The 57,129-nt window shown below is 68.5% G+C and carries 53 protein-coding genes and 2 riboswitches (2 of these 55 only partly in view); of the genes, 29 read left to right on the forward strand and 24 right to left on the reverse strand.

Annotation, left to right across the window (positions count from 1 at the left end; all coding sequences use genetic code 11):
• Window positions 1-179, reverse strand: partial view of a serine hydrolase domain-containing protein gene (locus ABD116_RS17735; protein ID WP_343970770.1) — the 5' portion only. 967 nt of this gene lie to the left of the window's left edge; 179 of the gene's 1,146 nt are visible here — the first part of the coding sequence; the start codon lies at window positions 177-179; its stop codon lies beyond the left edge, outside the window.
• Between the two features lie 157 nt (window positions 180-336).
• On the opposite strand from ABD116_RS17735, the gene ABD116_RS17740 reads away from it, so the two are divergent.
• Complete coding sequence (locus ABD116_RS17740; protein WP_343970772.1) at window positions 337-948, forward strand: NUDIX domain-containing protein; 612 nt, start codon at window positions 337-339, stop codon at window positions 946-948.
• A gap of 485 nt (window positions 949-1,433) precedes the next feature.
• Here the strand turns inward: ABD116_RS17740 and ABD116_RS17745 are convergent, their stop codons facing one another.
• Window positions 1,434-2,870 (reverse strand): hypothetical protein, encoded by a 1,437-nt coding sequence (locus ABD116_RS17745; protein WP_343970774.1) that lies wholly within the window; start codon window positions 2,868-2,870, stop codon window positions 1,434-1,436.
• 126 nt (window positions 2,871-2,996) lie between these two features.
• The gene (locus ABD116_RS17750) at window positions 2,997-3,803 is read right to left on the reverse strand and encodes a hypothetical protein (protein WP_343970776.1); all 807 of its coding nucleotides are present in this window, start codon (window positions 3,801-3,803) and stop codon (window positions 2,997-2,999) included.
• A 394-nt stretch (window positions 3,804-4,197) separates the two neighbouring features.
• On the opposite strand from ABD116_RS17750, the gene ABD116_RS17755 reads away from it, so the two are divergent.
• Window positions 4,198-5,283: a helix-turn-helix domain-containing protein gene (locus ABD116_RS17755; RefSeq protein WP_343970778.1), complete on the forward strand. Its 1,086-nt coding sequence runs from the start codon at window positions 4,198-4,200 to the stop codon at window positions 5,281-5,283.
• Window positions 5,280-6,512: a hypothetical protein gene (locus tag ABD116_RS17760; RefSeq protein WP_343970780.1), complete on the forward strand. Its 1,233-nt coding sequence runs from the start codon at window positions 5,280-5,282 to the stop codon at window positions 6,510-6,512. Before ABD116_RS17755 ends, ABD116_RS17760 begins: the two co-directional genes overlap by 4 nt.
• Here ABD116_RS17760 and ABD116_RS17765 read toward each other — a convergent pair.
• Window positions 6,443-6,928, reverse strand: coding sequence for a GNAT family N-acetyltransferase (locus tag ABD116_RS17765; protein ID WP_343970782.1), 486 nt, complete (start codon window positions 6,926-6,928; stop codon window positions 6,443-6,445). The two genes, ABD116_RS17760 and ABD116_RS17765, sit on opposite strands and share 70 nt — an antisense overlap.
• Before the next feature lie 146 nt (window positions 6,929-7,074).
• Between ABD116_RS17765 and ABD116_RS17770 the strand changes: the two genes are divergently transcribed.
• The gene (locus ABD116_RS17770; RefSeq protein ID WP_343970784.1) at window positions 7,075-7,920 is read left to right on the forward strand and encodes a TolB family protein; all 846 of its coding nucleotides are present in this window, start codon (window positions 7,075-7,077) and stop codon (window positions 7,918-7,920) included.
• Here ABD116_RS17770 and ABD116_RS17775 read toward each other — a convergent pair.
• Entirely contained in the window at window positions 7,913-8,755 is an 843-nt protein-coding gene (locus ABD116_RS17775) for an AraC family transcriptional regulator (RefSeq protein ID WP_343970786.1), read from the reverse strand. The genes ABD116_RS17770 and ABD116_RS17775 overlap by 8 nt on opposite strands.
• A 70-nt stretch (window positions 8,756-8,825) precedes the next feature.
• Between ABD116_RS17775 and ABD116_RS17780 the strand changes: the two genes are divergently transcribed.
• On the forward strand, window positions 8,826-9,569 hold the full coding sequence (locus ABD116_RS17780; protein WP_343970788.1) for a phytanoyl-CoA dioxygenase family protein: 744 nt from the start codon (window positions 8,826-8,828) through the stop codon (window positions 9,567-9,569).
• 44 nt (window positions 9,570-9,613) lie between these two features.
• Here ABD116_RS17780 and ABD116_RS17785 read toward each other — a convergent pair whose 3' ends face one another.
• Window positions 9,614-11,041 (reverse strand): MFS transporter, encoded by a 1,428-nt coding sequence (locus ABD116_RS17785; protein WP_343970792.1) that lies wholly within the window; start codon window positions 11,039-11,041, stop codon window positions 9,614-9,616.
• A 90-nt stretch (window positions 11,042-11,131) separates the two neighbouring features.
• Between ABD116_RS17785 and ABD116_RS17790 the strand changes: the two genes are divergently transcribed.
• Both ABD116_RS17790 and ABD116_RS17795 read left to right on the forward strand, forming a co-directional pair.
• Complete coding sequence (locus tag ABD116_RS17790; RefSeq protein ID WP_343970795.1) at window positions 11,132-11,812, forward strand: TetR/AcrR family transcriptional regulator; 681 nt, start codon at window positions 11,132-11,134, stop codon at window positions 11,810-11,812.
• Between the two features lie 91 nt (window positions 11,813-11,903).
• Window positions 11,904-12,086 (forward strand): YegP family protein, encoded by a 183-nt coding sequence (locus ABD116_RS17795; RefSeq protein ID WP_425552092.1) that lies wholly within the window; start codon window positions 11,904-11,906, stop codon window positions 12,084-12,086.
• 65 nt (window positions 12,087-12,151) lie between these two features.
• On the opposite strand, the gene ABD116_RS17800 is transcribed toward ABD116_RS17795, so the two are convergent.
• A complete protein-coding gene (locus tag ABD116_RS17800; RefSeq protein ID WP_343970798.1) occupies window positions 12,152-12,514 on the reverse strand; it encodes a YciI family protein in 363 nt (120 codons plus the stop codon).
• 87 nt (window positions 12,515-12,601) lie between these two features.
• On the opposite strand from ABD116_RS17800, the gene ABD116_RS17805 reads away from it, so the two are divergent.
• Window positions 12,602-13,564, forward strand: coding sequence for a threo-3-hydroxy-L-aspartate ammonia-lyase (locus tag ABD116_RS17805; protein WP_343970801.1), 963 nt, complete (start codon window positions 12,602-12,604; stop codon window positions 13,562-13,564).
• A gap of 260 nt (window positions 13,565-13,824) precedes the next feature.
• Window positions 13,825-14,018, forward strand: a riboswitch (cyclic di-AMP (ydaO/yuaA leader).
• Window positions 14,018-14,881, forward strand: coding sequence for a C40 family peptidase (locus tag ABD116_RS17810; RefSeq protein WP_343970804.1), 864 nt, complete (start codon window positions 14,018-14,020; stop codon window positions 14,879-14,881). (Overlaps the previous riboswitch by 1 nt.)
• A 112-nt stretch (window positions 14,882-14,993) precedes the next feature.
• On the opposite strand, the gene ABD116_RS17815 is transcribed toward ABD116_RS17810, so the two are convergent.
• Both ABD116_RS17815 and ABD116_RS17820 read right to left on the reverse strand, forming a co-directional pair.
• Window positions 14,994-15,650 (reverse strand): response regulator, encoded by a 657-nt coding sequence (locus tag ABD116_RS17815; RefSeq protein WP_343970807.1) that lies wholly within the window; start codon window positions 15,648-15,650, stop codon window positions 14,994-14,996.
• 57 nt (window positions 15,651-15,707) lie between these two features.
• Window positions 15,708-16,847 carry a sensor histidine kinase gene (locus ABD116_RS17820; RefSeq protein ID WP_343970810.1) on the reverse strand — a complete coding sequence of 380 codons (1,140 nt, stop codon included), beginning with the start codon at window positions 16,845-16,847 and terminating at the stop codon, window positions 15,708-15,710.
• Between the two features lie 166 nt (window positions 16,848-17,013).
• Between ABD116_RS17820 and ABD116_RS17825 the strand changes: the two genes are divergently transcribed.
• From ABD116_RS17825 to ABD116_RS17835, 3 genes are all read left to right on the forward strand, one after another.
• Window positions 17,014-17,901, forward strand: coding sequence for an ABC transporter ATP-binding protein (locus ABD116_RS17825; RefSeq protein WP_343970813.1), 888 nt, complete (start codon window positions 17,014-17,016; stop codon window positions 17,899-17,901).
• Window positions 17,902-17,940: 39 nt separating this feature from the next.
• Entirely contained in the window at window positions 17,941-18,756 is an 816-nt protein-coding gene (locus ABD116_RS17830) for an ABC transporter permease (protein WP_343970816.1), read from the forward strand.
• Between the two features lie 214 nt (window positions 18,757-18,970).
• A complete protein-coding gene (locus ABD116_RS17835; RefSeq protein ID WP_020389018.1) occupies window positions 18,971-19,159 on the forward strand; it encodes a DUF3073 domain-containing protein in 189 nt (62 codons plus the stop codon).
• 257 nt (window positions 19,160-19,416) lie between these two features.
• Here the strand turns inward: ABD116_RS17835 and purM are convergent, their stop codons facing one another.
• Window positions 19,417-20,496, reverse strand: coding sequence for a phosphoribosylformylglycinamidine cyclo-ligase (gene purM, locus ABD116_RS17840; RefSeq protein WP_343970819.1), 1,080 nt, complete (start codon window positions 20,494-20,496; stop codon window positions 19,417-19,419).
• 49 nt (window positions 20,497-20,545) lie between these two features.
• A complete protein-coding gene (gene purF, locus ABD116_RS17845; protein WP_343970822.1) occupies window positions 20,546-22,108 on the reverse strand; it encodes an amidophosphoribosyltransferase in 1,563 nt (520 codons plus the stop codon).
• Window positions 22,109-22,357: 249 nt separating this feature from the next.
• On the opposite strand from purF, the gene ABD116_RS17850 reads away from it, so the two are divergent.
• Together ABD116_RS17850 and ABD116_RS17855 are read left to right on the forward strand one after the other, a co-directional pair.
• The gene (locus ABD116_RS17850) at window positions 22,358-23,341 is read left to right on the forward strand and encodes a helix-turn-helix transcriptional regulator (RefSeq protein ID WP_343970825.1); all 984 of its coding nucleotides are present in this window, start codon (window positions 22,358-22,360) and stop codon (window positions 23,339-23,341) included.
• 2 nt (window positions 23,342-23,343) lie between these two features.
• Window positions 23,344-24,336, forward strand: a complete 993-nt coding sequence (locus tag ABD116_RS17855; RefSeq protein WP_343970828.1) for a hypothetical protein — start codon at window positions 23,344-23,346, stop codon at window positions 24,334-24,336.
• A 463-nt stretch (window positions 24,337-24,799) separates the two neighbouring features.
• On the opposite strand, the gene ABD116_RS17860 is transcribed toward ABD116_RS17855, so the two are convergent.
• From ABD116_RS17860 to ABD116_RS17875, 4 genes are read right to left on the reverse strand one after another with little or no spacing between them, the layout of a single operon-like run.
• Window positions 24,800-26,170: an NAD(P)(+) transhydrogenase (Re/Si-specific) subunit beta gene (locus ABD116_RS17860; RefSeq protein ID WP_343970831.1), complete on the reverse strand. Its 1,371-nt coding sequence runs from the start codon at window positions 26,168-26,170 to the stop codon at window positions 24,800-24,802.
• Window positions 26,167-26,472, reverse strand: a complete 306-nt coding sequence (locus ABD116_RS17865; RefSeq protein ID WP_343970834.1) for an NAD(P) transhydrogenase subunit alpha part 2 — start codon at window positions 26,470-26,472, stop codon at window positions 26,167-26,169. The genes ABD116_RS17860 and ABD116_RS17865 overlap by 4 nt, the downstream gene beginning before the upstream one ends.
• The gene (locus tag ABD116_RS17870; RefSeq protein WP_343970837.1) at window positions 26,469-27,593 is read right to left on the reverse strand and encodes an NAD(P) transhydrogenase subunit alpha; all 1,125 of its coding nucleotides are present in this window, start codon (window positions 27,591-27,593) and stop codon (window positions 26,469-26,471) included. The genes ABD116_RS17865 and ABD116_RS17870 overlap by 4 nt, the downstream gene beginning before the upstream one ends.
• 52 nt (window positions 27,594-27,645) lie before the next feature.
• Window positions 27,646-28,971 (reverse strand): dipeptidase, encoded by a 1,326-nt coding sequence (locus ABD116_RS17875; protein WP_343970840.1) that lies wholly within the window; start codon window positions 28,969-28,971, stop codon window positions 27,646-27,648.
• 81 nt (window positions 28,972-29,052) lie between these two features.
• On the opposite strand from ABD116_RS17875, the gene ABD116_RS17880 reads away from it, so the two are divergent.
• Window positions 29,053-29,994 (forward strand): hypothetical protein, encoded by a 942-nt coding sequence (locus tag ABD116_RS17880; protein ID WP_343970842.1) that lies wholly within the window; start codon window positions 29,053-29,055, stop codon window positions 29,992-29,994.
• Window positions 29,995-29,997: 3 nt separating this feature from the next.
• Here ABD116_RS17880 and ABD116_RS17885 read toward each other — a convergent pair whose 3' ends face one another.
• A complete protein-coding gene (locus ABD116_RS17885) occupies window positions 29,998-31,503 on the reverse strand; it encodes a serine/threonine-protein kinase (RefSeq protein WP_343970845.1) in 1,506 nt (501 codons plus the stop codon).
• 93 nt (window positions 31,504-31,596) lie between these two features.
• On the opposite strand from ABD116_RS17885, the gene ABD116_RS17890 reads away from it, so the two are divergent.
• The 13 genes from ABD116_RS17890 (at window position 31,597) to ABD116_RS17950 (ending at window position 45,813) form a co-directional block, all read left to right on the forward strand.
• A complete protein-coding gene (locus tag ABD116_RS17890) occupies window positions 31,597-32,688 on the forward strand; it encodes a hypothetical protein (protein WP_343970848.1) in 1,092 nt (363 codons plus the stop codon).
• Between the two features lie 64 nt (window positions 32,689-32,752).
• Complete coding sequence (locus ABD116_RS17895) at window positions 32,753-33,943, forward strand: hypothetical protein (protein WP_343970851.1); 1,191 nt, start codon at window positions 32,753-32,755, stop codon at window positions 33,941-33,943.
• Entirely contained in the window at window positions 33,940-35,133 is a 1,194-nt protein-coding gene (locus ABD116_RS17900; RefSeq protein ID WP_343970854.1) for a hypothetical protein, read from the forward strand. The genes ABD116_RS17895 and ABD116_RS17900 overlap by 4 nt, the downstream gene beginning before the upstream one ends.
• On the forward strand, window positions 35,133-36,356 hold the full coding sequence (locus ABD116_RS17905; RefSeq protein WP_343970857.1) for a hypothetical protein: 1,224 nt from the start codon (window positions 35,133-35,135) through the stop codon (window positions 36,354-36,356). Before ABD116_RS17900 ends, ABD116_RS17905 begins: the two co-directional genes overlap by 1 nt.
• Window positions 36,357-36,369: 13 nt before the next feature.
• Window positions 36,370-37,608: a hypothetical protein gene (locus tag ABD116_RS17910; RefSeq protein ID WP_343970860.1), complete on the forward strand. Its 1,239-nt coding sequence runs from the start codon at window positions 36,370-36,372 to the stop codon at window positions 37,606-37,608.
• 30 nt (window positions 37,609-37,638) lie between these two features.
• A complete protein-coding gene (locus ABD116_RS17915) occupies window positions 37,639-38,796 on the forward strand; it encodes a hypothetical protein (protein WP_343970863.1) in 1,158 nt (385 codons plus the stop codon).
• A gap of 58 nt (window positions 38,797-38,854) precedes the next feature.
• The gene (locus ABD116_RS17920) at window positions 38,855-39,589 is read left to right on the forward strand and encodes a metallophosphoesterase family protein (RefSeq protein WP_343970866.1); all 735 of its coding nucleotides are present in this window, start codon (window positions 38,855-38,857) and stop codon (window positions 39,587-39,589) included.
• 17 nt (window positions 39,590-39,606) lie between these two features.
• A complete protein-coding gene (locus ABD116_RS17925) occupies window positions 39,607-40,737 on the forward strand; it encodes a histidine kinase (protein ID WP_343970868.1) in 1,131 nt (376 codons plus the stop codon).
• Window positions 40,738-40,863: 126 nt separating this feature from the next.
• Window positions 40,864-41,613 carry a LytR/AlgR family response regulator transcription factor gene (locus tag ABD116_RS17930; RefSeq protein WP_343970870.1) on the forward strand — a complete coding sequence of 250 codons (750 nt, stop codon included), beginning with the start codon at window positions 40,864-40,866 and terminating at the stop codon, window positions 41,611-41,613.
• Between the two features lie 100 nt (window positions 41,614-41,713).
• Window positions 41,714-42,097, forward strand: a complete 384-nt coding sequence (locus ABD116_RS17935) for a hypothetical protein (protein WP_343970873.1) — start codon at window positions 41,714-41,716, stop codon at window positions 42,095-42,097.
• 12 nt (window positions 42,098-42,109) lie between these two features.
• Entirely contained in the window at window positions 42,110-43,645 is a 1,536-nt protein-coding gene (locus ABD116_RS17940; RefSeq protein ID WP_343970875.1) for a sodium/solute symporter, read from the forward strand.
• Between the two features lie 183 nt (window positions 43,646-43,828).
• Window positions 43,829-44,173, forward strand: coding sequence for a DUF485 domain-containing protein (locus ABD116_RS17945; RefSeq protein ID WP_343970878.1), 345 nt, complete (start codon window positions 43,829-43,831; stop codon window positions 44,171-44,173).
• The gene (locus ABD116_RS17950; RefSeq protein WP_343970881.1) at window positions 44,170-45,813 is read left to right on the forward strand and encodes a solute symporter family protein; all 1,644 of its coding nucleotides are present in this window, start codon (window positions 44,170-44,172) and stop codon (window positions 45,811-45,813) included. Before ABD116_RS17945 ends, ABD116_RS17950 begins: the two co-directional genes overlap by 4 nt.
• A 103-nt stretch (window positions 45,814-45,916) precedes the next feature.
• Here the strand turns inward: ABD116_RS17950 and ABD116_RS17955 are convergent, their stop codons facing one another.
• Both ABD116_RS17955 and ABD116_RS17960 read right to left on the reverse strand, forming a co-directional pair.
• Window positions 45,917-47,401, reverse strand: a complete 1,485-nt coding sequence (locus ABD116_RS17955; RefSeq protein ID WP_343970885.1) for a CYTH and CHAD domain-containing protein — start codon at window positions 47,399-47,401, stop codon at window positions 45,917-45,919.
• Between the two features lie 47 nt (window positions 47,402-47,448).
• A complete protein-coding gene (locus tag ABD116_RS17960) occupies window positions 47,449-47,616 on the reverse strand; it encodes a hypothetical protein (protein WP_343970888.1) in 168 nt (55 codons plus the stop codon).
• Window positions 47,617-47,673: 57 nt separating this feature from the next.
• Here ABD116_RS17960 and pdxR point away from each other — a divergent pair, with 57 nt between their 5' ends.
• Entirely contained in the window at window positions 47,674-49,203 is a 1,530-nt protein-coding gene (gene pdxR, locus ABD116_RS17965; RefSeq protein ID WP_343970891.1) for a MocR-like pyridoxine biosynthesis transcription factor PdxR, read from the forward strand.
• 827 nt (window positions 49,204-50,030) lie between these two features.
• On the opposite strand, the gene ABD116_RS17970 is transcribed toward pdxR, so the two are convergent.
• The 6 genes from ABD116_RS17970 to ABD116_RS17995 form a co-directional block, all read right to left on the reverse strand.
• Window positions 50,031-50,819: an ABC transporter ATP-binding protein gene (locus ABD116_RS17970; protein ID WP_343970894.1), complete on the reverse strand. Its 789-nt coding sequence runs from the start codon at window positions 50,817-50,819 to the stop codon at window positions 50,031-50,033.
• 4 nt (window positions 50,820-50,823) lie between these two features.
• A complete protein-coding gene (locus ABD116_RS17975) occupies window positions 50,824-51,852 on the reverse strand; it encodes a FecCD family ABC transporter permease (RefSeq protein ID WP_343970897.1) in 1,029 nt (342 codons plus the stop codon).
• Window positions 51,853-51,907: 55 nt separating this feature from the next.
• A complete protein-coding gene (locus ABD116_RS17980; RefSeq protein ID WP_343970900.1) occupies window positions 51,908-52,981 on the reverse strand; it encodes a FecCD family ABC transporter permease in 1,074 nt (357 codons plus the stop codon).
• A complete protein-coding gene (locus ABD116_RS17985) occupies window positions 52,978-53,994 on the reverse strand; it encodes an ABC transporter substrate-binding protein (protein WP_343970903.1) in 1,017 nt (338 codons plus the stop codon). The genes ABD116_RS17980 and ABD116_RS17985 overlap by 4 nt, the downstream gene beginning before the upstream one ends.
• A 22-nt stretch (window positions 53,995-54,016) precedes the next feature.
• Window positions 54,017-54,200: riboswitch (cobalamin riboswitch) on the reverse strand.
• Window positions 54,201-54,487: 287 nt separating this feature from the next.
• The gene (locus ABD116_RS17990) at window positions 54,488-55,468 is read right to left on the reverse strand and encodes a hypothetical protein (RefSeq protein WP_343970906.1); all 981 of its coding nucleotides are present in this window, start codon (window positions 55,466-55,468) and stop codon (window positions 54,488-54,490) included.
• A 24-nt stretch (window positions 55,469-55,492) separates the two neighbouring features.
• Window positions 55,493-57,129: the 3' portion of a thiamine pyrophosphate-dependent enzyme gene (locus tag ABD116_RS17995; RefSeq protein ID WP_343970908.1), read on the reverse strand. Its footprint extends 88 nt past the window's final position; the window shows 1,637 of its 1,725 coding nt (coding positions 89-1,725); its start codon lies off the right edge, out of view; the stop codon is at window positions 55,493-55,495.

Below are 57,129 nucleotides of genomic sequence, written 5' to 3' on the forward strand. Positions count from 1 at the left end.
ACCGCCGTACCAGCCGCCACCTCATCCAGCTCCCGCTGCAATCCCTCCCGTTCAACCCCACCAGCACGAGCACCGGTCGCACCAACCGGAGCAGCCACTGCACCAGCCGGCGCCGCACTCACCGCCAGAGCCGCCAGAACCGCCACCCCAGCCACCGACATCCGAAGCGTTCGCTTCATCCCGATCTCCCATCCGTCAAGCAACCACCCTGCTCGGCGGAACTGTCGGGCACATCCGGGGAACACCCACTCCGCCCCCCGGAGACCGATGAGGGACTCGCTAGGGTCGTGGCGGACGGCCGAGCTCGGATAGTTCCCGGGAACTAGGCTGACCGGCGTGACCACACCACCGGCGATCAAGTCCGTACTTCGCTCCAGCCTGATGCAGTGGGGGCATCGCGGGCTGCGGCTCTGGTGGCGACTGCGCAAGCCCACCACTTTCGGGGTCAAGGCCTTGCTGATCCATCCCGACGATGCCGGGAGATGCTTGGTGGTGAGGCACTCGTACGTGGATCAGGACCGGTGGGGGCTGCCCGGAGGTGGCTACAACCCGAAGCGGGAGACCGCCCAGGAAGCAGCGGTCCGCGAGGTTGCCGAGGAGCTCGCGCTGACGATCCACCAGCCACCGACCGTGCTCCATGCCCTGACCACCGAGCTCGAGGGAAAGGTCGACAACCTCACGATCGTCACCGCGAGACCGACCGCCGCGGAGTTCACGCTGAATGCGGAGCTGATCGAAGCCAGATGGGTCGGCATCGATCTCAGCGACCTCCCGCCCGGCGCCCCGATCTCACGCTGGCTGAAGCTGGCCAGGTCAGCTGTGGTCGGCGAAGAAGGCACAGCAGACGGTCACCGCGAGGATCGCGGTGATCAGGATCAGCGCCGTCGCGACGAAGACAGCGAGCAGACCGGCCACGGAAGCGAGCGTCAACCCGGCGGGAACCGTTAGCCAGAAGGCGTTTCCACTCGCGCGGGTGAAGCCACGGGTGAAGGCCGCCGCCACGAGCAGTCCGCTGGTACCGACCGCGGCGAGCACCAGCGTGACCAGTGGATGTCCGCCGAACGTAGCCACCGAGCAAGCTGCTCCGCCGCATCCCGAAGCACTGTCCATGATGGCGAGCAGTTCGACGCAACAGAAGATTCCGACAGCCAGCAGCAGCCACAAAGCCACCGTCGTACGCCGGGCCAGTGCGACCAGGCGCCGCTCGCGTGGCGGCCTGGCGTAGATGAAGTCCGACAAAGCCTCGTGCGGCGCGTGGTCGACGGAGACGGTCGGTCGAGGTGGCAGAACAGCAAGTTGGGCCATGGCGCGCTCCTCGGTCGAGGGTGCAGCCTTTCCCGGTAGAGACGCTGCCCCTGACCCCTATTGCACGTCAATCTCTACTCATTCACTGCACAACGATGCCCGGACGGCATCGCCTGGTCAGCAGACGGTCAGCGATTCGCGTGCGCGGCGGCGAGTTCCGCGACCAGAAGGTCCGCGGGGCCTTGTGTGGTTGACCATTCGGGACCAGTAGCAGACGGCTCGGTCAACGCGACCAGCTCCGACAAGGTCGGCCCGCCCAGGAACAACGGCTGTCCTGAGCCGGCCGGAGCCAGGTCGTCGACCAGCTGCGTCAGCCGCCGTTTGCGCGCCAGCTGATCCCCGGTGAGCCGCGTCTCGGCCGCCATCGATCGCCACTCGGACAGTACGGACACCGACCGCAGCGAACGCAACAAGTCGTCATCGGTGTCGGCGATGACCGGCGCCCGATCGCTGTCCGCCACGAAGACGTCGGCCCGCACGTTCTCCGGAGCAGCCCCACGCAGCGGTACTACGCGAGCGAACACCGGAGCATCAGCCCCCAACTGGTCGGCCTCGTCACCGGTCACCAGGTTCAACAGCGCAGGCTGATGCACCTTGCCCGAGCTGCGATCCACCAGTCGCACCAAGAGCCGATCCGTCACGACAGCCGACGGCAAAGGCGAACAGAACGCGGGAACCGTGACGAGGACCGCCGGCTCCCGATCCTCGTAGACCGTCTCCATCCGGATCTCGGTGACCGATGCGCCGTCACCGACGACCCGGGCCGGCAGCTGGCGCGGATCCACCGTGCTGGTGAAGACCGTCCCGCTCGTCGCCGCCTCGTCCCGCAGACCGTACTGCGCCGCGCTGCAGGCATGGTCGCTCGCACATCGCCTGGCGATCGGCGCTCGATCCTTGAGTCCGGCCCAGGCTCTCGCCACCAACGCGAGCTCCTTCTCCGGCCCGTCGACGCCTTCACGCCGGAGCGCCGCGTAGCCGGTGGTGAGCCGCCGCAGGCCGGAGTACAGCTCCATCGGCAACGGCGCTGCCGAGTCGGCGAGCGACGACAACTTGCTGGTCAGTCCACTCGCGGCGAACCGCGCGGCCGTCAAAGCCTCACCGAGGAAGCGATCCCGCAGCGGACCCGGCCTGAAGGTCTTCGCCGCACGACCCCGGGCGATCGCGCGCTCCGCGTTCACCAAGGTCTGGTCGAGGTCGAGATGCAGCCATCGGTCGAGCGCGTCGATGACGGCGACCCGGAGCCAGGGACTGGTCGGCGCGAGGGTGACGGTCACCTCGTCCTCGCGCGAAAGCCGGTCCGACGAGAGCAGCTCGGCGCGCATCCGGGCCAAGCGCCAGCTGGCGTCCCGCCCGATCAAGGCGGCCAGCAAGGCGGGATCGGCTCGCTCCCACTCGGCGATGGAGATCGAATGCCATCGTTGCGGGCGGGCCAGGTCTACCTCGACGGTGATGCCGGTCCCGAGCTCGGTCGGCCAGCACAGATCGCCGGGATCCGGCGCGCTCACGTGGATCTCAGGGGAGGCGTCCTGCACCGTGCAGTCCGGCGCGGTCACGAAGGCGAACATGGGTCGACCTCACTTTCACGCGCCAACCGAGGCGGTACCCACCGTCGCCGGCCGGATGCTCCTCAAAGAATGAAGGGCCCGAAGTCTGCCACCGCGAGAAACGTGGCTGTTTCCAAAGGTTAAGACTCAACCAGTTGTCCCGTAAAGGCCGTCGAACTGCGGCCTTCGCGCCATCTGCCAGGCGTTCTGCGCCCAGGTCCGGACCGGCAGCCTGCCCAGCAGGGCCGGCTCGGACCACGGCGGCTGCGGCCGGCCGGCCAGTTCGCTGAGTGCCAGGTAGCGCAGACCGCAGTACTGATCGGCGCGGTCCCAGACCGACTTGGTCATGTCGCCGGCCGTCGGCCGGGCCAGCCGTCGCAGGTTGGAAGCACTACGGAGGAAGGCGTCGCGCCGACGGTCCGCGAGTTCGGCGATCCGGGTCTCCTGTACCGCGATCTCGTCGTCCGGCGGGTTCTTCGGGGCCCAGGTGTCGAGGTCGAGCTCCACCCAGCAGACAGCCTCGATGAACGCGAGGACCAGAATCCGCCGGTCCTCGGTCAGGCCACCGCCGCTCTCACCGGCCTGCCGGCGCAGCAACCGCAGCTCCCCCTGCTCGCGGCAGATCAGCCGGATCGTCTCGTACAACGGCCGGCCGGCGCTGCCCGGCTCCGGTTCGGGTGGCAGCGCGAGCTGGATGGCATCGATTCCGTTAGGCCGCAGAACGGGGAGTTTGGGGAACCGGCGCCGGAGGTTCGCCGCCGTGACGACCAGCGTGGACCAGGCCGCTCCGTGCTCGCCGGCCGCCCGGTAGGCCATCGCCCGGGCGATCGTCCGCAACTCGGCGCCGAGCATCGCGTCGTACCGGCGGTCGGCGCGCAGCAGGCGCTGAGCAGTCCGCCACTCGCCGATCTCGAGCGCGAGAATCGGATCGGTCACGCCGGTTGCGGAACTCATGGCGCACCTGCTCTCGTCAAACGACCCGCCGGATGGGCTGCCCGACCCTCTCGCCTCAGACGATCGGTGGCCCTGGCCACTCCGCTCTACCTACCGTGCGGAGTAGCTTCGGTTGGCTACACGCTGAACTTCAGTACTTACGGTAGAACTACACCTGAGCCCTGTCCATATCAGGCGCGTTGCTTACATAATGTTTACGTTGCACTACCCGCGGTGGAGGTTGCGCTTCAAACGACCGCTTTCCGGGCCGGCCAGACCGCAACCGGTTGGCCAAGGCAACACATGACTTCAGGTAGTAGGAAGTGCTACGAGTATTTTCAGGTGTAGATGGGTGTAGCATCCCGTTTCAAGTGGTCCGCGCAGCATCCGCGGGCATGGACATACAGGAGTGAGAGTGGCCCCTTCTCCGGAGGCCGTACGACTCGCCAAGCGGTTGCGGGGCCTGCGCGACTCCCAGGACGTCACGCTGACCCAGTCGCAGCTGGCGAAGGCGCTCAGCCATGACGTCCGGGTGGCGGTGGCGACGATCAGCTCCTGGGAGTCGCTGACCAACCCGAAGCTGCCGCCGGCCGAGCGGTTGCGCTCCTACGCATTGCTCTTCTGCACTGATCGCCACAACGCCGACGGCACTCCCAAGATGACGGCCGAGCGCGACCTGACCGCCGACGAACGAGGACGGTTCGAGGAACTTCACGAAGAGTTGCTCGGGCTGCGTGACGCCGCCTCCCGGCTCCAGGGGACCGCCACCGGTTCCTCCGGGAGCGGCTCCTACACCTGGGACTTCGAGAACGGGCCGATCACCATCATCTGCCCGGAGGCGCCGACCGACGAGCGCCCGGACCTGGCCAACGAGAAGGATCCGAACTACACCCGGATGTATCGCTACGCCGATCTCGACGCGCTGATGGAGTTGTGGGGGCACGTGCGCGCGTCGAATCCCGAGCTGCCGATCACCCACCGGCTGCCGTCGGAGGTCAAGGCCGACGACATGTCCGGCCACCTCGTGGTGCTCGGCGGCATCGGCTGGAACCACGTGACCAAGCGGCTGCTGAAGACGTTGCGGGAGATGCCGATCTCCCAGTTCGAGGTCTCCGACCTGAAGACCGGCGAGATCTTCAAGGCCAGTGACGTCGGCGGCCAGGAGTTCCGGCCGGTCTTCGAAGACGGCGACGACGGGCCCGAGCTGGTCGAGGACGTCGCGCTGCTGACCCGGTTGCGCAATCCGTTCAACAGCAACCGCACCATCACCATCTGCAACGGGATCCACAGCCGCGGCGTACTGGGCGCCGTCCGGACACTGACCGACATCGCCGTCCGCGAGCGCAACGAGGCCTACCTGTCCAAGCACTTCCCGGACGGCCTGTTCGCGATGCTGCTCAGGGTGCCGGTGGTCAACGGCGAAGCGATCTCTCCCGACCTGGAAATCCCCGAGAACCGGCTCTACCAGTGGGAGCCTGACCACAAGGTGACGAAAGAATGAGCCGGTTCAATCATCAGCAGTCGCACGCGTCACTCCTGAGCGACGTGTCCCGGGGCTCTGTCCCGTTCACCCGCAGCGGTCTCGACGCGATCGTCGTCCCGGCCGCGCGTGCCTCCTTGCCCCAGCATCTGATCACCCTCGCGGCAGCGCTCTCGGTACCGCTGGTCGTGCTCTGCAGCCACCAGGCACAGATCGAGGGCGTCGCCAAGCGGGTGCGGAACACGTTCGGCGCCCGCGGCCTGATCATCGACGTGCCCGCCGGCTACCCGCAGTCCTGGCAGCCGCTGACGTCGGCATCGGCCTTCCAGACGGTCAGCGCCGGCCGGTCGAGCGATCTCAGCGTCAAGCGCAACATCGGGCTGCGGCTGGCCCGGATGCGCGGCTGGAAGAAGATCCTGTTCGTCGACGACGACATCTTCCAGCTCAAAGCCCAGCAGCTGGACCGGTTGGCCGCCCAGCTCGACCGGCATCCGGTCGCGGCGATGGCCAGCCGGGAGTTCCCGGACAACTCGGTGGTGTGCCACGCCCGGCGGCTGGCCAAGTTCCGGCAGGACGTCTTCGTCAGCGGCGCCGTGCTCGGGGTCAACACCCAGCATTCCGAGATGTCGTTCTTCCCCGATGTCTACAACGAGGACTGGTTCTTCTTCTCCAGGCACGCGGCCGAGCGCTCGCTGCCCAAGGTCGGCGAGGTCCGCCAGCAGGAGTACCAGCCGTTCGCCGACCCGTGGCGGGCCAGGCGGGAGGAGTTCGGCGACCTGCTCGCCGAGGGCATGTACACGTTGTTCGAGAGTCAGCACGGCCTGAACTTCAAGGACCAGCTGCGCGCCGCGGCGAGTTCACGCTTCTGGCAGCAGGTCAAGGAGGGCCGCGAGTTCGTCATCCAGGAGACCACGGACCGGCTGACCTCCCTGCAGAACAAGGGCCGTACGGTCGACACCTGGCGGATCGCCGAGGCGCTGGAGTCGCTGGCTGCCGCCGGGGACCAGCTGCAGCGGATCTCCCCCGACGTCTGCGTCGAGTTCATCGCCAGCTGGCGCGAGGACGAGAGCCGCTGGAAGTCGGCGCTGGCCGCCGACGGGACGTCGCTGACCGAGCGCGACGCTCTCGACCGGCTCGAGCTGACGAACTGGATCTCCTGCGGTTACGGGCGCCGGGACGGCTACGGGATCGACACCGCGCTGCGCCGGAACCGGACCTCCGTCCGGCCGGAGGAGTCGGTGAGCTGCTGACGTTCGCCGGTGGGCTGGAAGCCCAGGCGTTCGTAGGCCTCCAGGGCCTCGGCGTTGTGGTCGAGGACCCACAACAGCCAGTTGTGCACGTCCGGCTCGAGCTCGGTCAGGTAGAGCAGGAGTGCTCGCATCACGCCGGTACGCCGGTGGCGCGGCTCGACCCAGACGGCTTCGAGGTGGCGCTCGTCGGGTGGCCGGCCCTCGACGCGCAGCGACCGGGCCAGGCCGATGATCCGGCGGCCGTTGCGCAGGACGACCCAGAGGGCGTCCGCGAAGGAACGGCGCCAGGATGCCTCGGTCCAGGAGGCCTCGGTCTCGTAGCTGGAGATGTAGGCCCCGGGCGAGTCCTTGAGGGCTTGCAGCCGAACGTCCCGCAATAGCTTCCAGTCGTCCGCGGCGAGCACCTGGAACTCCAAGGCCGACCCCCTCCGTGCGTCTCCGCACCGTCGACAGCGCATGACAAAACTGTGACAGCACCGCAGTGAGTGTGTCCGCGATCGCGGAGTGTCAAACAGCCGTGACACAAATCCAACGTTTGCCGGACACCGCCTAGGCTGGCAACGTGCCCAGAAAACTTCGTGCGGATCAGCAGGCCGAGCTTTACGTCGTGGATGTCGTGACATTTGAGTCGAGGTTGGTGTTCGCCTCTTCGACGTTGTTGTTCGAGGCGCCCAACTGGGTCGGTGATCGGCTGGTCATCAACGGGGACGGTGGGTTGTTCGCTGTACCGGCCGGTGGTGGCGAGCTCGAGCCGATCGAGCTCGGCGGCGTACCGGAGATCAACAACGATCATGTCGTCAGCCCGGATGCATCCACCGTCTATGTATCGGCGGAGGACGGGCACCTGTACGCCGTACCGCTCGCCGGCGGAATCGGCCGGCGGGTGAGCAACGAGCATGGTGTTCACCATTATCTGCATGGGATTTCGCCCGATGGCGAGCGGCTGGCCTATATCGGGCTGGAGAACCGGGACGGGCGCCGGATCACCAATGTGTACACGGTTCCCGCGGCCGGTGGGGTCGATGTGCAGATCACCGATGACGAGTTCGCGGACGACGGAGCGGAGTACGGGCCTGATGGGGAGTGGATCTACTTCAACTCCGAGCGGGCCGGACAGGCGCAGTTGTTCCGGATCAAGGGTGGGGTCGTCGAGCAGCTGACCTCCGACGAACGGGTGAACTGGTTCCCGCATCCGTCGCCGGACGGCTCGCTGGTCGCGTACGTGAGCTTCCCGCCAGGGACCGAAGGACATCCTGCCGATGTCGAGGACGTCCGGGTGCGGTTGCTCGAGACAAGCGGCCGGATCCGCGAGGTGGCAACGGTTTTCGGCGGCCAGGGCACGATGAACGTCCCGAGCTGGTCACCGGACGGCCAGTACTTCGCGTACGTCGCCTACCCGATCAGCTAGACCGCTGCCGGTACTCCGTCGGCGTCAGGCCGGACAACGCGCGGAAGCGGCGGGCGAAGTACGTGGGATCGGGCCAGCCGACTTCGGCGCCGATGCGGGCGATCGGGAGCTCCGTATTGGCGAGGAGAGCTGCTGCGCGTTCTGCTCGGAGGCGGGCCAGGTAGTCGAGTGGCGAGAGGCCGGTCGACTTGCGGAAGATCCGGCCGAGGTACGCGGCGTCGAGCGTGACAGCGGCGGCCAGATCGTCCAATCGCCAGGCGTTGGCGGGGTCCGCCTCGATCAGGGCGAGGCAGGTCGCAACGGCCGGATGCCGTTTGAACGTTGCTACCGGCGTGCGTGCATCCGCGAGAATGCCCAGCACAGTGGCCAGGTGGCCCAGTAGTCGACCGAATGCAGCAGTACCCCTCAGATGTCCTTCCAGGGCAGCGATTGCGGCAATCGCATCACTGGCAGCGCCCGGGTCAACAGCAGTGACATGTACGCCGTACGAGCCGGGCGCCGACGGATCCGTCCACAGCAAACGCCGGTACTCCGGGAACTCGCGCAGGCCGGCCAATTCGGCGTGCAGCGCCCGAGTGGAGACGCAGCAGTTGGCCACTGTGAGCTCCTTGCAACCAGTGAAGGCGTGCCAGGCACCCGGACGGAGCACGATGACATCGCCGTGCTGGAGTGGGCGTTCGCCACTACTGGTGAGGTGCCGCCCCTCCCCGGGGCCGACTACGGCCAGCTCGACGAAGTCGTGAGTGTGGGCGGCAACGCCGTCGCTCAACGTGTGTACTGCGCCCAGGACCGAGCTGCCGGCGAACAGCGCGTGCTCGTGGAGAGTCTCGGGCATGTCGGGATCGTACGAGCGTTGGCCGGGATCCGCCTAGGCGTCGGGGGTAGCCGCTGGCCACGCTGGAGTCATGAGTGAGCTGAGCGATGAAGTTGTTGCGGAGTACCGGCAGAACGGGTTCGTCCGAGTACCGGGGATCTTGGGTCCGGAGGAGGTCGAGCGCTTCCGGGATGCGGCGACGGCGTACCTGGACAAGCATCGGAGCGAGAGTCTCGAGAAGGGCGGGGTGTTCGCGCAGCTGGTGAACGTCTGGCAGCACGACGCGATCGGACGGGAGCTCACGCTGCATCCAGCGGTGGCTCGGGTGGCGGAGCGGCTGGCCGGCGTACCGGTTCGGGTGTGGCATGACCAACTGTTGGTGAAGGAGCCGCACAACAATGCGGCGACCGAGTTCCACCAGGACAGGCCCTACTGGCCGCATGCGAACGACCGGCACTCGCTGTCGGCGTGGATCGCTTTGGTGGATGTACCCCCTGAGCGGGGCTGTATGACCTTCCTCCCGGGCAGTCATCACCAGACCACGCTGCAACCCCAGAACCTGCATGACGAGGACGATCTCTTCCAGCTGGCTCCTGCGCTGCGCTGGATCCCTCGCGTCACTGTTCCCTTGCGGGCAGGCGACTGCACGTTCCACAACAGCTACACCGGCCACATGGCACTCCCCAACCGCACCGACCTGGCACGCCTGGCCCACGTGACCATCTACATGGACGAAGCCACTCAGTACAACGGGCGTCCCCACCCGGTCACGGACTCTCTCAACCTGAAGCCTGGCGACCCGCTCGACGGCGACGCCTTTCCCCAACCGCACTGAATGCCCGTGGCCCCCATCGACATGGGGGCCACCGGCAACGAGACTCAGGCGGCGGCTGCTGCCTCGGTGAGCTGCTCAGCGGTCGGCTGGAGTTGCGGCGATGCCAGCGTCAGCAGGACATTGGCCACTGCGAATCCGGCGGCCACCAACAGTCCGCGCTGGAAGCCGTCGACCAAGGCCTCCTGCTGCGGGACTCCGCTGGCCAGCGCGTCCGTAGTACGGGTGATGGACAGGGTGGTGACGATCGCCAGGCCCAGGGCGCCGCCGACCTGGTACATCGCGCTCACCACACCCGACGCGGCGCCGGCCTCGTGGTGCTCGACCTCGGAGACCGCGGTGATCTGTCCAGGTACGCCGACCCCCAGGATGCCGAAGCCGAAGATGATGAAGCCCGGCAGTAGGTGGCCGGCGTAGCTGTCGGTCGCGCCGGCCTGGGAGAGCAACAGCAGACCGGCGAAGCTGAGTACCGCGCCGCCCAGTTGCACAGTGCGGGTGCCGAGCTTCTGGACGAGCTGGGAAGCGAGCACCGCGCCGACGATCGCCGCGCCACCCATCGGCAGGAAGTGCAGGCCGGCCTCGAGCGCGGAGTCGCCACGGACCTGCTGCAGGTAGATGGCGGTCAGGAAGAACATCGACAGGAAGCCCGCGCCGTTCAGCGCCAGTGCACCACTCGAGACGCTCAGGGCCCGCGACCGGAACAGCCGCAGCGGGACCAGCGGCGCCTTCGACCGGCGCTCGACCATCACGAAGGCGGCGAGCAGGACCACACCCGCGACGAGGAAGGTGACGACCTCGCCCGAACCCCACCCCTTCGGCTCGGACCGTACGACGGCGTAGACAACGGCCAGCAGACCCGCGGTACCCAGTACTGCGCCCGCGGTGTCGAAGGCGCGGTTGCCGTTCTCGTTGTGCCGGGTGTCGCGGATGTAGACCGGGATCAGCGCGACGAGCCCGACCACGATCGGCACGTTCACGAAGAACACCCATTGCCAGCTCAGCGAGTCGACCAGCAGGCCGCCGGCCACCACCCCGAGCGTGCCGCCGAGGCCGGCCAGGCCACCCCAGACGCCCATCGCGATGTTGCGTTCCCGGCCGTGCGCGAAGGTGACGGTCAGGATCGCCAGCGCCGCGGGCGACAGCAACGCACCACCCAGGCCCTGAACCGCACGGGCGCTGATCAGGAACTCGGGCGAGTTGGACAGCCCCGCTACCAGCGAGGCGGCACCGAAGAGCACCAGACCGCCGACGAAGACGCGACGCGGGCCGAGGATGTCAGCCATCCGGCCGCCGAGCAGGAGGAAGCCCCCGAACAGCAGCGTGTAGGCGTTGATGACCCATTGCAGTGAGTCGGCGGAGAAGTTCAGGTCCGCCTGGATGTCGGGCAGCGCGACGTTCACGATCGTCACGTCGAGCACCACGATGAACTGCGCCAGCGCCAGGACCGCCAGCGTCGACCAGGGACTGCGTCGCATTGCGTACCTCACAGGGAGAGTGTCTACGTTGTATGTATACGTTGTATGCGTACTTCGTAAACGGTAGGTCTACGTTGTAAACTTGTCAACGTGCCCCCCACCAGCAGCCCGACCACGAAGCGGCTAGACCCGCACACGCTCGCGACCAGCGCGCTGGAGATCGCCGACGCCGAAGGGCTGGATGCGCTCACCATCCGCCGGCTCGCCCAGCTGCACGACGTCACGCCGATGGCGCTCTACCGGCACTTCAGCGACAAGGACGACCTGCTCGCCGCGGTCGGTGACCGGATCCTGGCCGACATCGCACTGCCCGAGCCGACCGGCGAGCCGTGGGACATCCAGCTGCAGGCAGTACTGACCGCGCTGGTGAAGGCGCTCCGGCCGCATCCCAAGGCGGCGGGCCTGACGCTGTACCGGATCCTGGTCTCACCCGACGGGCTCGCGCTCGCCGAGCGGACGATGGAGCTGCTGGTCGAGGGCGGCTTCTCTACCGACAACGCAGCAGAGGTCGGCCGGCAGTCGGTCTGCTCACTGATCACGCTGGTGACAGCGGAGCCCGGCGCGACCGAGGACACCGACCCGGTGGCCCGCGAAGACGGCCTGCGCGCCAAGCGCGCCTCACTTGCCGCCCTCTCCCCCCACCGCTACCCGCTGATCACCGCGGCGGCGGACACCCTGATCTGCCCGGCTTCACACGACCAGTACTACGGCCTCGGCATCGACCTCGTGGTCGCCGGGATCCGCGGCGTCCGCGCGGGCCTGCAGGCCTGACCCCGACACACACCTGCTTGCCTCCCGCCACAAGTCAGCTGTGGGGTCTACGCTCCGAAACGAAGTCAGACCATCACACGGAGGTTTTGTCATGGCGGGCAAGTTCGAGCTGTACGAAGACAAGTCGGGCGGGTTCCGGTTCCGCCTCAAGGCCGGCAACGGCGAGATCATCGCCGTCAGCGAGAGCTACAAGAGCAAGGACAGCGCCCTGAACGGCATCGAGTCCGTCAAGAAGAACGCCGGCGACGCGAAGGTCGACGACCAGACCTCTTGATCAGCTGAGAACACAACGGCAGGAACTCCCCGAAGCGGAGCTCCTGCCGTTGTGTCGTTGTGGAGTCAGAGGCCGAGCTCGTGGATGACCTCGCGGACCTCGACGCCGAGCCCCTCCACGGACGCGTCCGGGATCATCGCGGCCAGCTCCTCGACCCGCTCGCGGGTCGCACAGTCCAGCAGGTAGTACCCGGCGAGGAACTCCTTCGCCTCCAGGAACGGCCCGTCCGTCACGGCCGGCACCCCGTCGCGCACCTTGACCACCGACGTCTTGGCCGGCTCGGCCAGCGCGACCGTGCTGTGGAACTCGCCCGAGGCCTGCACCGTCTCGAGGAACTTCTCGTGCCCGCTGAAGATCGCCTGCTGCTCGGCCTCGGTCAACGCGTTCAGCACGTCCGGATTGATGTTCAGCACAACGAGATATTTCACGATCTCTCCTTCGCGATCGGCTCCCCGCTGGGAACCTCTTGTCATCAGTACGGAGCGGCCCCCGCCACTTTGACATAGCGTCTGGTCATGACTGAGCTGACTCTCGCGGATGTCCAGGCAGCGGCGGGCCGGATCAAGGGATTCGCGCACCGGACGCCGGTGCTCACCTCGCGCACGCTGAACGAGCGGGTCGGCGCGGAGGTGTTCCTCAAGGCGGAGAACTTCCAGCGGATCGGGGCGTTCAAGTTCCGCGGCGCCTTCAACGCGATCAGCCGGCTCTCGCCCGAGCAGCTGGCCCGCGGTGTCGTGGCGTACTCGTCCGGAAATCACGCCCAAGCCGTCGCACTGGCCGCCAAGCTGGCCGGTACGAAGGCAGTGAACCTGATGCCGAAGGACGCGCCGCCGACCAAGATGGCGGCCACCCGCGGATACGGCGCCGAGGTGGTGACGTACGACCGGTATGGGCAGGACCGGGCAGCCCTGGCCAGGCAGCTGTCCGAGGAGCGCGGGCTGACCCTGATTCCGCCGTACGACCACTACGACGTGATGGCCGGCCAGGGCACGGTCGCCCTGGAGTTGATCGAGGAGGTCGGGCCACTCGGCGCCCTGCTGGTACCGATCGGAGGCGGCGGCCTGATCGCGGGGTGCGCGACGGCGGCGACGGAGTTGTCGCCGGGCATCCGGGTAATAGGTGTGGAGCCGGCGGCGGGCGACGACACCGCCCGGTCGCTGGCAGCGGGTGAGCGGGTCGAGATCGAAGTACCGCGGACGATCGCCGACGGCCAGGCCATCTCCACGCCGGGCGAACTGACCTTCCCGGTCGTCCAGCGGCTGGTGGACGGGATCGAGCTGGTCAGCGACGACGAGATCCGGGCCGCGATGACGTTCGCCTTCGAGCGGCTGAAAGTGGTCGTCGAGCCGAGCGGCGCCTGCGCGCTGGCGGCCTTGCTGGCCGGACGGATCCAGAACCTGCCCGAGCGCGTCGGAGTGGTGATTTCAGGCGGGAACGTGGGCCTCGAGCGGTGGTTCGAGCTGCTCGGAAAGCGCTGAGCCAAGGGGGGCCTGAGCACGCACTGTGCTCGTTGTCACAGAAAGCGACTTCGCGATGTGACCGGGGTCACACAAATGTGCTGTGCGGCCGCCTGAGACACGCTCAGACGCGCTCAGGACACCTGATGTTCACCCCGGATCGTTGAGCCGTCAGAGAGCCGTCCAGGGCCTTTCCAGAGGGTCTCTGCGCATCTGAGGGTTTGCGTCGTGATCGTTCTGTTATACAGTCGTCGGCGGTTCGACAAATGCGCCGAACTGCGAGTGTGTCAACGCCGAGTCCTGCCAGGCACACCCGCTCCCCTCGAACACCACATGGCAGGAGTGGGGGACCCAGGAAGTTGGGTCCCGACCGTGAGTGGTCGGGTCCCTGGGGTGAAGTCCGCGGGAGCGGACCGGGCTATTGACTCTCAGCCCGAACCCGACAGCTAACTTCACAGGCGTCGGGAGACAACCATGCCCGTCACTGCCCGACGGACAGCGCTTCATGGCGCCGTCAGTCAGTCCAGCGATGCCAGTACCCGGCCCACCGGCCGCGGGTTGGCAAAGCACCGCAAGTCCAGCAAGTCCGCGGCCGCCCCTCGGGCCGCAGCGGCCGTCCTCTCGGTCGGTCTCGCCGTCGGTGGTGGAGCCGCGATCAGCGTGGTCACCGCTCCGCAGACCGCCTCGGCAGCAACCACCGCGAAGCTCACCGCCGGCCAGATCCGCGGCAACGCGAGCATCGCCAGTCGCCCCCTGATTCGCTTCCGCGACTCGGGCAAAACCGTCAAATACGTGCAGAAGACTCTGCGCCTGCGCCAGGACGGCTGGTTCGGCAACAGCACCGTCGGCGCTCTGAAGAAGTTCCAGCGCTCCTGGGGCCTCAGCGCCACCGGCTACATGAACAAGCCGACCTGGGGCCGGCTGACCTGGGCCGCCAACCACGGCGTGCTCTACGGCAAGGTCGGCACCAAGGCCGCCAGCACCACGACCTTCCGCGCGAAGGTCCTGCGCGAGGCCGCGAAGCTCAAGGGCACCCCGTACCGCTACGGCGGCACGTCGACCAAGGGCTTCGACTGCTCCGGCTACACCGGCTACGTCTACAAGAAGGCCGGCAAGAAGCTGCCCCGCACGTCGCGCCAGCAGTACAGCGCCACGAAGCACATCAGCAAGGCGACCGCGAAGGCCGGCGACCTGGTGTTCTTCAAGAGCGGTGGCGGCGGCGTGTACCACGTCGGCATCTACGCCGGCGGCGGCATGCTGTGGCACGCCTCGAAGCCGGGCAAGCCGGTGGCCAAGGCGAAGATCTGGACCAGCAGCGTGGCCTTCGGCCGCGTCTGAGGATCCAGCCCGTCAGCGGCACTGACTCCCCCCTCGGGCCGCTGACCTGACAACCGGTCGTGGCGTCGTCACCCCCCACCCCTCCGACGACGCCCGGCCGGTTGTCCACTTTCTAGGTATCGAGCAATCCCGCGTCGTGGGCGAGGATCGCCACCTGGACCCGGTTGGTGGCGTCCAGCTTCACCAGCACCCGCGAGACATGTGCCTTCACGGTCGCCTCGCTCATGAACAGCTCCCGGCCGATGTCCGCGTTCGACAACCCACGCGCGACCGCCGCCAGTACTTCGCGCTCCCGATCGGTGAGCGCGGTCAGCCGTTCCCGTGCGGTCCGCTGCCGGTCGGTCCGCGGATCCGCCGCGAAGTGCCCGATCAGCCGCTTCGTCACGGCCGGCGAGAGCATCGCGTCGCCGGCCGCCACCACCCGGACCGCCTGGACCAGCTCACGCGGAGGCGTGTCCTTGAGCAGGAACCCACTCGCCCCCGCCTGCAGCGCCCGGAACACGTAGTCGTCCAGGTCGAAGGTGGTCAGTACGACGACCTTCGGCGGATCCGGCAAGGCCTGGACCTCCCGGGTCGCGGCCAGCCCGTCCAGCCGTGGCATCCGAATGTCCATCAGGACGACGTCCGGCCGGTGCCGGCGGACCATCGCGGCCGCGTCCGCGCCGTCATCGGCCTCCGCGACCACCTCGAGATCGTCGGCCGACTCCAGGATCATCTTCAGCCCGGCCCGGACCAGCGCCTCGTCGTCCACGATCAACAGCCGCGTCATCGCTCTCCCTCTTTGCCATCGGGCTCTGCAATCTCTGACCCCACCCCGCCACCCCGGTCAGTAGGGCAACCAGGCTTCCACGCGCCACCCGCCGTCCTGAGTAGGTCCGGCGTCGAGACGCCCACCGGACAGCGTCACGCGCTCGCGCAGCCCGACGAGCCCCGCGCCGGAGCCGGGCAACAGTGAATCAGCCGCCACCGGCCGGACGTTCGTCACCCGCACATTGACCCCGGTCCCGGGCGCGCCTTCCACCAGTACCTCGGTATGGACCCCGCGCGCATGCTTGTGCACATTCGTCAGCGCCTCCTGGACGACCCGGTAGACCGTCCGCCCGACCAGAGCCGGCACGTCGTCCGGCAGCGTCAATGAGCTCGTCACCTGGACGCCGGCCGCGCGGGACGCCTGCACCAACCGCTCCAGGTCGGCGGCACGTGGTACCGGAGCGAGGTCGGCGCCGTTCTGGCTCACGTCGGTCCGCAGGACGCCGAGCACCTCGCGCAGGTCCTCCATCGCCTGCCGGGCGGTCTCGCGGATCAGCCCGGCCGAGCTCTCCACCTTGTCCGGGCCAACCGCTGGGTTCACCTCGAGGCCGCCGGCGTGCAGCGCGATCAGCGAGACCTTGTGGGCCAGTACGTCGTGCATCTCCTGCGCGATCCGGGCCCGCTCGCCCAGCCGCGCCTGCTCGGCTCTCAGTTCGCGCTCGGCCTCCGCACGCTCGGCCCGGTCCCGCAGCGACACCATCAGGTCCCGCCGGGCGCCGACGTAGGCACCGACCGCCACCCAGGCGCCGATCAGGAAGGGGCCGGTGAAGATCGGAACCCAGAGGTCGCCGTTCGACGGGCGGTTCTGGAGGATGTAGGCGACGTACGCCGCGAAGGTGAGAACGGCCAGCGCCAGGTCTCGCCGGCGGATGGCCAGCGTCAGCAGGGCCAGCCCGACCGGCATGAAGATCCCGGCCGAGCCGAGCGCGACCACCGCGACGACGGTGACGGTGACCGGGTACTTCCGGCGCCACCAAAGGGCCAGCGACGCGACGATGCCGACGCCGAGCACCATCCAGTCGCCGGTGTGCCAGCCGGGTTTGCCGGAGGACGCCTGCGCGACGATCGTGAGCAGGCTGAACGCGACGTACAGGACGTCCCGGATGCGCGGGGCGCGCCGGATGAACCAGGCGTACCAGCGCCGCAACCGTTGCATTGAGTCAGCGTAGTCGCGGCACGTCAGGACTTACGTCCCTCTTCCGTTGATACCTGGTGTCCCCCATCGGGTGGGGGTCCGCCGCGTTCTGGGCGACTTAAGTAGGGGGTGACCGCAGACGGTCGGTCGATGTGGCGAGGGGGGTCCGGCCGGAAGAGTAAGGGGCATGATCACAGTCGAGAACCTCAGCAAGCGCTACGGCCACCACGCGGCGGTCAGCGACGTCTCCTTCACGGTCGAGCCGGGCAGCATCACCGGCTTCCTCGGCCCGAACGGCGCCGGCAAGTCGACCACGCTGCGCATGCTGACGGGGCTCACCCCGCCCAGCTCGGGCCGCGCCACCATCGCCGGCAAGAAGTACGCCGACCTGCCCAACCCCGGGCGCGTCGTCGGTGTCATGCTCGACGCGGCGGCCCAGCACCCCGGCCGGACCGGTCGCGAGACGCTGCTGCTCAACGCGTCTCTGCTCGGCGTACCGAACAGCCGGGCGGACGAGATGCTGGAGGCTGTCGGGCTCACGGGGGCCGCGAAGCGCCGGGTCGGTCAGTACTCGCTGGGGATGCGGCAGCGGCTCGGCATCGCCGCAGCGCTGCTCGGCGACCCCGCCGCGCTGATCCTGGACGAGCCGGCCAACGGTATGGACCCTGAGGGCATCCGCTGGATGCGTGGACTGCTGCAGGACTTCGCCTCCCGCGGCGGCACGGTGATCCTGTCCAGCCACCTGCTGGGCGAGGTCCAGGCGACCGTCGACCGGCTGGTCGTGATCGGCGGCGGCAAGATCGTCGCGAACGGCTCCCTGGAGGAACTGCTGGCCGGTAGCGGCACGCTCGTCCGCGGCCTCGACCCGATCGGCCTGAACGAGGCCCTGACCGCCGCCGGACTCAACCTCGAGCCCCTGTACGACGGCGCGCTGCGCGTCGACGCAACCGCCGAGCAGGTCGGCCGCGCCGCGGCTGCCGCCGGCCAGGTCCTGATCGAACTGCGCGAGAGCGACGGCGCCGGCCTGGAGGAGCTGTTCTTCCAGCTGACCAGCCCCACCGCCGCAGCTGCCTGATCACCACCCAAACCTTTCTAGCTCCAGGAGCACATAACCATGGCTGTCACTGAAATCTCCTCCCCGGCTGTCGCGGCCGCTCCGGGCAAGCACCGGGCCGCCGTCGCCACCTCGCTGCCGCCCGCGCGCGGCCAGTCCTTCCTCAAGCTCGTCACGATCGAGCTGCGCAAGTCGGTCAACACCCGCAGCGGCCGGTTCCTGATCCTGGGCATCCTGGCCCTGGCCGTCGCCGCGCTGACCTGGCAGCTCACCCACCTGAACGACGGAGTCCAGCGCTTCGACGGCTACCTGGCCGCGGCGTCGACAGGGGTCATGCTGATCCTGCCGGTGATCGGCGTGATGGCGATGACGAGTGAGTGGACCCAGCGGACCGCGCTGACCACGTTCACGCTGTCGCCGCGCCGGATCCGGGTCCAGTTCGCCAAGTTCATCTCCGCGATCGTGCTGAGCGCCGTCGTACTGAGCGTGACCGCGGCGATGGCCCTGGCTGCCACGGCCATCGGTGGCGCCATCGACGGCGCCGGGGCCTCGTACGCCGGGATCGGCGGCGCGCTGGCCGGCGCCTACCTGTCGACCGCGCTGAACGTCGTGATGGGCGCGGCCTTCGGCGCGGTGATCGCCCAGACCGCCGTCGCGATCCTGGTCTTCTTCGTCGCCCCGACCGCCTGGGCCCTGGCCGGACCTGCCCTGTTCAAGGACAACGCGAACTGGCTGGACGTGTTCGGCGCCTTCGGCCGGATCGCCGAGCGCGACCTGCACGGGATGGTGCCCGAGACGCTCACCGCGATCGGGGTCTGGGTCGTCCTGCCGACGATCGTCGGACTGTGGGCAAGCTCACGTCGCGAGGTGAAGTAACCCCGCTGAGGGGTCGAGAACGCGGGAGGCCTGACCGGTTTGAGGGGACCGGACAGGCCTCCCGGCACGTGATCGGACCTCTTCGGGGGTCCAGTCAGGGGGCGGTGCGTGTGTCGGACACCGGCTCCGGGTAACCTGTAACCACGATTACTGACGACTGATCCGTGGGCGCCACGCTGCGTACCCGGTTGACTTGTGCGAGGGGGTCGACGCTATGGGGCGCGGCCGTGCAAAGGCCAAGCAGACGAAGGTCGCACGCGACCTGAAGTACCGCACCTGGGACACCGACTTGGACCAGCTCAAGAAAGAGCTGTCCGGCGGGGACGAGGGTGGTACCTCTGCGAACGGCAACAACGACACAGACGTCGGCGATGACGCCGACGACTACCACCCCCGTCGGTAAAGCCGCAGCAGCACTCTGACCTGTCCAGCGCCTCAGGGCGCTCGGACAGGTCGACTGTGCTTGGCCGACGTAGTTCCACCACACGGCAGGACAGGTCCTTCGAGCCTGCCCTTCCGACGCGTTGAGGTCCGGGGCGTTTCCCCGATGCCCACCGAGCAGTCCGGGCACCGGAGAAACGTCCCGGCACGAGCCGTCAGCACTGCGGGCTGCCTTCCGCTGCCGGCGTCCGTGGACGCCGGCAGCGGTTCGACGGTGCGTCAGCTCGCGTAGTCACCCTGTAGCTCGACGCCTGCCTTGGCGTCGGTGGCCGCGCTGACCTCGCCGCAGACCCAGGCGTCGATGTCGCGCTCGGCGAGCGCCGCGATCGCGCGGTCCGCCGCGGCCGGGTCCAGGACGGCGACCATGCCGACACCCATGTTCAGCGTCTTCTCCAGCTCGAGCTGCGGTACGCCGCCCAGCTGCCCGACCAGCCCGAAGATCGGCGCCGGCGTCCAGCTCGACCGGTCGATCCGGACCGCGAGCTCGTCGGGGATGACCCGGGCCAGGTTGGCCGCGAAACCACCACCGGTGATGTGGGACATCGCGTGCAACGGCTTCTCGTCGGAAGCGTTGAGCTCCTGGATCACCTCGAGGCAGTGCTTGGCGTACACGCGCGTCGGGATCAGCAGCGTGTCACCGAGCGTGCCGCCCAGCTCGGGCACCTCGCGGTCGAGCTGCCAGCCGGCCCGGTCGAAGAACACATGCCGGACCAGGCTGTAGCCGTTCGAGTGCAGGCCGGAGGACGCCATCGCGACCACCACGTCACCCGCCCGGACCCGGTCGGCCCCGATCACCTCGTCGGCCTCGACCACTCCGGTCGCGGCGCCGGCGACGTCGTACTCGTCGGCCTCCAGCAGCCCGGGGTGCTCGGCGGTCTCGCCGCCGACGAGCGCAGTACCGGCCTCGACGCAGGCCTCGGCGATGCCCTTGACGATCTGCGCGATCGTCTCCGGGACCACCTTGCCGGTGCAGATGTAGTCGGTCATGAACAGCGGCTCGGCGCCACAGACGACCAGGTCGTCGACGACCATGCCGACCAGGTCGAACCCGATCGTGTCGTGCCGGTCCATCTTCTGCGCGATCGCGACCTTGGTGCCGACCCCGTCGGTCGAGGTGGCCAGCAATGGCCGCCGGTACGCCGTCAGCGCGCTCGCGTCGAACAGCCCGGCGAAGCCGCCGAGCCCGCCGACCACCTCGGGGCGGGTCGCCTTGGCCACCCATTCCTTCATCAGCTCGACGGCCCGGTCACCGGCCTCGATGTCGACGCCGGCGGCCGCGTAGCTCGCGCCCTCGCTCACTGTGGTTCTCGCTTTCTTGGGGGGCTTGCGGGCCTGATCAGCCGTGGCTTCAGGGCCGGGACAGCGCGTCGGCGGCACCCGCGCCACCGGACACCGTGGCGAGGCCGTCGATGTCGGTGTGCACCGGTACTTCGAGCAGGTGCTTGCCGAGGTGCTCCGGCTCCGGCAGCGCGACCGGGTAGATCCCGTCGAAGCAGGCCCGGCAGAGCTTGTCCTTGGGCACCGAGGTGGCCTCGATCAAACCGTCGAGGCTGACGTAGCCGAGGGAGTCGGCGCCGATCGAACGGCAGATCTCCTCGGTGTTCAGCCCGTTGGCGATCAGCTCGGCCCGGCTGGCGAAGTCGATGCCGTAGAAACACGGCCACTTCACCGGCGGTGACGAGATCCGGACGTGGATCTCCTTGGCGCCGGATTCGCGCAGCATCTTGATCACCGCGCGCTGGGTGTTGCCGCGGACGATCGAGTCGTCGACGACGACCAGGCGCTTGCCCTCGATCACCTCGCGCAGCGGGTTCAGCTTCAGCCGGATGCCCAGCTGGCGGATGGTCTGGCTCGGCTGGATGAAGGTCCGGCCGACGTAGGCGTTCTTGACCAGCCCGGAGCCGTAGGGGATGCCCGACTCCTCGGCGTACCCGATGGCGCCCGGCGTGCCGGACTCCGGGGTGGCGATCACCAGATCGGCCTCGACGGGGTGCTCACGGGCCAGCTGGCGGCCGACCTCGACCCGGGTGGTGTGGATCCGCTGGCCGGAGATCTGGGTGTCCGGCCGGGCCAGGTAGACGAACTCGAACAGGCAGCCCTTGGGCTCGGCCTCGGCGAACCGGGTCGAGCGCAGGCCGTCCTCGTCGATCGCGACGATCTCGCCCGGCTCGACCTCACGGATGAAGCTCGCGCCGACGATGTCGAGCGCGGCGGTCTCGCTGGCGATCACCCAGCCCCGCTCCAGCCGGCCCAGCACCAGCGGGCGGATGCCCTGCGGGTCGCGGGCGGCGTACAGGGTGGACTCGTCCATGAAGATCAGGCTGTAGGCGCCCTTGACCTTCGGCAGCACCTTGGCGGCCGCCTGCTCGATGGTCAGGTCCGGGTAGCCGGCCAGCATCGAGGTCAGGATGTCGGTGTCCGAGGACGCGCCGTGCTTGGCGTTGGCCTTGGCGTGCTCGACGTCCAGGTCCAGGCCCAGGTCGAGGTCGTCGCGGCCACCGAGCGTCGCGGCCAGCTCACCGGTGTTGGTGAGGTTGCCGTTGTGCCCGAGCGCGATCGAGCCGGTGGCCGTCGACCGGAACGTCGGCTGGGCGTTCGCCCAGACGCTCGATCCGGTCGTCGAGTACCGGCAGTGCCCGACCGCGATGTACCCCTTCAGCGAGGCGAGAGTCGCCTCGTCGAAGGCCTGACTGACCAGCCCCATGTCCTTGTAGACCAGGATCTGACTGCCGTTGCTGACCGCGATGCCAGCCGACTCCTGCCCCCGGTGTTGCAGAGCGTAGAGCCCGAAATAGGTGAGTTTGGCGACCTCTTCCCCCGGTGCCCAGACCCCGAAGACGCCACAAGCGTCCTGCGGGCCTAGATCCTGCGGGTCAAGATCATGAGTGAGCCGACCATCGCCACGAGCCACAGGCAGCAGTCTACGGGAACTGCCAGCACACTGCTCCCATGCCACATCCGGGCTCAGCTCCGGCGGTGGCGCTGCCGGAGTTGACCGACAGCGATGCAAACGCCGTGACCAGCACGCCGGCGGCGACTACAGTGAGCCACTTCTTGATCACAAGATGTCCTTTCGAAATAATTGATGAGCCAATCAAGCGTTCATTGTCGACGCGCTCTGTATATGGTCGGTTCCGAACAAGTACCGAAGGAGTGAGTCGTGCTGGAACCGCTGGGTGTCGATGAGACCACCTTTGCGGTCTACCACGCCCTTCTGAGCAACCCGGACAGCACTCCGGCACAGATTTCGGCATTGGTAAAGCTACCTATGGACGAGGTCAGCCGGATCATGGACGAACTCCGGAAACTCGAGCTTCTTGTTCCGACCTGGAGCGACCCGGACGCCGAGCACGCGGTGCACCCACGGGTCGGTCTGTCCGGCCTGGTCGAGCGACGCCGCGCCGAGCTGAACCGGCAGCTCGGCGAGCTCCGGGAGGCGGAGTCGTCGGCCGACGTGATCGCGGAGCAGTACAACGAGTTGCTGACGTCGCGCAGCAGCGCCGACGTCGAGGTTCTCAAGGGCCGCGCGAATGCCACCCGCCGGATCGAGGAGCTCGGCCTGAAGGCCCGGGATTCGTTCTGGGGGATGATCCCCGCGCACATCGACGACACCATCCACCCCGCGGAGACCTCGCCGGACCTGCTGCTGCTGCAACGTGGTGTCCGGCTGCGCACGATCTACCTGCAGAACATGACGGTCTCGAAACCCGGCCTCGACTACGCCGCCACCCTGCACCGGCACGGCGGTGAGGTCAGGGCGACCCCGACCCTGCCGATGCGGCTGCTGATCATCGACCGGGAGCTCGCCATCATGGCGATGGATCCGGAGGACCCGGTGGCCGGCGCCGTCATCCATCGCAGCCCCGGCGTCCTGGCCCTCTCCCTCGCCCTCTTCGACAGCTACTGGTCCCGCGCCTCGGAGCTCTTTTCCCCGGAAGACCGGGACAACAACGACCCCCTCACCCCACACGAAGCCGAGGTGCTCCGCCTATTGGCCGGCGGCGCCAAGGACGAGCAGGTCGCCCGCCTGCTCGGCATCTCGCTGCGCACCGCCCGCCGCATCACCGCCAACCTCTCCGAACGCCTTGACGCCACCTCCCGCTTCGAACTAGGAGTAGCCGCCGCCAAACGCGGCTGGGTCTGACGATGTTCGAGTCGCTTGGCGTCACAGAGCAGACGCTGACCATCTACCGCACCCTCCTGCAGCACCCGCAACTACTCCAGAAGTCCGACGGAGAGCTTCAGACCGCCCTCGCCACTTCCGGAGCGATCACCGAGGCTGAAGCTGTCCGGGAGCTCGTGCGGCTGCGGGATCTCGGGCTCATCGTCCCGCGCTGGAACATCGCGGACCAGGAGTACCCGATCGACCCGGCGGTCGGGTTCGAACGCTTGGCCGCCCGGCAGCGGGAGCGGATCGACGGTCTGGCCGAAACCCTGAAGAACGACGAGACGAACGCCAAGGGATTCACCGCGGACTATCACGAGTTCCTGGCCCAGAAGACGGCTCGCCAGGTCGAACTGTTCGAAGGCAGCGAAGCGGCCTATCAGAGAATGCAGAAGTTTCAGCCGCAGAAATTGTGCTGGGGAATGCTGCCGGCCAGCGGGGTACGCACCCATGAACTCGAGGATTCTCCCGACCGGCCATTTCTCGAACGGGGGATAGACGCCCGGTATTTGCTGACCGAAGCGCATTTGAAGACGCCCGGCGCCCGAGAATACGCACTGTGGAGTATGGGATATGGCGCCAAGGTCCGCACCGTTCCGTCGCTGCCGATGAAACTTGTCATCTTCGACGACGCGGTGGTTTTGGGCATCGACCCCGCCGACCCCTCGGTCGGCGCCGTGGTGCACCACAGCGTGGCGGTCGTGAACCTGGCGCGGGAGTACTACGAGAGCTACTGGCGCCGAGCCGACGACCCGTTCGCCGACGAGCAACGAGACGACGACGGGATCAGCTCGATGGAAGCCGAGCTGCTGCAGTTGCTGGTGCAAGGGGCTACCGATGAGCAGGCGGGGCGCAAGCTTGGGGTTTCGTTGCGGACCGTTCGGCGGATGGCGGCGAAGCTCAGTGAGCAGGCGGGGGCTTCGGGGCGGTTTGAGTTGGGGGTTCGGGCGGCTCAGCGGGGGTGGGTTCGGTGAGTTTTGGGCTAGACCAATCCGATAATGAGCGAAGCATTTGATTGAAGAGCGGACTGGACCGGTTCAGATACACCAGCCGGGTTTGTGGCCGGAAGCTGCCATGGCCTTGTTTTCGCGGCAGAATGGTGCATGGAGCGGCCAGTCGTCGAGCTCCGTCGAAAGGGAGCGGGCCACACCGAGTAGTGGGACGGTCAGCAGCGCGATCGCGGCGAGAACTGCGGGTGAATACACCATACGTTCGGGGATCATGGGCATCGACTGCTTTCGGGCATGGCAATGAAACCGCAATAGCGGCGGCATTGACGGGGCGGAATTCGGCACGGGACTAACACCGGCGACTGCGCGAAGTGGTCCACTTCGCGCACTCACGAACCTAATTCCGGCCGACACCGGGGTCAACGCGGCCGAGCGGCCGCGTGGTGCACTGGCACCAGGCGGCCGCTCGGCCGGAGTACGGGGTGGGTCAGACGTTCTTGACGGCAGCCAGGAGCTTGGTGAGGGACTCGCGGGCGTCGCCGAACAGGAGTGTCGTCTTGGGGTCGTACAGGAGCTCGTTCTCGATGCCGGCGAAGCCTGGGCGCATCGAGCGCTTGAGGAAGATGACCCGCTGGGCCTCGTCGGCGTTGAGGATCGGCATGCCGTAGATGGGGGCGCTGGGCGTGTTGCGAGCCGCCGGGTTGACCACGTCGTTGGCGCCGACGACCAGGACGACGTCGGTCGACTTGAAGTCGCCGTTGATCTCGTCCATCTCGCGGAGCTGCTCGTAGGGCACCTGTGCCTCGGCCAGCAGCACGTTCATGTGGCCGGGCATCCGGCCGGCCACCGGATGGATGGCGTAGTCGACCTTGACCCCGCGGCTGTGCAGCTCCTCCACCAGATCGCGCAGGACGTGCTGGGCCTGGGCGACGGCCAGGCCGTAGCCGGGGACGATGATGACGCGCTGGGCATAACCGAGCAGGATCGCCACGTCCGTCGGAGTACCGGAGATGACCGGCCGGTCGGACGCCGTACCGCCACCGAGCGTCGAGCCGCCCTTGACCGCGCCGAAGAGGATGTTGAAGACCGAGCGGCCCATCGCGTCGGCCATCAGCTTGGTCAGCAAGGTACCGGCCGCGCCGACCAGCGTTCCCGCGATCAGCAGCAGCGCGTTGCCGAGCACGTACCCGCCCGCGGCCACGGTCAGCCCCGTGAACGCGTTCAGCAGCGAGATGACGATCGGTACGTCGGCACCGCCCACCGGCAGCACCAGCATCACACCGAGCGCCAGCCCGACCAGGCACAGCAGCACGCCGACCCAGACCCGCGGATCGGTGACCAGCCAGACCGACAGCGCGACCCCACCGAGGATGCCGGCCACGAACAGCACCGGCAGACCCGGAAACGTCACCGGCCGGCTCGTCATCAGCTCCTGCAGCTTGGCGAACGTCACCACCGAGCCCGAGAAGCTGATCGCCCCGACCAGGATGGTGAAGGCCGTCGCGATGGCAGCGATCGTCTCGCCGTCGCGCACATGCGACAGCTCCATCAACGCGACCAGCGCGGCCGCGCCACCGCCGACGCCGTTGAACAGCGCCACCAGCTGCGGCATGTGCGTCATCTGCACCCGTCGCGAGCCGACCACACCCGCGATCGTGCCGATCACCAGCGCCACCAGGATCGCGGCCAGGTGGTCCGGCTTGTAGGCGACGAAGGTGATGATCACCGCGAGCACCGCACCCGCGGCGCCGAGCAGGTTGCCGCTGCGGGCCGACTTCGGCGACGAGAGGGCCTTCAGCGCGACGATGAAGCAGACAGCAGAGATCAGGTACCCGATCTGGGCCCAGGTGTCGATCACTTCTGAAGCTCCTTCTTGCGCGCCGCCGGACCGCGGAACATCTCCAGCATCCGGTCGGTGACGACGAACCCGCCGACCATGTTCACCGTGGCCAGTACGACGGCCAGCAGCCCGACGATCACCACCAGGGTGGAGTCGGCCTGGCCGGTGACGATGATCGCGCCGACCAGGATGACGCCGTGGATCGCGTTCGCGCCGGACATCAGCGGGGTGTGCAGGGTCGAGGAGACCTTGCTGATCACCTCGACGCCGACGAACGCCGCGAGCACGAAGATGGTCAGCAAAGCAATGGTCTCGGTCATGCCGTCGGTCCTTCCAGAAGCTCGCGGGTCGGCTCGTGCAGGACCGTGCCGTCGTGGGTCAGGCAGCAGCCGACGACGATCTCGTCGTCGAAGTCCGGGTTGAACTCCGCGTCCCGGGTCATCAGCGCGATCAGGTTGGCGATGTTCTGCCCGTACAGCCGGCTGGCCGGTCCGGCCATCTGGCTGGGCACGTTCGCGCCGCCCCAGACCAGCGCGTTGCCGATCATCAGCTCCGTACCGGCCACCGAGCCCTCGACGTTGCCGCCGGACTCCGAGGCCAGGTCGACGACGACCGAGCCGGGCTTCATCTGCTCGACCATCGACCGCGACACCAGCATCGGAGCGGTCCGCCCCGGTACGGCGGCAGTCGTGATCAGCGCATCGGCGCCCGCGATGTACGGCGCGAGCAGGTCACGCTGCAACTGCGCGCGCTCCTCGGTCATCTCGCGGGCATAGCCGCCCGGCCCGTCGAGGGTGCCGAGCTCCAGCTCGATCGGCTGCGCGCCCATCGAGGCGATCTCCTCGGCCGCGGCCGTCCGGACGTCGTACGCCTTGACGACGGCACCGAGACGCTTCGCGGTCGCGATCGCCTGCAGTCCGGCGACGCCGGCCCCCAGGACGAGAACCTGGGCCGGCGGCACCGTACCGGCTGCTGTCATGTTCAGCGGGAAGAACCGGGGCAGCCGTTCCGCGGCGACGATGGCCGCCCGGTATCCGGCCACCAGCGCCTGCGAGGAGAGCGCGTCCATCGACTGGGCCCGCGAGATCCGCGGGATCATCTCCATCGCGAAAGCGGTCAGCTTCGCCCGGGTCGCGGCCCGGATCACGTCCGGCGGGTTCGTCGGCAGGAACGACATCAGCGCCGTACCGGCGTGCAGCCGTTGCAGTCGCTCGCGTTCGAGCGGCTGCACCGACACCACCACCGTCGCCGCATGGTCGGCCCCCCAGGCCACCTCTGCCCCGGCGTCGCGATAGGCGTCGTCGGAGTACAGGGCGCGCTCGCCGGCCGCGGGTTCGACCGCGACCTCGTAGCCGAGCTGGACGAGTTTGACGATTTGCTCCGGCACCAGGGCCACCCGGCGCTCGGCCGGTCTGGTCTCTCGCACTACTGCGATCTTCACTCGCCGAAACCTATGCCAAACACACGGTGCCCGGAAAGCCCGGTCCCGCCAATCAGGCCAAGTTCTGAAGAAGCTGTGCCTCGGCCAGACAGACCTTGGTGAACTCCTCCAGGTGCAGGCCTTCGTCGATGCCGTGCGCCCGGGTGTCCGGATCCTCCACGCCGGTGACCAGAACGGCCGCGTTCGGGAAGGCCTGCTGGAACTCCGCGATGAACGGGATCGAGCCGCCCATCCCGGTGTCGACGGGCTCCACACCCCACGCGGTGGCGAAGGCGGAACGGGCCGCGTCGTAGGCCGTACCGCGCGCGTTGATCGAGCACGGCTGGCCGATATCGCCTTCTGTCACAGTGACCTGGGCACCCCACGGCGCGTTCTGCTCGAGGTGGTTGCGCAGGGCTTCCATCGCCTTGTTGGCGTCGTCGCCGGGAGCGACCCGCAGGCTGACCTTGGCCCGCGCGACCGGTACGAGCGTGTTGCTCGCGTCGGCCACCCGCGGCGCGTCGATCGCCAGTACTGCGATCGCCGGGCGGGTCCACAGCCGGTCGACCAGGGTGCCCGAGCCGATCAGCTTCACCGAGTCCAGCACGCTCGACTCGGAGCGGAACCGGTCCTCGGGATACTCCAGCTCGGCCGCGCGTGTCGCGTGCAGTCCGTCGACCGCGACGTCGCCGTTGTCGGTGTGCAAGGTGGCGAGCAACCGGCACAGGGCCGACAGCGCATCCGGTACGGCGCCGCCGAACAGGCCCGAGTGGACGGCGTGCTTCAGCGTCCGGACCTCGACGTAACAGTCGACCAGGCCGCGCAGCGATACCGTCAGGGCCGGCTGGCCGATCGCCCAGTTGCCGGAGTCGGCGATCACGATCGCGTCGGCGGTGAGCTCGTCGGCGTACTCGTCGAGCAGTTGCAGCAGGGTCGGCGAACCGATCTCCTCCTCGCCCTCGACGAAGACCGTCACGCCCACCGGCAGGTCGTTGCCGAAGGCCCGTACGGCGGCCAGGTGCGCGGCGATCCCGGCCTTGTCGTCGGCCGCGCCGCGGGCGAACAGCCGGCCGTCCCGCTCGGTCGGCTCGAACGGTTCCGAGGTCCACTCCTCGACGTTGCCGGTCGGCTGGACGTCGTGGTGGGCGTAGAGCAGCACGGTCGGCTTGCCCTCCGGCGCCGTCTTCTTGGCGATCACAGCGGGCGCGCCGGAGCCGGCCCGGACGATCTGGATCTCGAAGCCCTCGGCCTCGAACAGAGCAGCGGTGGCTTCCGCCGATCGCTGGACATCGGCCGCACGGGCCGGGTCCGCGCTGACCGAGGGAATCCGGATGAGGTCCTCGAGGTCGGCACGAACAGAGGGCAGAACGCGGTCGATCGCCGCACGCAGGTCGGTCATGCGCCCTACCGTACTGCGGGGCAATCATTTACCTTCTACCGAGAAGATCTCGAAGGTTACCGCCCAACCCCAGAGGACATCATGAGCCGTCGCTTCGCCATCCTGACCGCCTTCATCACGACCGCCACCGCCCTCACGGCCTTCAGCTCGCCGGCCAGTGCCGCGATCAGCTGCGACACCGCGACCACCGGTGGGGCCACCTTCTACGACGGGCCGTCGGCGTCCAAGAAGTACGACGCCCGGTTCAGCAACAGCGCGGGCATTCCCAACCTCAGCACGCACACCCCGCAGGGTGCCGGGACTTGGTACAACTGGGACGGCTCCGGCAAGAACCTGCTGCTGGTCGCCTCGTACCGGGAGGGCGCCGACTCGCAGATCTACGGCATCGACCCGGCTACCGGCTCCACGGTCGGCGTGGTCGCCATCGCTGAGTCGCATGTCGGCGGGATCACCACCAGCAAGGGCTGGGCCTTCGTGGCCGGCGCAGGCAGCTCCATCCGGAAGTACCGGCTCACTGAGCTCCGGGACGCGATGAAGGCAGCCGGTACGCCGTACCTCGCCCAGGTCGGCACTGCGCGCGATGTCGCCGGCTCCTCGTTCCTGACCAGCTACGGCGACTCCATCTTCTCCGGCACCTTCAACGAGACCGGCCGCGGCACCATGTACGAGTACAAGATCGCCGACGACGGCACCCTGACCACCCTGGCCGGCGCCTGGGAGGTACCGACCAAGACGCAGGGCCTGATGGTCACCGCCAACCACTTCGTCTACAGCACCTCGTACGGCCGGGGTAACCGCAGCAACCTGTACGTCGTACGCCGGGGTCAGAAGGACCTGGACGCCGCCGCGCTGAGCTGCTTCCGGGCGCCGAGCATGACCGAGGGGATCACGGAGTACAACGGCACGGCGTACCTGGTCTACGAGTCGGGCTCGCACCTCTACAGCGGCGACCCGGCCACCCTCAACGTCATCCCCCGCATGCACAAGGCCACGGTCTCGTCCCTCACCTCACTGGTGGGGTAGCCGCTACTTGATGTACCTCGCGGAGTCGAGGACTCTGTCGATCTCGGTGAGGCTGGTGCTGCGGACCTGTGACCGCAGCACCACCTGGCCGGGGATGACCATCTGGTACCGCTCCCCGACGTTGCTTCGCGCTCCCGTAGAGTCCGCGCACCCGTAGTTGAAGGTGATCGTCTTCTGGTCGGGCATCTCGTTCTGCGTCGCCAGCGAGCAGCCGACCGGCACCTTCGGGGTCTTCGGCAGCGCAGCGGCGGCGGCCCCGTTCAAAGTCTCCAGAAAGACGCCGGGCACCTTTGCGTCGTTCTGCCAGTGCTCCGTGTCGGTCGTGACCAGAAGCTTGCCCTCACCCTGCGCCGACTTCTGGTCCCAGGTCCGCGGGACCTTGACCGAGAAGGAACCGGTCTCCACCGTCACCGGGCGACTCAGCACCAGGCGGTAGCCGCCGTAGCCACCGCCTGCGGCCAGGACGAGGGCCAGGACGACAGTGATCACCCAGGCGCGGGCACTGCGCTTCTGAGCCTTCGCTGGTGTTGCCACTAGGGCAGCGGGCGCCGTCGTGGCGTCTACTGCGGGGGCTGAGCCGGCCGGAGTGACAGTGGGCGCGTTGGCCGCCGACAAGGCGGTCTCCTGGTCGACACCGGCTGGGCCTGCCGGACCCGGGAGAGCCTCGGCCGGGACCAGACCGGCGGGGATCTTGCCTGTTTTGTGGGCCTCTTGGAGGGCGTCGAGGAAGCTGTCGAGATCCGGCCAGCGCTTGTCGCGGTCCGGCTCGAGGGCGCGGCGTACGACGACGTCGATCGCGTCCGAGACGTCGTCGCGCAAGGTGCTCATCGACGGCGGCGGCGACTCGATCCGCATCACCGCGCCGAGGCTGATCACGCCGTGCGGCGCCTGGCCGGTGAAGGCCGCGTACGCGACCGCGCCCAGCGAATAGAGGTCAGCGCGGTGGTCGAGCCGGTCGCCCATCACCTGCTCGGGCGCGACGTAGGCCGGCGTACCGCCTGGCATCGTCAACTGGGACACGGTTTCCAGCGACTTGCCGAGGCCGAGGTCGCCGAGCATCGCGCGATCGCCGGACTCGTCGAGGCGGAACAACACGTTGGCCGGTTTCACGTCGCGGTGCAGCACCCCGCGGGCGTGCAGCTGCTTGAGACCGCTGCCGACCTGGGTGATCACATCGACCACGTCGGCGATCTCCATCTCGCCGCCCTTGATCCGGTCCGCGAGCGATCCGCCGTCGGCATAGGTCAGGACGAGATAGGGCCGGCCGTCCTCGGTCTCGCCGACGTCGTGCACGCCGACCACGTGCGGCGAGTCGACCCGGCGCAGGAACCGGCCCTCGGCCAGGAAGCGGCGCCGGACGTCCTCTTCGTCGATCCAGTTGTCGGACAGGATCTTGACCGCGACGTCCGCGTCGAGCTCTTCGTCCCGGGCCAGCCAGACGGTCGCGAAACCCCCGGCACCCACCCGGCGGACCAGGGAGTACCGGCCGATCCGCTGGGGCTGGTCCATCCCCGCATTATGCTCGATCCCTCCTGCGACTTGGTCGCCGGAGCGGTGGTTCGAGACCGAAACGGGGCCTAAGGGGTGCGAAACGTCCGGGTTGTGACGGTTACGGTCGTCGCGGTGGCGGCGGTTGCGATCGGCGGGTTCGTCGCGTCCCGGCGTACGCCGGAGTCGCAGGCCGGCGCGGCGGCGCCGCTCGTCGCCCCGGTACGGACTCCTTCGCCGCTGACGTTCACCGGCGCCAAGGTCGTCCCGATCGATGCCGCCAAGCTGCCCGTCGGGGACGCTCCGCACCTCACCTACCTGCGCGATCGGACCGTCCACGGCGGCGCCGGTACGCCGGTCAAGGTCCCCGGCAGCGTCGAGATCGACGCCGTCGCCCGCCTGCACGACGCCGTCCTGACCATTCAGCTGAAGACCGTCCGGGACCCGGCCCTCGTCATACTCGATGCCTCTGGCAAGCAAATCGAGCGGGTCCCGTTGGTCGACTCGCTCGTCACCAGCACCGATGGCCAGGCCGCTGCCTACGCATCCGGCGGCCGGTACACGACGGAGGGCAAGCTCGGCGACGGCGGCACTGTGTACTACCGCCGCTCGGCCCCTGGTCCCGTCAAGCAGCTTGCCCAGCCCAAGGTGTTCGACCTCCGGGTCCTCGGTGTGAGCAACGACACCGTCTACTTCCAGTCCAGCGACGACTCGGCCGGGCCCTGGAACTTCTATCGCTGGCAGGTGGACCAGCCGACGCCGACCCGGATCAGTAGCGTCAGGTCCCCGATCGCTGTCTCCGGCGACGGCACCCTGGTCGCCGGACTGGTCTCGCAGAACGACAGCGGCATGTGCACGACCCTGATGACCGCCACCACCGGCAGCCAGCGCTGGCGCAGCTGCCAGTACCAGCTCACCCGCTTCAGCCCCGGCAACACCTTCACCATCGGCATCCCGGCCGGCAGCGACCCGTACGGCGACCTGGAGAACGTCGCCCTCGACCCGAAGACCGGCGACCAGCTCCGCAAGTGGACCGGCCCGTCTCTGCGCGACGCGAGACCGGAGGACGGCGATCACGTAGTACTGGCCTGGCACGACCGGCCCGAGCCCGGGTCGCGGTCGGCCCTGGTCCGCTGCACGGTCAGCTCCGGGAAGTGCGAGCTGGCGACCCCGCTGGCGTCCGGGACGCTCCTTCTCGGCTCATGACGAACAAAACCGCGTCGGCCTGCGTCCTATCCCGGACGGGGACGAACCGATTGGACGACCGAACGTGAAAACGGGCAACGGCCCGCTGGCCATGGGGGTGGCGGCGGTCGCAGTACTGGCGGTGGTGAGCGGTGGGGCCCTCGCGGCCCGCCGCGGCCCGGCCACGTCCCCGTCGGCTGAGGCTCAACCGCTCACCGCAAGCGCCACGCCCACCCCCAAACCGGCCAAGCCGTCAGCCACACCGTCGACCCCGAAGCCTTCGCCCACCCCGGTCACGACGCCGTCCGGTCCGGTGATCCCGACCGTCAAGATCGACCTCGCCAAGCTGCCGACCGGCCGGGAACCGCAGGTCGCCTACCTCGACGGCCGGGTGTTCAAGGGCGGCCTCGGTGGCGACATCACCATCCCCGGCAGCCAGAGCATCCTCCGCGCGGTCCGGTACGACGGCGACGCGATGGTGGTCCGCGAGGTCGGCCTCGGCGGCTCCGAGCTGGTCCGGGTCAATCTCGACGGAGTTCTCCCCGGGCGCACGCCCGACGTCGCGAGTCTGGTGAGCTCGGTGAACGAGGACGCCATCGCGTACGGCACGGCCCGTTCCAACGCGGATCACACCCGTCGCAAGGGCAATGCCGTCTACTGGCGCAACGCCTTCGCCGACAACAAGCTGGACCGCCCGAACGACTGGTACTCGACCGTCCTGGCCGTGGTCGACACGACCGTCTACTTCGCCGCCGGCACCGACCCGAGCGAGCCCGACGCGACGCTCAACGTCTGGCACACCCAGACCGGCAAGGTCGAGGTGCTGAAGTCCTTCAAAACCCCAGCGGGCGTGGACTTCCAGGGCACCGACGGTGTCGACCAGCTCGAGGGCGCCGAGCAGACCTTCTGCTCAGCGGTGCGCGCCCTTGCCGACGGCGCCCAGCTGTGGCGGACGTGTGAGTACTCGCTCGACGGCTTCACCCCGGACGGCCAGACGGTCTACGCGACCCCGGACTTCCACAACGGCGGCTCCAACCCGACCACCACCGCGATCGACAGCAAGTCAGGCACGGTACGCCGGCAGTGGACCGGCGTGGAGTTCCTCGCCACGACCGCCGAGGACGACGACCACCTGCTGATGGCCGTCGACACCGGCGAGAACACGGCAAGCGCGATCATCCGCTGCAGCATCGGGTCCGGCGCCTGCGAACTGGCGACGAAGCCCGCCAAGCACGCGCAGCGAGATGCGCTCCGGGTGATGGGTGGCTGGTCATGAAGCGGCAGAACGGTGCCCTGGTCGCACTGGTCGCGGCAGTGACGGTCGCTGCCGTAGTACTGGGCGCGACCATCGCGTCTCGCCAGGTCCCGCAGCGCCAGAGCACTGCCTACGCTGCACCACTGCCTGCCCCGACCACCCCGACCACGACTCCGTCCAAGGCCGCCCAGACGCCGAAGCCCGCGACGACCACGCCCTCCCTCCAGCCGTCGACACCGAGTGCACCGACGGCGCCAACGGACACACCGACCTTGACCGGCCCCACCAAGATCACCCTGGCCGTGTCGAAGCTCGGCACCGGACGGCAGCCGCAGATCCCGTACCTGTCCGGGCGCCAGGTCCGTGGCGGCGCCGGTGGCACGGTCACCATCCCCGGCAAGGACGACGTCCTCGAGATCGCCCGGGTGAACAGTTCCGTGCTCGCCCTCACCACCAATGGGAACGGCTCCCAGGTACTGCGGTTCGACGCGAACGGCGTCGCCAGCGTCGCGAACGTCAACCACATGGAGGCCAAGGCCGACCAGAGCGGCGCCGCGTACGCCGCCTTCGGTGCCGACGGACCGGTCGAGGGCGGCACCATCTACGCCGACACCGGCACGTCGCTGACCGCCCTGAAGCTGACCAAGCGCTGGAATTTCAAGGTGCTCTCCTACGTGGGTGACAAGGTCTACTTCGAGTCCTCGGACGTACTGGGCAGCGGAGCCAGCTGGAGTACCTACGTATGGTCGCCAGGCGAGCCGGAAGCCAAGCTGGTGAAGGCGCTTGCCTCCATGACGACGATGTCCGCCGACGGCAAGAGCGCGGCGACAGCCCTGCTCGTCAGCAACACCGGCTCGTGTTCCGCGGTCACCGCCGTCGAGACCGGGCAGCGCGAGTGGAAGACCTGCGACTACTACCTCAACGACTTCAGCCCCAGCGGCGCGACGGTGTTCGGGGTTCCGTCCGGTGATGACGGCTACTGCTCGTCGGCGGAGGCTGCGCTCGACGCGAAGACCGGCAAGCTGCTCCGCGAATGGAAGGGCTGTCTGCAGAGCATTACTCCCGAGGACGACGAGCACCTGCTGATGGTCGCCACCGCGTCGGGCGAGGGCGACAACGCGAAGACGGCGATCATCCGCTGCACCGTCAGTACCGGCGACTGCGAACTGGCCACGCCCGTGAGCTCGAACCGACTCCTGCTGAGTGCCTGATGGCCAAGCTCTCGCTGAAGGCCAAGAACGGTCCGCTGGTCGCAGTGGTGGCCTCTGTCGCCGTGGCCGCGGTAGTGATCGGCAGTGCGGTCGCCTACTGGCAGGGCCCGGACGACAAGCTCACCGAGGCCGGTCCGCTGCCAGGCACCAGCAGCACCCCGTCGACGACGCCCTCGACAACACCGAAGCCGACAGTCACCCCACGCCCGACGCCGAAGCCGACCCCAGCACTCCCACCGAAGCCATCCACCACACCACGGCCTAGCACCACCACAACCTCCACCGGCCCGACCACCGTCGAGCTGACCGTCAGCAAGCTGCCCGGCGGCCGGGCGCCACAGATCCCGTACCAGGTCGGCGGCGAGGTCCGTGGTGGCGCCGGCCAGGCGCGGAAGATCCCCGACGGAACCTTCCTGGTCGGCCGGATGAACACCGATGTGATGGCCGTCGTCAGCACCGGCGAAGGCAAGAGCGAACTGCAGAGGATCAGCTACGGCGCCCCGCGCCGGACGCCGGGTGTCTCGTCCCTGGTGATCTCCGCCGATCAGTCCGCGGCCGCCTACGCCGTCGGGACCCTCAGCAACCGCGGCCCCATCACCAAGGGTGGAGCCGTGTACGCCGAGACCGGCTCGATCCGGAAGCTCGACCTGCCGAACAGCTGGGAGGTCGAAGTGCTGGCCTATCGCGGCGGCAAGGTCTACTTCCGGGCCGGCAACAACGAGAAGGGCGATCGGCTGCTCTACGAATGGACGCCGGGTACGACCAAAGCCACCGCGATTCCGGCCGTGAAGCTCGCGACCGCGGTCTCCCCCGATGGCACCGTCGCGGCCTCGATGGGCCTGCTCAACGACGCCGGCACCTGCTCGACCATCACCGCGATCGCCACCGGCAAACAGCTCTGGCGGACCTGCGAGAACCAGCTCAGAAGCTTTACCCCCGACAGCCGGACGGTGATCGGTTCGGACGCCTACGGCGACGGGTACTGCGGCCGCGAGGTCGCTGCGCTGGACGCCACGACCGGGCGGCTGATCCGCAAGTGGAAGGGCTGCTTCCAGGACTTCGCCGCCGAGGACGACCAGCACGTGCTGATCGTCGCGGTCGCCTCCGGTGGTGGCGGCGATCCGGGGACCAAGAGCGCCATCATTCGCTGCGACATCAGCACCGGACAGTGCGAGCGGGCCACACCGATCACGGTGGACCTACCCCTCTCGCTGGGTAGATAGGGGGAGCTGGACCGTGAGTAATCTCGACCTGGTTCGGAAGAACGGGCGGCTGGCCGCCGGGCTGGCTTCTGTAGCGGTTGCCGCAGTGGTGGCCGGTGGCGTGTTCGCCTCCCAACAGGGGCCGGCCGACCGAGCCTCCGGCGCAGCACCGCTGCCGGGACCGACCAGTACGCCGTCCACAACCCCGAAGCCAACGTCGCCGCCCACAGCGACGCCTCCGACGACGCCACCGCGGAGCAGCACCCCGGGGAGCACGCCGCCGAGCAACAAGCCGACTACTGGCTCCAACACCGGCCCGGCCACGGTCGACGTGGTGATGGACAAGCTGGGCGACGGCCGGGCGCCGCAGTTGCCGTACCTGGCCGGCCGCGAGGTCCGGGGAGGTCCCGGCGGCCCGGTGAAGATCCCTGGTACCGGGATCATCCTGGGTATCGCCCGGCTGAACACCGCCGCGCTGGCCGTGGTCGAGCGGGTCAGCGCCGACAAGGACAAGCTCCCGTTCGGCAGCGACCTGATCCAGGTCCGGTACGGCGAAGTACGGAAGACCCCGGATGTGTCGTCCCTTGTGGGCAAGGAGGACCAGTCGGCGGTGGCGTACTCCACCACCCGGTTCGACGCGAAGGGCACCCTGATCAAGGGCAGCGACCTGTACGCCGAGGTCGACGGCTCGATCCAGCGGCTCGAACTCGCGAACAGCTGGAACGTCGAGGTACTGGCCTACCGGGGCGCATCGGTCTACTTCCGGGCGGCCGCAACCAGCGGAGGCCAGCAAACGCTCTACCAGTGGAAGCCGGGCGCCTCGAAGGCCACCTCGCTGAAGGCCATCACGTCGCCCGTCACGGTCGCGAGCGACGGCACGATCGCCGCCTCGCTGAAGCAGCTCAACGACGGTAGCTGCGCCACCGTCACCGCGATCGACTCCGGCACCCAGCTCTGGCGTACCTGCGACAGCCGGCTGGTCGGATTCACCCCGGACAGCCGGATCGCGGTCGGTGTCGGCGCCGCCTTCGAAAGCAGCTCGGAGACTCTCACCGCGCACGAGGCCAGGACTGGCAAGCTGATCCGGACCTGGAAGGGCCACTTCTACGACGCCGTCGCCGAGGACGACCAGCACCTGCTCGCCGTCACCGTCGTCTCTGGCAACCCGGTGGCCGGCACCCTCAAGCTGGCGATCATCCGGTGCAGCATCCCCACCGGCCAGTGCGAGCGCTCGACGCCGGACGCGCTCGATCAGAGCGTGATCCTGCGATGATCGACCCCTCAGCGCGTTAGGAACGTCGTCATGTTGCAGAAGAACGGCCGGCTGGTCGTGCTAGTCGCCGCCGTCGCGGTCGCCGCGGTGGTGATCGGCGGCGTCGTCGCGTATCAGCGTGGCCCGCGCTCGGAGGGCGGGACAGCGGCGCCGCTGTCCGCGCCGGCCACGACTCGGAGCACCAAGACGACGCCCAGCGCGACCGGTACTCCCAGTACGACGCCGAGCAAGCCCTCCGGACCGGTCAAGATCACCCTGAACCTGGCCAAGTTGCCTCGCGGTCGCGATCCCCAGGTGCCGTACCTGGTCGGCCGGGTGGTCACCGGTGGTGCCGGTGGGCCGGAGACGATCCCCGGCAAGGCCGACATCCAGCAGATCGCCCGGGTCAACGGCCGGGTACTCGCCGTCGTCACCAAGGGCCTGGGGACGGAGTTGCTCAAGCTTGGGCCGAGCAGTGGCGAGGTCGAGCGGGTCCCGGACGTCACCGCCCTGGTGACGAGCGCTGACGCGACCACCGCGGCGTACTCCACAACCCGGATCGGCAGCCAGGGCGAGGCCCTCAAGGGCGGCACCCTGTACTCCGACGACGGCCTCGACACACAGAAACTCGACCTGCCGTCAGCCTGGGGACTGCGCGTCCTGGCAGTCCTGGACGGCAAGGTCTCCTTCGAGTACGCCGCAACGGAAAGCGGACGCTCGAAGCTCTACTCCTGGACGCCCGGCGCCGCGAAGGCCACCCAGCTCGACATCACCTCGCCCACCGGCATCTCCGCGGACGGCCGCCTGGTCGCCTCGATGGGCCTGATCTCCGATGGTGGATCCTGCTCGGACGTCACCGAGGTCGCGACCGGCAAGCGGCTCTGGAAGACGTGCGAGAGCGCGATCCAGGGGTTCACCCCGGACGCCCGGACCGCGTTCGGCGGCGACGCGTACGCCGACGGCTACTGCTCCGGTACCGCGACTGCACTCGACGGCCTGACCGGAGTGATCCTCCGGCAGTGGACGAGCTGCTTCTTCCAGACCGTGCCCGAGGACGACCAGCATCTGCTCATGGTGGTCGACGCCCTCGAGGGCGGCGGGGAGGACGGCTACGGCAAGCGCGGGATCATCCGCTGCACGATCTCCACGGGCGCCTGCGAGCTGGCGACCCCACTGACGCCGCACGCCGCGGTGCACATCGGCACTTGATGTCTGCTCGCAGCTAACGAGCGTCCCGGCCGGGACGGATCGGCGGCAGACTATCCAGATGGACCGGATCGTGGTGCTGGCCGACATTCACGGCGTACTGCCTGCTTTGGAGGCAGTATTGGCTGAGCCGGACGTGGCTGCCGCCGATGTGATCGTGCTGGCCGGGGACATCGCCAGTGGGCCGCAGCCGGTGGAGACGCTGGATCTCCTGGTGGGGTTGGGCGAGCGGGCCGTGTGGGTGCGGGGCAATGCGGACCGGGAGCTGGTGGAGATGGCTCGTGGGTCGTTCGAGGGCGATCCGCCGGACCCGGTCAGCCCCTGGGCGGCCGAGCAGCTCCGGGACGACCAGGTCGAGTTGCTGTCCACACTGCCGACCACTGTGACGATGGGCGACACGCTGTTCTGCCATGCGACGCCTCGGAACGACGAGGAGATAGTGCTGGTCGACAGCCCTATCGCTAGGTGGGCGGCCGTGCTCGACGGCGTACCGGAGGAGGTCAGGACGGTTGTCTGCGGGCATACGCACATGCCGTTCGCCAGGCAGGTCGACCGGCGGCTGGTGGTCAACGCAGGCAGTGTTGGCATGCCGTACGGCGCACCCGGCGCCAGTTGGGCTCTCCTGACTCCAGCGGGTGTCCAGCTGCGCCGTACTACGCTCCCCGACACCGCTGCGGACCAGCTCGCCAAGGACTCGTCGTACCCGGGGATCGAGGAGTGGCTGGACGCGTACCTGCGCTCCAACTACTCCGACACCGAGGCGCTGGAGGCGTTCAGGCCGCGCTCGGAGGTATGAGCGGCTACCGTCAGGGCATGTTTGCGCGGCGACGGAAGCACTTCGGCACACCGGCCGACAAGGCGACGTACGCGACGCTGCACACCGCCTCGCTCGCCACCCCGAGCCTGCGCGAGGGACTGACCCCGGCGGCGGCCGGTAAGGCCAGCAAGCACCTGCGCGACCTCCTCGGTACTGCGGCCATCGCCATCTGCGACTCGTCCGGCGTACTCGCCTGGGACGGGGTCGGCGGCCCGTATGAGAGCAACCACCGAGGGGACGTCAAACGGCTCGCGGCGGCGACTCTGCGGACCGGGCGTACCGCAGTACTGGGTATCCACGATGTGGCGTGCGGCGACCCGCAGTGCCCGATCCGTACTGCGGTAGTGGCGCCCATCGTCACCGAGGACCGAGTAGTAGCCGTGCTGGTCGCCTACAGCCCTCGCTCGTCGGCAGCGCTCGTCCGGGCGACCGAAGAGGTGGCCAGGTGGGTCTCCGGCCAGGTAGAGCTCGCAGAACTCAACAAGGAGCGCACCCGGGCCATGGAGGCCGAACTGCGGGCGCTCAGGGCCCAGATCAGCCCGCACTTCATCTACAACGCGCTGGCCGCAATCGCTTCCTTCGTCCGGACGGATCCTGAGCGGGCCCGGGAGCTGCTGCTCGAGTTCGCCGACTTCTCCCGGTACGCGCTGCGGCGCGGCGGTGAGTTCACCACGCTGTCCGACGAGCTGCGCAACGTGGAGCGGTACCTCGTGCTGGAGCAGGCCCGGTTCGGCGAGCGGCTCAAGGTCTCGCTGCTGATCGCTCCCGAGGTGCTGTCCGTAGCGATCCCGTTCCTGGTCGTCCAGCCGCTCGTGGAGAACGCCGTCCGGCACGGCCTGGACGGCACCTCCGGCATCGGCCGGATCACCATCCGCGCCCAGGACCGCGGGCTCGAAGCCGAGATCAGCGTCGAGGACGACGGGGCCGGCAGCGATCCCGACGTCATCCGCGCCGCGCTGGCCGGCGAGTCGAGCGGCGACTCGGTCGGCCTGGGCAACGTCGACGCCCGCCTGCGCCAGGTCTACGGCGACGCCTACGGCCTGGTGGTCGAGACCGCCCCGGAAGCCGGAACAAAGGTCAGCTTCCGGGTGCCCAAATACTCCTCAGGGGTGCATGCGTCCGCTTAGTGCTCCGCAGGCGGTCTGACGCGAGTGCTGGAGGCGCCCAGGTGCGTGCATCGCGGTGCTGGAGGAGCGTGCCTGGGCGCCTCCAGTGCCGTGTCAGATCGCCTGCGGAGCACTAGTCTGTGCCGCATGACCGACTCTCCTTTGCGTGCCCTCGTCGCCGACGACGAGGAACCGGCGCTCAACGAGCTGGTCTACCTGCTGCGCCAGGACTCCCGGATCGGCGAGATCAAGACCGCCTCGAACGGTACCGAGGCGCTGAAGATCCTGCAGGACGGCGACCTGGACGTGGTGTTCTGCGACATCAAGATGCCCGGCCTCGACGGGATCGAGGTGGCCAGGATCTTGTCCAGGTTCAAGAGCCGGCCGCAGATCGTCTTCGTCACGGCGTACGACGAGCACGCGGTCGCCGCGTTCGAGCTCGATGCGACCGACTACGTGATGAAGCCGGTACGCGCCGAGCGGCTCGGCGAGGCGGTCCGCCGGGTCATGAGCGCCGGTACGCCGACCGTCGCGCCGCCGCAGGACGACACCACCGACGACGAGACGATCCCGGTCGAGCTGGCCGGCGTCACCCGGTTCGTCCAGCGCTCCACCGTCCGGTACGTCGAAGCGCAAGGCGACTACGCCAGGCTCCATACCGGCCAGAACTCGCACCTGGTCCGGATCCCGCTCAGCACCCTGGAAGAGCGCTGGCGCGACGCCGGCTTCACCCGGATCCACCGCAGCACGCTCGTCGCCCTGGCCCACGTCGACGAGATGCGCGTCGACGGCGGCCGCTGCGCCGTCCGGGTAGGCGACGACTGGCTCCCCGTCAGCCGCCGCCACACCCGAGAACTCCGCGACCTCCTGGTCCGCTCGACCTCGTTGAGGGGCTGACAGTGGACGCCCTGTGGAAAACCCAGCCAGCTGAGAGACCACCGCGGTTAGACTTAGTTAGGAAGGACAGAGGGCGCAACCAGGACCCTGGGGCACCGCGATGAGCGCTCCGGAGCAGCCGCCCCGCCGGGTCCGGGTCACCAGCCCACGGACCAGCGCGGCACGGCGGATGACCGCGCACACCGGCACCCGCGAGATCGACGAGCAGACGCGGGTCGGCGAGGTCTATATGAGCTCCCTGATCCAGTCCCAGCTCCGGCTCGCCCTCGCCGTCATCGCCGGCGCCGCCGTCACCCTCGGCGGCCTCCCGCTCCTCTTCCTGCTCGTCCCCGCCACCCGCACCCTGCCGATCTTCGGCATCCCCCTGCCCTGGCTCCTGCTCGGCGTCCTCGTCTACCCGGTCGTCTACATCGCCGCCCGCATCTACGTCCGCAACGCCGAACGCATCGAGGCCGAGTTCACCGAGTTCGTAGGACGTAAGTAGATGTCTCCGGCGATGAGTTTGACCGCGATCGGATTGGTGATCGCGGCAACCATCGGGATCGGACTGTTCGGTCTCCGGATCTCTCGCACCACCAGCGACTTCTACGTCGCCAGCCGCGCCGTCACCCCACGCTGGAACGCCTCCGCGATCAGCGGCGAGTACCTGTCGGCGGCATCATTCCTCGGCGTCGCCGGCCTGGTGCTGGTGAACGGCGCCGACATGCTCTGGTTCTCGGTCGGCTACACCGTCGGGTACCTCATGCTGCTCGTCCTGATCGCGGCCCCGCTCCGCCGCTCAGGCGCGTACACCCTCCCCGACTTCGCCGAGACCCGCTTCGAATCCGCCGTCGTACGCCGGATCTGCTCCTGCCTCGTAGTCGGCATCGGCACCCTCTACCTCCTCCCCCAACTCCGCGGCGCCGGCCTGACTGTCCACACGGTGACCGGCGCACCACCCGCCGTCGGAGCAGCCCTCGTCGCGCTGATCGTGGTGATCAACGTCGCCGCCGGCGGAATGCGCTCGATCACCTTCGTCCAGGCCTTCCAGTACTGGCTCAAGCTCACCGCCCTGGCCGCGCCGATCTTCATCATCTTCATCGCCTGGCGCTCAGGCGACCACCCCGTCGGCGTCCTGCACTCCCTCCAGGGAGCCGGCGCCGAATGGGCCGAGCCCCTCTCCCGGGCAGGCGGCCGCGACCATCCGCTCTACGCGACCTACTCGTTGCTCTTGGCCCTTTGTTTCGGAACGATGGGCCTCCCGCACGTCCTGGTCCGCTTCTACACCAACCCCGACGGCCGCGCGGCCCGCCGTACGACGGTCGTCGTGCTGGCCCTGCTCGGCGCCTTCTACCTCTTCCCGCCCCTGTACGCCATCCTCGGCCGGACCTTCGCCCCCGACCTGATCGGCGGCGGCGCCGACACCGTCGTCCTCGAGCTCCCCGGCCGCATTTTCCCTGGCACAGCAGGCGATCTACTAGGCGCTCTCGTCGCCGCCGGAGCCTTCGCAGCGTTCCTCTCCACGTCATCCGGACTGACAGTCGCCATCGCCGGCGTCATCGACCAAGACCTCCTCCGCAACCGCCTCCACCGCCTGACCGGCGGCGACTACCTGGCCGTCAACAGCTTCCGCATCGCAGCCCTGCTGGCGATCGCGCTCCCGTACGTCGCCTTCAACATCACCGGCGCCCTCAGCCTCGCCGACACCGTAGGCCTGGCGTTCGCCGTCGCCGCCTCGACCTTCTGTCCTCTGCTGGTGCTCGGGATCTGGTGGCGCAAGATGTCCACCGTCGGCGCCGCGGCCGGCCTGATCGTCGGCGGGGTCGCCGCGATCACCGCAGTACTGTTCAACGTCATCGGCCCACCCCGGGCCGGCTGGCCGAAGGCCCTGATCGCCCAGCCGGCCGCCTGGACGATGCCACTCGCCTTCATCACCGTCATCGCCGTCTCCAAGCTCACCCCGCACAAGATCCCCCGCGGCACCGCCCGCAGCATGGTCCGCCTGCACACCCCCGAAGCAGTCGACGTCGACCGCGGCCTCCCGCCCGCCTGACCGTTCGTCGTACCGTTCCGACCGCTCATCGCAGCGGCCTTCACCGCCGGTCGAAGGGTGGGCGCCATTGGGCGCTCGGTGCGGTTCGGTGCTGTCGGCCGGGAGTGAGCTGGACCACAGTACGAGCTGCAACCCTGCGCGCCGGTCCTTCCGCCCGGCCTGATCCCGTCTGGAGGTCCCGCGATGAGCGATACGCGCCGCGCGGCCGGCGATCCGGAACTGACGACGTACCGAGATGTCCAGCTGTCCCCGGACTTCTCCGAGCTGCGTCGCCGGTTCCGGCGCTTCGTGTTCCCGATGACCGGGCTGTTCCTGGCCTGGTACTTCCTCTACGTCCTGCTCGCCGACTACGCGCACGGGTTCATGTCGCACAAGGTCGGCGGCAACATCACCGTCGGGCTCTTGTTCGGCTTCGGCCAGTTCGTCTCCACCTTCGCGATCACGCTGCTGTACGTCCGCTGGGCCGACCAGAAGTTCGACCCGGACGCCAAGCACCTGCGTGACCAGATCGAGGGAGACGACAAGTGAGCGCGCCACTGCTGTTGCCGCTGGCAACCGTCGGGGACCCGAAGGTGAACATCGCGATCTTCGCGCTGTTCGTGGTGGCCACCCTGGCGATCGTGATCCGGGCCTCCCGCAACAACAAGAGCGCGGCCGACTTCTACGCCGGCGGCCGGTCCTTCACCGGCCCGCAGAACGGCATCGCGATCGCGGGCGACTATCTGTCCGCCGCGTCGTTCCTCGGCATCGCCGGCGCGATCGCCCTGAACGGGTACGACGGCTTCCTGTACTCGATCGGCTTCCTGGTCGCCTGGCTGGTGGCCCTGCTGCTGGTCGCCGAGCTGCTCCGCAACACCGGCCGGTTCACGATGGCGGACGTCCTGTCGTTCCGTCTCAAGCAGCGTCCGGTCCGGATGGCAGCGGCCATCTCGACGCTGGGTGTCTGCTTCTTCTACCTGCTGGCCCAGATGGCCGGCGCCGGTGGCCTGGTGGCCCTGCTGCTCGGTATCGACGGCAAGGCCGGCCAGAACATCGTCATCGCGGTCGTCGGCGCGATCATGATCACCTACGTGCTCGTCGGCGGCATGAAGGGCACCACCTGGGTACAGATCGTCAAGGCGGTCCTGCTGGTGATCGGCGCCGGCATCATGACGATCTGGGTGCTCGCGAAGTACACGTTCAACCTGTCCGGCCTGCTGGGCGCCGCCGTGGACAAGAGTCCCGCCGCCGGGGAGAAACTCCTCAGCCCCGGTCTCCAGTACGGCGCAACGGGGATCAGCAAGCTCGACTTCATCTCGCTCGGCCTGGCCCTCGTGCTCGGTACCGCCGGCCTGCCGCACGTGCTGATGCGCTTCTACACGGTCCCGAACTCGCGTGAGGCCCGCCGCAGCGTCAGCTGGGCGATCTGGATCATCGGCATCTTCTACCTGTTCACCCTCGTCCTCGGGTACGGCGCAGCTGCGCTGGTCGGGCCGGACAAGATCCGCGCGGCTCCCGGCAAGGCGAACTCGGCCGCGCCACTGCTCGCGTACGAACTCGGTGGGGAGATCCTGCTGGGCGTGATCTCGGCGGTCGCCTTCGCCACCATCCTGGCGGTCGTGGCCGGTCTGACCATCACGGCGAGCGCATCCTTCGCCCACGACATCTACGGCTCGGTGATCAAGAAGGGCCAGGTCAGCGGCGACGGCGAGGTCCGGGTCGCCCGGATCACCGTGGTCGTGATCGGCGCGGTCGCGATCATCGGCGGCATCTTCGCCAACGGCCAGAACATCGCCTTCCTGGTGGCGCTCGCCTTCGCGGTCGCGGCGTCGGCGAACCTGCCGACGATCCTCTACTCGCTGTTCTGGCGGCGCTTCAACACCCGGGGCGCGCTCTGGAGCATCTACGGCGGTCTGGGCTCGGCGATCTTCCTGATCATCTTCAGCCCGGTCGTCTCCGGCAAGGTGGACAAGAAGACCGGCGCCAGCCTGTCGATGATCACCGACACCGGGATCGACTTCCACTGGTTCCCGCTGGACAACCCGGGCATCGTCTCGATCCCGCTGGCCTTCGTGCTCGGCTTCATCGGCACGATCACCAGCAAGGAGGGCACCAACGTCGACAAGTTCGCCGAGATGGAGGTCCGCTCGCTCACCGGAGCCGGCGCCGAGAAGGCGACGACCCACTAGACCTGTCAGGCAGGCCCTGCTGATTCCTACGCGAACCTGCCTGGCAGCTTCACCCCGAGACCCGGGGGCCCAAGTATCCAACTTGGTCCCCCGGGTTTTTCGCTTAGTGCTTGAGGGACGGCCAGAGTTCGAGGAAGGCGATCCGCGAAGCCTCACCACGCTGCTCCTCGGCAGCATGCAGCCGCCCGTAGGAGAACGAGTTCCCACCGTCCAGGAACACCTGTACCGCGAGCAGCCGCAGCAGGTCGCGGGCCACCACGCTGTCCTGGTGATCGCCGAGCACCTCCTGGACCTCCTTCGCCCGCGACACCAGGCCGGCCGCCTCGTCGCCGAGGACCGGGAGGGCCGACTCAGCGGCGTACCGGAGTCGTTTGGAAGCTTTGCGTACCTCGTGCAGCTCGTGGTCCTGCTCGGCCGTATCCTCTGCGTCTTCCATCCGGCGGACGGCCTTGCTCATCCGCTTCCAGTCGTGCTCGAGCAGCTCGGGCAGCTGCTTGGCCGCCTTACGCGTCTCGCCGATCAACGGCGGGTCGGCGACCAGCTCGTCCAACGCGTCGAGCAGGCGGAAGTACCGCTCGCTCTCCAGCGCGGCCAGCGCCTCGACCCGGGCGGCCTTGTAGACCGAGCGCAGGTGGGTGTCGATGTAGGCGCCGACCCTGCCCATCATCAGCTCGACGGGCTGCTGGCCGACGGCGGTGCTGAAGTGCTCACGCAGTACTTCGGCATCACGCGCGCCGCCCAGCTCGCCCGCGAGCCACTTCAGCTCGTCACGCAACCGATCGCCCACCTCGCGATCGATGACCGGCCGGTACGTCGCCAGCGCGGACCGCAGCCGCCGCGTCGCGACCCGCATCTTGTGGACCGAGTCGGGCACGTCACGGCGTACGCCAGGGTCGCGCTCGTGAATCGCCTGGACCTGCGCGATCGCGTAGGCGCGGAAGAGGTCGGCCGTGGTCGGCTTCGTGGGCAGCTCCCACTGATCTTGCTTCGGCACCCGGTCGCCGAGTGCCCGCGCGAGCTTGCTCGGGCCGGACGCGGGCTTGGCACCGGCTCCGCGGAGCAGCGGTTCGGCGGCCTCGAGGAGGTCGGTCTCGCCGTTGACGAGCTCGACCTCCCACTCCCGCCAGCTCTCCGACTCGCCGTCGACGGTCGAGGTCACCTGGTCGTCGGCGATCTCGGCGAGCACCTCGCCGTCGGCGTCCAGCAGGCGGTGGACGATCCGCCGCGTGTTCAGCGTCACCACCGGGAGAAGCTCGCGGTCGCGGGCATGCACGCGGACGATCCGGACCACCTGGATCGGCACCTTGCGCACCGCGCGGCCGAGCGGGTGCCGGATCTCCAGCCGCTCGCCGGCGGCCATCGGCAGCTTCACGTGCCAGCCGTCGTCCTCACCACCGGTGCGGCGTCTGAGCGTCACCTTGTTGGCAGCCAGGTCGAGGCCGGCGGTGTCGAAGTACACGGCCTCCAGGTCCAGCTCGACGGGCTGCGCGACACTCGCGACGCCCGGCAGCTCCAGCAGCAACGGCAGGATCGCGTGCTCGTCGACGTCGTACTTGGTCTCGATCTCAAGCTGCTCAGTCGGCGACATGACCCTTGTTTACCAGTCGGCCCCAATCAGGCACACCCGGTTCAGCGTCAAGATTCCCGGCCGGCCAGCACCCTGAGTTCGGCCCTGAGCCGCTCCAGATCACGATCCTGTACGCCGCTCCGCCCGGCGCCCGCTTCTTGCGGCCCGGCCTGCCGTCGCCGGCTCCACTCGAGCCCGGCCGCCAGCGCGACGATGACGAAAAGCATCACTCCCATGACCCACCTCCGGCTTCGCTGGTTCCGCCAACTCCAAAGTGCGCCCAGAATGGTCCAATGGACAGGTCCAATCAGAGCGCGGTCGGTAGGTCCAAAGCCGGCGCTGACTTCCTCCAGCTCCGCCCCGAGGAAGCCCCACCCGGCGGCCTCGCCGAATGGCTGGCCACTGAACTCCGCACAGCAATCGCCGACGGCCGCTTGGCCCTGGGAAGCCGTCTCCCGCCAACCCGCCAGCTAGCGGCCGAACTCCAGGTCTCCCGAGGCGTCGTAACCGAGGCCTACCAACGCCTAACCGAAGACGGCCACACCACCGCCCGAGGCCGAGCCGGCACCACCGTCGTAGCCGCCCCTATCTCCACCACAGCGTCGAAGCGCCCGTCCCCTCGCTCAACCGCCGCTGCCGAGCGCGGCCCCGGAGTCGCTCCCTCTCTCTCCCGCCGACGCGGGGCAGCGGGGGCGCTGCCGGGGGAGCCGGGGGACGAGATTTTCGAGGCTATGCGGGCGGTGCCGGCTCGGTTCGATTTGACGCCGGGGGTGCCGGATCTGGCGGCGTTTCCCCGGGCTGCTTGGTTGAAGGCGGAGCGGGCGGTGCTGAGTGAGATGTCGGCGTCTGCTTTTGGGTACGGCGATGCGGCTGGTGCGCCGGCGCTGCGGCTGGCTGTGGCGAACTGGATCGCTCGCAACCGCGGGATCAAGGCCGACCCGGCCGATCTGATCATCGTCGCGGGTGTCTCCCAAGCACTCGCGCTGATCTGCCAGGTACTCGCCAGCGAAGGCATCACCGAACTGGCCGTCGAGGACCCCGGCTCACTCGGCTCCCGCCAGCACCTGCAGATCTGGGGCATGCGCACCCCACCCGTCCCGGTAGACGACGGCGGCCTCCGCGTCGACGCACTCCGCGAGACCGGCGCCCCAGCAGTCCTCGTCACACCGGCCCATCAGTTCCCGACGGGCGTCGTACTGGACGGTGAACGGCGCCGCGAGTTGATGCAGTGGGCCATCGACGGCGGGCTGATCATCGAGGACGACTACGACGCCGAACACCGGTACGACCGCCCGCCCGTCCCCGCAGTACGGGCGATGCTCGCCGAGCAGGTCATCTACACCGGCAGCGTCTCCAAGATCCTCGCCCCCGCTCTGCGCATCGGCTGGATGCTCCCACCCCCGCGCTATCGCGACCAGTTGATCGCCGCCAAACGCCACGCGGACCTGGGCAACGCAGGCCTCCCGCAGCTGACCCTCGCCCACCTGATGGAATCCGGCGAACTGGAACGCCAACTCCGCTTCGTCCGCCGCCGCCACCGCACCCGCCGCGACGCCATGATCACCGCCATCGCCAACCACTTGCCCACAGCAACAGTCCACGGCGCCGCCGCCGGCCTCCACCTCAGCATCACGTTCCCCGAGGGCCTGGACGACATAGCCCTGGCCACCGCCGCCCTGGCCCAAGGCGTGAAAACCCAACCCTTGTCCTGGCACACCCAACACCCAGGCCCACCCGGCCTGGTCCTCTGCTACGCGGCCCGCACCCCTACCGAGATCACCACCGCCATCACCCTGATAGCCACCGCCCTAACCCAAACCTGACCCCCACCCCGACCAACCGCCCCAACTCACCCGCCAACAGCCCAAGCCCGACACAACAACCAGCCAGGTGCCAAAGCCCTTCGGGGAAAGGGGATTGGGGTGACTACTACCCCCAAAACGACACAAAAGGCTCCCCGGCCTCCAGGAAATCCTCTCCAGCCTCCGATCGGCGGCGTGGGTTCGGATTTGGTTGCAGGCGGCAATGGTCGGATCGCCACGCATGCGTAACTCCACAGGCAAGCGCTTGCCTGTGGCGTGTCGGGGCGGTTCGCGAGGGTTATGCGTGCGTGGCGGGGACGGCCAGAACCAGAGATCCGCCGGTGATGCAGCCGTGGACGGGGTTGGTTGTCAGCGGGCGCGGCGGCGACGGGCCTGGTTGTCAGCGGGCGCGGCGGCGACGGGCCTGGTTGTCAGCGGGCGCGGCGGGGGCGTGGGTTCGGATTTGGTTGCAGGCGGCAATGGTCGGATCGCCACGCATGCGTAACTCCACAGGCAAGCGCTTGCCTGTGGCGTGTCGGGGCGGTTCGCGAGGGTTATGCGTGCGCGGCGGGGCCGGCCCCAACCAGAGGCCCGCCGGTGATGCAGCCGTGGACGGGGCTGGTTGTCAGCGGGCGCGGCGGGGGCGTGGGTTCGGATTTGGTTGCAGGCGGCAATGGTCGGATCGCCACGCATGCGTAACTCCACAGGCAAGCGCTTGCCTCTGGCTGTCGGGGCGGTTCGCGAGGGTTATGCGTGCGTGGCGGGGACGGCCAGAACCAGAGATCCGCCGGTGATGCAGCCGTGGACGGGGCTGGTGTCAGCGGGCGCGGCGGGGACGGGGTTGGTTGTCAGCGGGCGTGGCGGGGGCGGGGTAGGACGAGCGGGGTGCTGGTGAGGGGATCCTCGATCACCTCGCAGGCTAGGCCGAAGACGTGCTCTACGAGGGCTGCGGTGACGACCTCGGTGGGTTTGCCCTGGGCGACGATTTCGCCTGCTTTCAACGCGATCAGATGGTCGGCGTAGCGGGCGGCGAGGTTGAGGTCGTGGAGGACGAGGACGATGGTTTTGCCTCGGTCGCGGTTGAGGTCGTGGACCAGGTCGAGGATCTCGAGTTGGTGGGCCAGGTCCAGGAAGGTTGTGGGTTCGTCCAGGAGCATGGTCTCGGCGTCTTGGGCGAGGGCCAGGGCGATCCAGACCCGCTGGCGTTGACCGCCGGAGAGTTCGTCCAGGGAACGGGTCGCCAAGTCCGACGTACCGGTTGCTTCCAGCGCGGCGGCGACGACGCGCTCGTCTTCGGCCGACCACTGGCGGAACCAGCGTTGGTGCGGATGACGCCCGCGCCCGACGAGGTCGGAGACGGTGATGCCGTCGGGCGCGACCGGCTGCTGCGGGAGCATGCCGAGCTTCGTCGCCAGGGTGCTCCCCGACAACCCGGCCAGGTCAGCACCATCCAGATACACAGCACCGCCTTTCGGCGCCAGCAACCTGGCCAGCCCGCGCAACAGCGTCGACTTCCCACACGCGTTGGCCCCGACGATGACCGTGATCTGCCCGGCGGGGATCTCGACGGACAGCCCCGTGACGACCGGCGTCGCGTCGTACCCGAGGCTCAGCCGGTCAGTGCGCAGTACCGCCATCAGGTCAGCCTCCTTGCCCGACGCGGTTCGCGCGGGCCATCAGAATCATCAGGTACGGGGCGCCGAGGAACGCCGTGACGACCCCCACCGGCAGTGCCGTCGGCGCGAACAGTTCCCGCGCGAGCAGGTCGGAAGCAACCACCAGCAACGCCCCGATCGCCCCCGCGGCAAGCAACCCAGCGACGCGCTCGGCGACCAGCCGGCGAGCGAGCTGCGGCGCGACGAGCGCGACGAAACCGATCGGTCCAGCCGCCGCCGTCGCCAGCCCGGCCAGGCCGACTCCGACAGCGATCAGCAGCCCTCGGGACAGCTCGACCCGACCCGCGAGTGTACGAGCGAGGTCGTCGCCCAACTCGAGAAGCCTCAGCTGTCGCGACCCAGCCATCGCCGCCGGTACCAGGACCAGCAACGTGATCCCGATCAGCATCACGTGCGGCCAGGACCGTCCGGCGAGACTCCCGGCGAGCCACATGGAGGCGCTCTTCGCCGCGTAGATCTCGGCCAGCGTCAGCAGGTACGCCGTGATCGAGCCGACGATCGCGGTGACACCGATCCCGACCAGCACCAGGCGATACCCGGCAATCCCTTGTTTATAAGCGAGAAGATAGATAGCCGTTGCTGTTAGCAACGAGCCCGCGAGCGCGCCGACCGGGAGCCAGCCGATCGCCGTACCGAAGATCGTGATCATCAGTACCGCGGCCAGCGCCGCTCCCGCGTTGATCCCGATCAGATCCGGACTGACCAACGGATTGCGCGCCAACCGCTGGAAGATGGCCCCCGAGATCGCGAACGCGGCACCGACCCCCATCCCGACCAGCACCCGGGGCAACCGGTTGTTGACCACCACATCCGTCATGATCAAAGAACCGTTACCCGCCAGCGTATTGAGCACCTCCGACAACGGAATCTCATAGTCGCCCATCGTCAGCGAGACGGCGGCGGTCGCCAAAGCGAGCGCCCATGCGACCGTCGAGACCAGGATGCTGGCGACGTCGACCCGGGTCGAGAACGGACCGAGCCGGACCGCCCTCACAGCGTCGCCCTGACGGCGCACGGCTCCACCGGGCGCAGCTCCACGGCGTTCGCCTTCACAGCTCGGCCAGTTTGCGGCGGCGGACCAGGGCGATGAAGAGCGGGGCGCCAATCAGGGCGGTGATGATGCCGACCTGCAACTCGTCAGGACGTGCGACGAGTCGGCCGGTGACGTCGGCGAGTAGGAGGACGGTCGGCGCTAGGACGAGGGAGTACGGCAGGATCCAGCGGTAGTCGGCGCCGACCAGGGCCCTTGCGACGTGCGGCACAGCCAACCCGACGAAGGCGATCGGGCCGGCCATCGCGGTCGCAGTACCGGCGAGCAGCATGACCGCGAGTGCCGCCAACAGACGAACCACCCAGATCCTGGTACCGAGGGTCGCAGCCAGGTCGTCACCCAACGCCAGCTGGTTGAGTGATCGACCAAGAGCCAACGCCAAGGCGATCCCCACGGCAATGAAAGGCAGCGCCTGCGCAACGATCGCGCTGGTTGCCAAGGTCAACGATCCGACGACCCAGAAGCGGAATTCGTTCAAAGTCGAGAGGTCGAGCAGAGTGATGGCCGACGTCACCGACCCAAGCAGAGCGGAGAGCGCCGCCCCGGCCAGCGCTAGCTTGACCGGCGTCGCGCCCCCTCGACCGACCGACCCGACGAGATAGACCACGACGGTCGCAACCAACGCCCCACCCATCGCAAACCACACGTAGCCAGTGAGCGACTGGACCCCCAGCAGGCCGATCGCAGCGACCACGGCCAGCGCGGCGCCCGCGTTCACACCGAGGATGCCCGGATCGGCCAGCGGGTTGCGCGTGATCCCCTGCATGACGGCGCCGGCCAGCCCGAGGGCAGCACCGGCCAGCAGGCCTACCGCAGTACGGGGGAAGCGCAGGTACCGGATCACTCGGTCCGTGTCCGATCCGGTGAAGTCGGCCGCCGCGACGAAGACGTCATGCGGACCGAACCACTGATTGCCGGCCACCAACGACAGCAACACGGCCCCCAGCAGCACGACACAGGCGACGGCGAGCCCGCCCGCCCGCAACCCGCCGCCCCTTACCCGGCCAAACCCATCACGGAGACCAGAGCCCTTCACCGCGTCCGGGCCCTCGACCGCGACCAGGTTCTTCACTTGACCAGGTCGGGGTGGATCAGCTTCGCGATCAGTTCGGTGGAATTGGCGCCGCGTACGCCGGCCGAGTGGTGCGCGAACAACCACGGGTACACGTGCTTGTTCTTCACCGACTTCAGATTCGCGTACGCCGGATTGCCCAAGATCTTCTGCACATCCGGCTGGACCTGCGCCTCTGTCAGCGACGCGTCGCAGCACCCGCTGATCAGCACATAGTCGGGGTCGCGCTTGATGAACTCCTCGACGCTGACCTTCACGTTCCGCTTCGACGTCAGGTCGGCGAAGGCGTTCACCCCACCGGCCTGCTTGATCAGCACCGACCCGAAGTCCGGCCCACCCGACACCGTCAGCCCGCCACCCTCCAGCCCCGGGCGCAGGATCGCCACGGTCGGCCGGTCCGCACCCTTGACCTTCGCCTCAACAGCCGCGATCCGCTTCTGCTGGTCGGCGATCACCTGCTCGGCGCGGTCGGAGACGTCGAACAGCCTGCCGAGATCGCGCAGATCGGCGTACACGTTGTCCATCGAGACGGTCGATGGGTCGATCGCCTCGTCGCCCTTGCCGTCCGCGGTAGGGCAGAGCGGGCTGAAGATCCAGGTCCGCACACCGAGGTCCGACAGGCTCTTGCGGCTGCCGAAGCTCTCGTCGCTGCCGCCGCCACCGAACACGTCGTTGAAGCCGGAGAGCACGAAGTCGGGGTTCTGGCTGAGCAGTTCCTCGCGACTCGGCAGGTTCTTGTAGTACTTCGCGTCCTGCTGCGCCGCGGCGTACGGCGGCAGCACGTCCGCGTCCAGGTACGCCGTCCCGACCAGCCGGTCCGAGATCCCCAGCGCGTGCGCCATCTCGATCGCCGGCTGGTACGCCGCGAACACCCGCTCAGGCGGCCCGGCGACGGTCACGTCGATCCCGCAGTTCTTGACGGTGACGGCACCGGCGGCCGGCCCCGCTGTGGCGGCACCTCCGCACCCGGTGGCCAGGGACAGTACGACGACAGCAGCAACCAGCGTTTTCACGCGCGCCTCCAGCACCTCGTGGACGGTGTGACACGCCGTGGCCGGTCTCCTGGCTGACGGGAACCGCGCTCCAGGGTCTGACCTTCCCAGCCAACCTCGGCCAGTGGTCTCCACAACAGAACAACCCCAGAACATCCCGATCACAGTGGCGAGGGCCGCATCGGCATCACACCGATTTCCCGAACACCACGACCCCGCAACCGTAACCCACCTGCAACCCAGTCGCAGAAACCGCCCCGGGAACAGGACGATGAACTGGTTCAAGCACCAACGGAGGGCGGGCACCCCTCCGCGAGAAGTACGACAAGTCGGCAGGATCCCCAGCCCCAGCCCCAGCCCCCAGCCCGAAACATCTCAGGGGTTAACCCCTGAGATGTGGGGTTGCCCAGCGGGATTCTCGGGGGGCAACCCAGCAACTGAAGGGTTAACCCCCGAGATGACGGTGGGCGGCGGCGACGGTCGGCGGGGTCAGCGGGGGTAGAGGTCGGTGGGGTCAGCGGGTGTAGAGGCCGGACATGGTCAGGACGAAGCTGGCCATGTCGTCTTTGTCGGTGGTGCCCGCGGGGAGGGGGACCAGGTCGACGATCTTGTCGGTGCCTACTCGGATGATGGAGCGGCCGGTGACGGTGTCTACGTAGGCTTCGTCGCCGAGGGGCATGGGGAAGGAGGTCGCGGCCTTGCTGATCGGGGCGGTGATGGCTTCGGCGTCCTTGACCCGGCGGACGGTGGAGTAGAGGACGCGGGTCTTGGTGAGCCAGGCGCAGACGATGTCGCCGGCGTCGGTCTCGCCGTCGCGGCGGACCGAGGCTTCGATCCCCATCACCTTCGTGGCGGCTGACGTGCCGCGCTCGCACTCCGGCCGGGTGATGTAAGGCGCAGGCTCCGGCAGCCCCCCGGTCTGTTGGGCCGCGTCCTGGGCCAGTACTACGTACTTCGCCAGCGTCGCCGGCGGCCCACTGATCTTGCGCAGCTTGCCGTCGGCCAGGAACACGACGAAGCGGCTGGTGCCGAATCCGCCCTGCCCGACGGTCAGCGACTTGGCCGGCTCGCCCTTGGTCGCGTCGTAGGCCTTGCGAACCGCCGCCAGATCCGCGGCCGTTGCAAAGAAGGCGGACGTGCCAACTCGTAGTACCGGCCCGGACGAGTTGCTACTCAACCCGAGCTCGCACTGGTCGTACGTCGGGAAGCCCAGCTCCGGCAGCACCGGCTTCGGCTGGATCCGCACCACCGGCACACCCAGCGTCGTCTGCACGAGCGTCTGGTTCATCCGCACGCACAAGGTGTCGGCCACCTTGGAGGTAGGCGGCGTACTAGGCGTCTCCGACGGCGTAGAGGTCGGGGTAGGCGTCTCGGTGGGCGTAGTGCTGACCGACACCAGCGGCGGCACACTAGGCGCCGTCTCGCCTCCAGGACCGCCGCACCCGGCCAGCAACGCAGTACTGCCGAGCAGAGCGACCACCAACCGAGTACGCATGGTCACAGAGCCTAACCGCAAGCCCTACTCATGGCTCTCGATGAACTCCTTCGTCTTGGCGATCGCGAACCCCCACCCCTGATGCACCGTCGGCGCCGGCGGGATCGCGATCTCGTCCGGATTCGTCAGTACGTCGATCAGCACCGGCCCCGTAGTACCCAGCGCCTGCGAGACCGCCGAGTCCACGTCACCAGGCCGCTCGACCCGAATCCCGGTCAGCCCGATCGCCCTCGCCACCTCGGCGAAATCCGGATTCGCCAACTTGGTCCCGTACTCCGGCAGCCCGACCTGCTCCATCTCCAGCTTCACCATCCCGAGCCGCCCGTTGTTGAACACGACCAACTTGACCGGCAACTCGTACGCCACCGCCGTGATCAGGTCCCCCAACAGCATCGACAACCCGCCGTCACCGCAGAACGCCACCACCTGCCGCGACCGATCCACCGCTGACAATCCGAGCGCATGCGGCATCGCATTGGCCATCGACCCCAGGTTGTACGACCCGATCAGCCGCCGATCCCCACGCATCCGCACGTACCGCGCCAGCCAGACCGTCGACATCCCCGTGTCGCTCGTGAACAGCGCATCATCAGCCGCATGCCGATCCACGGCCGCCGCCAGCAACTCCGGACGGATACGAGCCTCCGGGTTGTCCACCTTGCGCCGCAGCAACCCCTTGGGCTTCCGGTCGAACCCAGGATCCGTGAACTGCACCTGCCGCTCCCGCCAAGCCGCGTACGACTTCCGCGCCTTCTCCAGATGCGCAGTAGACGTCTTCTGCTCAAGCAAAGGCAGCAACTGCGCAAGCGTCGGCTGTGCATGCCCAACCAGCCCGTGGTCGACCAGTACCCGCCGCCCGATGTGCCCACCCCGCACATCCAGCTGCACGACGGTCTTCCCCGACGGCAGGAACTCCCGGTAGGGGAAGTCGGTCCCCACCAGGAACAGCACGTCACACCCGTCAAACGCCACCTTGCTCGCGTGATTGCCCAGCAGCCCCGACTGCCCGACCTCCTGCGGCAGATTCTCCTCGAACCGCTCCTTGGCCTTCAGCGTGAGCACAGCGGGCGCTGCCAACAGCTCCGCGAGCTGCTGCACTTCAGCCAGCGCCTCCCGCGCTCCAGCACCGACCAGCAGCGTCACGTTGTCCGCAGCGTTCAGTACTGCCGCCACCTTCGACAGCTCAGCCGCATCAGGCACGGTGTGCGACGCAGGCTCGAGGAACTGCGGCACCGGCGTACCGTGCGGCACCTCTAGACCGCCAACGTCACCAGGGATCGACAGTACGGCGACACCGCGCTCCGCGAGCGCCGCATTGACCGCCTGCTCGATCAGCCCCGGCGCCTGCTCGGCAGTGGACACCGTCGCAGTGAAGACGGCGACATCCGCGAACAGCACGTCGTTGTTGACCTCCTGGAAGAAGTCACTGCCGATCTCCTCCCGCGGCACCTGCCCACAGATCGCCAGCACCGGCACCCGCGACTTGGCCGCGTCGTACAGGCCGTTGAGCAGATGGATCGCCCCCGGCCCGACCGTGCCCATACACACACCCAGACGACCGGTGAGCGACGCCTGCGCCCCAGCAGCGAAGGCACCCGCCTCCTCATGCCGTACGCCGATCCAGTCGACCCGGTCCTCGCGCCGGATCGCATCGGTGACCG

This window comes from Kribbella koreensis (assembly GCF_039525325.1).
GTDB classification, from domain to species: domain Bacteria; phylum Actinomycetota; class Actinomycetes; order Propionibacteriales; family Kribbellaceae; genus Kribbella; species Kribbella koreensis.

Bases quoted from the DNA above. Each gene is read 5' to 3' on its own strand.
- ABD116_RS17745 (WP_343970774.1), bottom strand. From the start codon at position 2,870: ATGTTCGCCTTCGTGACCGCGCCGGACTGCACGGTGCAGGACGCCTCC.
- ABD116_RS17750 (WP_343970776.1), bottom strand. From the start codon at position 3,803: ATGAGTTCCGCAACCGGCGTGACCGATCCGATTCTCGCGCTCGAGATC.
- ABD116_RS17760 (WP_343970780.1), top strand. From the start codon at position 5,280: ATGAGCCGGTTCAATCATCAGCAGTCGCACGCGTCACTCCTGAGCGAC.
- ABD116_RS17775 (WP_343970786.1), bottom strand. From the start codon at position 8,755: ATGCCCGAGACTCTCCACGAGCACGCGCTGTTCGCCGGCAGCTCGGTC.
- ABD116_RS17780 (WP_343970788.1), top strand. From the start codon at position 8,826: ATGAGTGAGCTGAGCGATGAAGTTGTTGCGGAGTACCGGCAGAACGGG.
- ABD116_RS17785 (WP_343970792.1), bottom strand. From the start codon at position 11,041: ATGCGACGCAGTCCCTGGTCGACGCTGGCGGTCCTGGCGCTGGCGCAG.
- ABD116_RS17795 (WP_425552092.1), top strand. From the start codon at position 11,904: ATGGCGGGCAAGTTCGAGCTGTACGAAGACAAGTCGGGCGGGTTCCGG.
- ABD116_RS17805 (WP_343970801.1), top strand. From the start codon at position 12,602: ATGACTGAGCTGACTCTCGCGGATGTCCAGGCAGCGGCGGGCCGGATC.
- ABD116_RS17810 (WP_343970804.1), top strand. From the start codon at position 14,018: ATGCCCGTCACTGCCCGACGGACAGCGCTTCATGGCGCCGTCAGTCAG.
- ABD116_RS17815 (WP_343970807.1), bottom strand. From the start codon at position 15,650: ATGACGCGGCTGTTGATCGTGGACGACGAGGCGCTGGTCCGGGCCGGG.
- ABD116_RS17820 (WP_343970810.1), bottom strand. From the start codon at position 16,847: ATGCAACGGTTGCGGCGCTGGTACGCCTGGTTCATCCGGCGCGCCCCG.
- ABD116_RS17825 (WP_343970813.1), top strand. From the start codon at position 17,014: ATGATCACAGTCGAGAACCTCAGCAAGCGCTACGGCCACCACGCGGCG.
- ABD116_RS17830 (WP_343970816.1), top strand. From the start codon at position 17,941: ATGGCTGTCACTGAAATCTCCTCCCCGGCTGTCGCGGCCGCTCCGGGC.
- ABD116_RS17835 (WP_020389018.1), top strand. From the start codon at position 18,971: ATGGGGCGCGGCCGTGCAAAGGCCAAGCAGACGAAGGTCGCACGCGAC.
- ABD116_RS17855 (WP_343970828.1), top strand. From the start codon at position 23,344: ATGTTCGAGTCGCTTGGCGTCACAGAGCAGACGCTGACCATCTACCGC.
- ABD116_RS17865 (WP_343970834.1), bottom strand. From the start codon at position 26,472: ATGACCGAGACCATTGCTTTGCTGACCATCTTCGTGCTCGCGGCGTTC.
- ABD116_RS17875 (WP_343970840.1), bottom strand. From the start codon at position 28,971: ATGACCGACCTGCGTGCGGCGATCGACCGCGTTCTGCCCTCTGTTCGT.
- ABD116_RS17880 (WP_343970842.1), top strand. From the start codon at position 29,053: ATGAGCCGTCGCTTCGCCATCCTGACCGCCTTCATCACGACCGCCACC.
- ABD116_RS17885 (WP_343970845.1), bottom strand. From the start codon at position 31,503: ATGGACCAGCCCCAGCGGATCGGCCGGTACTCCCTGGTCCGCCGGGTG.
- ABD116_RS17900 (WP_343970854.1), top strand. From the start codon at position 33,940: ATGAAGCGGCAGAACGGTGCCCTGGTCGCACTGGTCGCGGCAGTGACG.
- ABD116_RS17905 (WP_343970857.1), top strand. From the start codon at position 35,133: ATGGCCAAGCTCTCGCTGAAGGCCAAGAACGGTCCGCTGGTCGCAGTG.
- ABD116_RS17915 (WP_343970863.1), top strand. From the start codon at position 37,639: ATGTTGCAGAAGAACGGCCGGCTGGTCGTGCTAGTCGCCGCCGTCGCG.
- ABD116_RS17920 (WP_343970866.1), top strand. From the start codon at position 38,855: ATGGACCGGATCGTGGTGCTGGCCGACATTCACGGCGTACTGCCTGCT.
- ABD116_RS17925 (WP_343970868.1), top strand. From the start codon at position 39,607: ATGTTTGCGCGGCGACGGAAGCACTTCGGCACACCGGCCGACAAGGCG.
- ABD116_RS17930 (WP_343970870.1), top strand. From the start codon at position 40,864: ATGACCGACTCTCCTTTGCGTGCCCTCGTCGCCGACGACGAGGAACCG.
- ABD116_RS17935 (WP_343970873.1), top strand. From the start codon at position 41,714: ATGAGCGCTCCGGAGCAGCCGCCCCGCCGGGTCCGGGTCACCAGCCCA.
- ABD116_RS17940 (WP_343970875.1), top strand. From the start codon at position 42,110: ATGAGTTTGACCGCGATCGGATTGGTGATCGCGGCAACCATCGGGATC.
- ABD116_RS17945 (WP_343970878.1), top strand. From the start codon at position 43,829: ATGAGCGATACGCGCCGCGCGGCCGGCGATCCGGAACTGACGACGTAC.
- ABD116_RS17955 (WP_343970885.1), bottom strand. From the start codon at position 47,401: ATGTCGCCGACTGAGCAGCTTGAGATCGAGACCAAGTACGACGTCGAC.
- ABD116_RS17960 (WP_343970888.1), bottom strand. From the start codon at position 47,616: ATGGGAGTGATGCTTTTCGTCATCGTCGCGCTGGCGGCCGGGCTCGAG.
- pdxR (WP_343970891.1), top strand. From the start codon at position 47,674: ATGGACAGGTCCAATCAGAGCGCGGTCGGTAGGTCCAAAGCCGGCGCT.
- ABD116_RS17970 (WP_343970894.1), bottom strand. From the start codon at position 50,819: ATGGCGGTACTGCGCACTGACCGGCTGAGCCTCGGGTACGACGCGACG.
- ABD116_RS17990 (WP_343970906.1), bottom strand. From the start codon at position 55,468: ATGCGTACTCGGTTGGTGGTCGCTCTGCTCGGCAGTACTGCGTTGCTG.